The following is a 55745-nucleotide window of genomic DNA, read 5'->3' on the forward strand; positions in this document are numbered from 1 at the left end:
GGGCGCGCGCACATGCAGCTTGAGCACCGCGAGTTCAAACGGGCTGGTGTGGCGGTGGCGCATGAGATAGCGGATCAGCCCCCGGTCATCGGACGTGCTGCGCGTGCCCTTGCCATAGGATACGCGCGCGCCCTGCACGATGCCGCTGTCGCCGCCCATGTAGTCCACCGCGCGGACAAAGCCCGTTTCCAGCACGGGGATGGGGGAATACAGCACGTCTTCCACCGCCGGGACGACAAGGCGGCGGGTCTGCGCCCATCCGGCGCGGGCTGCCTCGATTGCCGATTTCTGCTCACTGGAAAACATGCGTCGTCCCGTCCCGTCTGTGTCGATCATAGCCATAAGGACGCGGCCCATACCATATCCTGCATGGCCTGTCCCGGTCATGCTGCTCTGGTCGGTCTTTGCGGCGGCATCATGACAGGGGCCGGGAGAATTCCGGCGCACATGTTCCCGCGCTGCCTGCGCCCTTGCCAGATGCGGGGGCACGCCCTATATGCGGAAGTGCCGGAGGGGCTTGCCCCTTGGCTATGGCGATAAACGGCGCGTGGAATAAGTGTTGTGGACCCGGGGGCGGTACCCGGCGTCTCCACCAATTTCCCCCCAGATGGGGAACATGGGGACGAAACAGGCTCGACACGCATGGTAAAGACCCGCCTTTTGCCCGGCATTGTACCACCGTTATCGGGCTAAATCACAAGTGCCAACGATAACTCTGAGGTGCTCGCTGTCGCTGCATAAGCGATAAGCGCGGTTCGGGAGGGCACCGGGCAACAGAAGCCCTCCCACCTTTTCCTTTTCCCATGCTAGGCTTGTCCCCGGTATCCGCTTCGTGAAGGGATGCCGCACCCCTGCGGCTTGCCACGCCCCGAAGTTTGACGCACAGCTTGAAGCTGTGGCACGGCGTGGTCCGAACCCGCATGTCTGCAAAAATCCGGCCCGGCGGTCCATCGTCGGGGCGGATGTACGGAGAAGTCCGAAATGTCCGATGATCATGACGAGGAAAACGGTTTTGACACCGCCATCCCCGACAGCCTCATGCCCTATGACTCCTGGATCGAGGATGCCTATCGCCAGGTCATGCTGCGTGCGCTCGAGCACGCTGCCGAACATGGCCTGCCGGGTGATCATCATTTCTACCTGACCTTCCGCACCGACTGGCCCGGTGTCGGCATGCCCGACCGCCTGCGTGCCCAGTACCCGCACGAGATCACGATCGTACTCCAGCACCAGTTCTGGGACCTGAAGGTGGATCGTGCCCGGCAGGTCATCTCGGTCGGGCTGTCATTCGGGGGCGTCGCATCCACGCTGGTCATTCCGGTGGCCGCCGTGTCGGCTTTTGCCGATCCGCATATCCGCCTTGCCCTGCGTTTCAGCGTGCCCGAACAGCCCCCCGTGGCCGACGGCACGCCCAATGTGGTGCCGGTGCAGCCCGCCGGCGCACTGTCTTCCCCCGCGCATGAGGCAGCGCCTCAGGCCGGGCAGGAAGGGGACGCGCAGCCGCAGGAGGCGGAAAGCCCGCAGGTCGTAAGCCTTGCCGCCTTCCGCAGGAAGGGGCCGGGAGGGCCGGGCTGAGCCACATTTTCCATCCGGGCGCGCCGGATGCGCCGGGCGCGCCCTGAACCTGAACGCCGCCACCCGGAAACAATCCGGGGGAACAGGCAGGAGACGTCCGTTGAATGTATCCGCACCCACGCGCAAGCCATTTGTCTATGGCCCGCTCTTTCCGCTGCATGATGATGACACACCGTGGAAGAAACTGGAGATCGAGGGGATTACAACCTCGGTCCTCGGTGGCCGCACGGTGGTCCATGTCCGGCCCGAGGCCCTGACCGCGCTGGCCGCGCGCGCGTTCAATGACGTGGCGCACCTGCTGCGCCCCGGCCATCTGGCCCAGCTTGCCAAGATCCTCAAAGACCCCGAAGCATCGGAAAACGACCGCTTCGTGGCGCTGGACCTGCTCAAGAACGCCTGCATCGCCGCAGGCGGCGTGCTGCCCATGTGCCAGGATACCGGCACCGCCATCGTGTATGGCAAGAAGGGCCAGCGCGTGTGGGTGGATGGGAACGAGGAGGAAGCCTTCTCCCGCGGGGTGTACGACACCTATACCGGCACCTCGCTGCGCTATTCCCAGATGGCGCCGGTGTCGATGTTCGAGGAAGTGAACACCGGCACCAACCTGCCGGTGCAGTTCCATATCTCGGCAACACCCGGTGACTACCATGCCGAGCAGATGGATCTCATGTTCATCGCCAAGGGTGGCGGGTCGGCCAACAAGACCTTCCTGTTCCAGGAAACCCGCGCCTTGCTGTCCAGCAAGGAAAACCTGCTGAAGTGGCTGGATGGCAAGATCCGCACGCTGGGCACGTCGGCCTGCCCGCCATACCATCTTGCCGTGGTGATCGGTGGGATGTCCGCCGAACAGAACCTCGAGACCGTGAAGCTGGCCTCCACCCGCTGGCTGGACAGCCTGCCGACCGAAGGCAGCGCGCATGGCCACGCCTTCCGTGATCTGGAGATGGAAGAGGAAATCCACAAACTGACCCAGCGCCTGGGCATTGGCGCACAGTTTGGCGGCAAATATTTCTGCCATGACGTGCGTGTGGTGCGCCTGCCGCGCCATGGCGCGTCGCTGCCGGTGGGAATCGGGGTATCATGCTCGGCCGACCGTCAGGTCAAGGCCCGGATCACCGCCGATGGCGTGTTCCTTGAACAGCTTGAGACCGACCCCGCCCGCTTCCTGCCCGAAACCACGGATGAGGATCTGGATGGGGAGGCGGTGCAGATCGACCTGAACCAGCCGATGGACGAGATCCGCCGCAAGCTGTCGCAGTATCCCGTGCGCACCCGCCTGTCGCTGACCGGCACGATGGTGGTGGCGCGTGACATCGCGCATGCCAAATTCCGCGAACGGCTGGAAAAGGGTGAGGGCCTGCCCCAGTATCTCAAGGATCATCCCGTCTATTACGCCGGTCCCGCCAAGACACCCGAAGGCATGCCCACCGGTTCCTTCGGTCCCACCACGGCAGGCCGCATGGACAGCTATGTTGCCATGCTGCAGAAGGCAGGCGGGTCCTATGTCATGCTGGCCAAGGGTAACCGTTCCAAGGCCGTGCGTGAAGCATGCAAGGAATATGGCGGTTTCTACCTTGGCTCCGTCGGTGGTCCGGCCGCCCGCCTGGCGCAGGACTGCATCCGCAAGGTCGAGGTTCTGGAATACCCCGAACTGGGCATGGAAGCGGTATGGAAGATCGAGGTCGAGAATTTTCCGGCCTTTATCGTGATCGACGACAAGGGTAATGATTTTTATGATGGCCTGACCGGCTGAACGCCCCCTGCGGTGCGTCCGGCCCGTCCGTCGGGCCGGACAACCGGAGGGTTAGGGAGCGCCATGCGTTTTACCGTCGATCGTCTTGACCACCTTGTGGTGAGTGTCCGTGATCTGGAGGTCTCGGCCTCATGGTTCCAGCGCGTGCTGGGCATGGAGCGCGAGGAATATGGGCGCAACAACCGCACGGCCCTGAAATTCGGTGGCCAGAAGATCAACCTCCGCCCGCACGGGGCCGAGGGCTGGACCACGGCGGAGGATGCGCTGCCGGGTACCAATGACCTGTGCTTTACCACGGCACTCAACAGCGCCGACGTGATCGAACATCTTGAACAGTGCGGCGTGCGCGTGACCGAAGGCCCGGTGGCCCGCCTTGGCGCGCTGGGGCCGGTCACGTCCGTCTACTGCAATGATCCCGATGGCAACCTGATCGAGATCGCGTCCTATCAGGGATAAGGGCCGGGTGGCGGCACTGCCGCCCCTGCCTGCACCCGCCCGTCCGGCTGCCCGGCGGGGCCTGCATGCCCATGGCAGGGCATGCGGAATGAACAGTGTTCCGGACAATGCCATGGCGGGAGAAGGAACATGAGAGGTCAGGTTCTTCACCATGATCCACGGACCGGAACCGGCCTGATCGGTGGTGATGACGGTAACCGCTACATATTCAGGGGAACGGATGTCCGTTCCGGTTCCGGCGGCCTGTCGAACGGGGTCCGTGTCGATTTCGTGCCTGAAGATGGCAATGCCCGTTCCATTTTCATCATGCCATCCAGCGGCAGTTCCGGTGTCAGCCTGAACCGCGTGGCGGGCGCGTGCGGTGACAGGTCACGTATCGTGGCGGCTGTTCTGGCGTTTTTCCTGGGCTGGATGGGCTTCCACAAATTCTATCTGGGATATGGCCGCGCGGGGCTTGTCATGCTGGTCGCCTCGATGGGCGGCTTCGTGCTGCTGGGGCTGCCGACCTTAATCATGAGCGTCATCGCGCTTGTCGAATGTATTCTCTACCTGACAAAATCGGACAGTGATTTTTACGAGACCCATGTCGCCCATGAAAAGGAATGGTTCTGACCCGACGCGGCACCAGGCGGTGCGGCAGGGGCATGGGCCACCACCGGGGCCGGTCCTGCCGCACGGGGCGCACAGGGTGCCGCTGTCGCCGCCATGGTCTTTCATGGCAGCGTCATGGTTCCGGCGTGTTACTTTGGTTTTTTGCCGTATACGGCGGTCAGCGTGGCCGAGCCGAGGCGGTGCTGGTTGAGCACGAAGCCCACCATGGCGCCCGAGGCATCACTGGGCAGTTCGATGCGTTCGATATCCAGCGCATGGATGGTGAAGATGTAATGATGGTCCGGCCCCGGCGGGGGGGCGGCACCGCCATAGACATTCCCGCCAAAGTCGGTGCGCGTCATCTCGGCGGGTTCGGGCAGGCTGTTGTCACCCGATCCGGCCCCGGCAGGCAGGGAGGACACGGTGGCCGGAATGTTGATCACCACCCAGTGCCACCAGCCCGAGCCGGTGGGCGCGTCGGGATCATACAGGGTGATGGCGAAGCTTTTGGTGCCTTCCGGCGGGTCCTGCCATGCCAGTGGCGGCGAAATGTTGCCGCCGCAATAGCCCATGCCCTCGAACACCTGCGCTTCAGGCAGGCGGTCCCCGTCGTGGAAGGAGCGGCTTGTCAGTGTAAACGTCATGTCGGTTTCCTGCTTTCCACGCGGTGGCCCGCGCGGATCGGGGGTCAACGGTGGCGGTGTGCGTCTTGCGTGGCCGGTCTTACCAGTTCTGGCTGATCAGCCAGAATTCTTCCGATGTCAGGGTAATGGCCTGGTCGCCATTCTTGCTCTCGGCGGCGGCGCGGGCCAGAGCCTCGATGCGCTGGATCATCAGGGTCTTGCGCTGGTAGGTCTCGTTGCGGTCCTGTTCCTCGACCGTTTCCAGCACGTGCAGCGCGGTCTTGCAGGCCTTGGCGATACGGACGGCATCCAGTGCGGCGTAGGACATGGCTCTCTGTCTCCATAGGTTTGGCCGCCCGGCATGGGGCGGGGTAAGGAATTCCCGTGCGGGAATCGCCGTGTCATTGTGACTTCCCCCGTCGTGTCTGTCCAACACCGGCATGCACGGGCACCATGGCTGACCGCTGTGGCGTGCCGGGCGCAGTTCGGGCTGGCAACTGCCGTGGGGATTCCGTAAAGGGAGCCGCATGACGGACCTGGTTTCTGATTTCGATTTCACGCTCCCGCCCGAATGCATCGCCGACCATCCGGCCCGCCCGCGTGACAGCGCGCGGCTGCTCGACGTGCCGGTGGATGGCCCGCTCATGGACCGCCATGTGCGCGACTTGCCCGGCTGCCTGCGCGCGGGCGACATTCTGGTCGCCAACGACACGGCGGTCATCCCCGCCCAGCTCTCCGCCACGCGGGGGGAGGCAAGGATCGGCATCACGCTCGACCGTATCCTGCCCGATGGTACGTGGCATGTGCTGGCGCGCAATGCACGCCGCCTGCATCCCGGGGATACGCTGGCCTTTGGCCAAAGCCCCGTCACGGCGGAAGTGCTGGCGCGCGGCGATGCGGGTGACGTGACCCTGCGCTTCAGCGTGGAGGGGGCGGCCTTCGACCAGTTCCTGCATGATGCGGGCCGTCTGGCGCTGCCCCCCTATATTGCCCGCCCCGATGGCCCGACCGAGCAGGACCGCAGGGACTACGCCACCATCTTCGCCCAGCACCGGGGTGCGGTGGCCGCCCCCACGGCGGGGCTGCACTTCACGCCCGCGCTGCTCGCCGCCCTCGACCATGCCGGTGTGATCCGCCAGACACTGACGCTGCATGTGGGGGCGGGCACGTTCCTGCCCATGCGCAGCGAACAGATTTCCGCCCACCACATGCATGCAGAGCGTGGCACCATCACCCCGCACGCGGCCCGGCGTATCAACGCGGCCCGTGCGGCAGGGGGGCGGATCGTTGCCGTGGGCACGACCTCGCTGCGCCTTCTGGAAAGTGCGACGGACGGGAACGGGGTCGTGCATCCCTTCCATGGCGAGACCGCCATCTTCATCAGGCCCGGCTACCGCTTCCGCGCGGTGGACATGCTGCTGACCAATTTCCACCTGCCGCGCTCCACGCTGTTCATGCTGGTCTGCGCCTTTGGTGGCTACCGCCGCATGCAGGCGGCCTATGCCCATGCCATAGCCAGTGGCTACCGTTTCTATTCGTATGGCGATGCCTGCCTGCTGCATCGCAGTGAGGGAGACCTGCCATGACCGCATTCCGCTGGCGGCCCGAAGCCCGCGATGGCCACGCCCGCGCGGGCTGGCTGGATACCGCGCATGGCAGCGTGGCCACCCCGACCTTCATGCCCGTGGGCACGGTCGGCACCGTCAAGGCCATGACGATGGACAGCGTGCGGTCTACGGGGGCGGGCATCGTGCTGGGCAATACCTATCATCTCATGCTGCGTCCCGGTGCCGAGCGGGTGCGCGAACTGGGCGGGCTGCACCGCTTCATGGACTGGCCCGGGCCGATCCTGACCGATTCGGGCGGGTTCCAGGTCATGTCGCTCGGCCCGCTGCGCAAGCTGGACCAGGACGGCGTGACCTTCCGCTCGCACATTGATGGATCGAAACACCGCCTGACGCCCGAGCGCTCGACCGATATCCAGCATGCGCTCGATGCCACCATCAGCATGTGCTTTGATGAATGCCCCGCCCTGCCTGCCGCCCCCGACGTGATTGCACAATCCATGCGCATGTCCATGCGCTGGGCGGAGCGGTGCCGCACGGCGTTCATCCAGCGCCCCGGTTACGCGCAGTATGGCATCATCCAGGGCGGCACCGAGCCGGACCTGCGCGCCGAGAGCGTGAAGGCGCTGACGGGCATCGGGTTTGAAGGCTACGCCATTGGCGGCCTGGCGGTGGGGGAGGGGCAGGAACTCATGTTCTCCACCCTTGAGGCCACCGTGCCGCTGATACCGGATGCCAGTCCGCGTTACCTCATGGGTGTCGGCACGCCAGACGACCTGCTGGGTGCCGTGGAACGCGGCGTGGACATGTTCGACTGCGTCATGCCCACGCGGGCGGGGCGCACGGCGCGCGCCTATACCGAACGTGGCACGCTCAACCTGCGCAATGCACGCCATGCCACCGATTCGCGGCCCATCTCGCCGCATTGCGACTGCCTGGCGTGTTCGCGCCACAGCCGCGCCTACCTGCACCACTTGTTCCGGGCCAATGAAATTCTCGGCCCGATGCTGCTTACGTGGCATAACCTTGCCTATTACCAGCGGCTCATGCGCGGGATGCGGGCGGCGATTGTCGATGGCGCGTTTGCCGCCCATGCCGGCCACCTGCGCGCCCAGTGGGCGATGGATGACTGGAGCGGTGACGAAATGCCCCATCCCGATTTTCCGCCGGTGCCCTGATGGCAGGCGCGCCGCCCGGCCCTGACCCCGCCCGCATGGCGGCGCGGATTGCCGACCATGCGCGCCATCTGGGGTTTGACGCGGTGGGATTTGTCCCGGCCCGGCTGGATGATGCGGCGCGTGCCCGGCTGGCCATGTTTGTGGAAAACGGATTCGCGGGCAGCATGGGCTGGATGGCGCAGCGCATGGAACAGCGCGGCGACCCGCGCGGCCTGTGGCCCGAAGTCCGCAGCGTGATCGCCCTTGGCCTGAACTACGCGCCCGAAGGCGACCCGCTGGCCACGACCCGCCAGCCCGGGGCAGGCAATATTTCCGTCTATGCCCGCAATCGGGACTACCATGACGTGGTCAAGGGCATGCTCAAGCATCTTGCCCAGTTCGTGGTGAACGAGGGGCGGCGGCAGGGCATGGACGACACGCAGGTGAAGGTATTTGTCGATACCGCCCCGGTCATGGAAAAACCGCTGGCGCAGAATGCGGGGCTGGGCTGGCAGGGCAAGCATACATCGCTTGTCTCGCGCCAGCATGGCAGCTGGCTGTTCCTGGGTGAGATCTATACCACGCTGGACCTGCCGCAATCGGCCCCATCGGGCGGGGGATGCGGCACCTGCACGCGCTGCCTTGTGGCGTGCCCGACCGATGCATTTCCCGAACCCGGCGTGATGGATGCGCGGCGGTGCCTGTCCTACCTGACCATCGAGAACCGCGGGCCGATTCCCCACGCCCTGCGCCCCGCCATGGGCAACCGCATCTATGGCTGTGATGACTGCCTGGCCGTCTGTCCGTGGAACCGCTTCGCACAGGCCACCCGCCACATGAAGCTGGTCGCGCGGGAGGATCTGCGCGCACCCGCGCTGGGGGAACTTGCGGCACTGGATGATGCGGGCTTCCGCGCACGGTTTTCCGGCTCGCCCGTCAAGCGGATCGGGCGGGCACGTTTTGTACGCAACGTGGCGGTGGCCATTGGCAATAGCGGGCAGCCCGCACTCCGCCCCGCGGTCCTACCCCTGTGCACGGACCCTGACCCCGTGGTGGCTGAAGCGGCGCGGTGGGCGGCGGGGCGGCTGCCGCAATGAGCGGGTCCGCCCCCCTGCCGCTGCCCACGCAGCGCGGTGCACGGCTGCTGCACAAGCGCAGCCTCAACCTGTCGGGCCATCGCACCAGCGTGGCACTGGAGCCGGAGTTCTGGCACGCCCTGCGACTGATCGCCCACGGGCGCGGCCTGACGCTGGCGGGGCTGGTGGGGCAGGTTGATGGCCAGCGCCCGCCTGACCGCCCGCTGGCATCGGCATTGCGGGTGGAGGCATTGCGCGAATGGATGCCTGCCCTGCCGGAAATGCCAGATACGGACAGGGAAGATCGGTTGGGTTGACCGTCCATCCGTGCTAGTACTGGGGCATGGCGATCTGGGGCAAACTTTTTGGTGGCGTGGCGGGGTTCGCGGTTGGCGGCCCCATGGGCGCCGTTGTGGGTACGGCACTGGGGCATGCGGCGGATAATGGCTCGCTGCTTGAAACCCCGGTGGGCGGGTGGACCGACCGCTGGGGCCCGCGGCTCAATGCCGATCCCAACGGGGCGGCCACCTTCATGGCGGCCAAGATGGCGGCGGCCATGGGCAAGCGTGACCAGATGTATGGCCTCGTCATCATCATCCTGTCCGCCAAGATGGCGAAGTGCGATGGTCCCGTGAACCGTGCCGAGATCGATGCCTTCAAGCGCCGCTTCAACCTGCCGCCCGAGAACATGAAGGACGTGGGCCGCCTGTTCGACAGTGCCCGCCAGCGTACGGATGACTACCGCGCCTTCGCCACCGAACTGGGCCGTGCCTTTGCCAGCAAGACCGGCATGCTGGAGGAAGCGCTGGCCTCCCTGTTCGTGATCGCGCGCGCGGATGGTGAGATCAACGCGCAGGAGGAAACCTTCCTGCGTGGCGTGCATAAAGCCTTCAATCTCAGCCCCGGCGCATGGGACCGTGCGCGTGACGGGGGTGCCCGCCCCGGCGTGAGCGAGGTCGATGCCTATGCCGTGCTGGGTGTTGCGCGCGATGTGGGTGATGAGGAAGTGCGCGTGGTCTGGCGCCGGCTGGTGCGTGAGCATCATCCCGATGTGCTCAGCGCGCGTGGCGCAACCGCCGCCCAGCAGGCGGAGAGTGCGGCCCGCATTGCCCAGATCAATGCGGCATGGGACCGCATCAAGCGCGACCGCAAACTGTAGGGCCTCAATACCCGCCTGTCCGGTATTGCCAGCCGCAGCGTGGCGGCCATTGCACCATGGCGGATGTCTTTCATCAACCACGCGCGGTCCGTGAATCATAAAGAAGTTTTTGGTGAAGCTTTTTTCAAAAAGCTTCGGGGAACGCCGCCCTTCTGAAAAAAGCGGCACCCAAAAACCTTCATCATCACCTCGGGCCACGGCACCGTTGTGACGGGCCGTGTCGAGCGTGGTGCCGTGAACGCCGGCGACGAAATCGGGATCTTTGGCCTGTTTATCAGGTCGCAATCAGGTCGCCGGCCTGCGCTTCCTGTCCAGCAGCCGGCGCAGCGCGCCCGCCACCGTATGGGCCAGTGCGCGATAGGCCTGGCCCGCGGCACTGTCCGGCGCCGCGATGACAATCGGCGCACCCGCATCGGCGCTGGCGCGGATATCGGCCAGCAGCGGGATCTCGCCCAGAAAGGGCACGCCCATCTTTTCTGCTTCCATCTTCGCCCCGCCATGGCCGAACAGGTCGGTACGGTGGTTGCAGTTGGGGCAGCAGAAGTAGGACATGTTCTCCACCATGCCCAGTACGGGCACGTTCATCTTCTCGAACATGGCAATGCCGCGCCGTGCGTCCAGCAGGGCGATATCCTGCGGGGTGGAGACGATCACGGCACCGGCCAGCGCGGTTTTCTGCGCCAGGGTCAGCTGCGCATCCCCCGTGCCGGGCGGCATGTCCACCACCAGCACGTCCAGCGCACCCCATTCGACATCGCCCAGCAACTGGCCGATCGCCCCCATGACCATCGGGCCGCGCCAGATCATGGCCTTGGTTTCATCCACCAGCATGCCGATGGACATGGCGCTGATGCCCCATCTGTGCGGCGGGATCAGGCGACCGTTACGCACTTCGGGCTGCGTGGTCATGCCCATCATGCGCGGCAGGGAGGGGCCATGCACGTCCGCATCCATAAGCCCGACCTTCAGCCCCTCCAGCCCCAGCCCCACGGCCAGATTCACGGCAGTGGTGGACTTGCCCACACCCCCCTTGCCCGACGCCACGGCAATGACCACCTTCACATCGGGCAGGAGCGGGCCGGTCGCGGGGCGGCCTGCGCCCCCCCCGAGGTTGAGCGGGCGGTGGCCCCCCGCGGCGGCCGGCGGTTCGGCGGCCGCAGGCGGGGCCGGGCGGTGCGCGGTCAGGATGACGCTGGCGCCTGTGCAGGCGGGAACGGCGCTGGAAAGGGCCCGTTCGAGTTCGGGAAGCAGGGCCTGCAGCCGCGCGGCATGCGCACGCTCGGTCGCGATGGCGACATGAAGCACGCCATCACGCACCATGAAGGCGTCCAGCCTGCCCAGATCAGCCACGCTGGCGGTCCTGTCGGCTGTGCGGACGTGCCGCAGCACGCTCTCTATGGTTGTCCGGTCGGGACTGGTCATGGTCATGCACTCCCTGTTTCTGGCGCCCGTGCGGGTATAGAAGGCACGGGGCACCGTGGTCGAGTCAGGAAACGGTGGGGCGGATCATTTGACGGGCCACCGGGCTGGCCGCCATGCCGGGCATGCGGGGCATCCCTGCCCGCCGGGAATGGCCTCCGGCCGGATTTGCTGCTTTACGCACGGCATGCGGATGTGCGGCCTCCGGCCTCCAGACGCATTGTTCAGGCTGACAGGGAACACCATGGGCACATCCATTTCGCCAGCGTCCACATCCCATCCCGCGCCCCGGCACGTACCCCATCGGCGTGACCACAGAATCGACGCCCTGCGCGGCGCGGCACTGCTCATGATGTGCATCGACCATATCCCGCAGGATGTGCTCAACCGCTTCACCATGCGCAATGTGGGTTTTGCCGATGCGGCGGAGGTGTTCGTGCTGCTGGCGGGCTATGCCTCGTGGCTGGCCTACGGGCGGGCGTTTGGGCGCCAGCCGGCCATGACGGTGCTGGGGCGGATCGGGCGGCGGTGCTGGCAGCTTTATGCATACCAGATGGTGATGGTGGTGGTGTGCATTTCCACCATCCGCATATGGCGGCATTTCTGGCCGGTACCGGTTGATTTCCTGGAGCCGGAACTGGCGCACGGGCTGGATTCGGCATGGCGCGTACTGACATTGCAGGCGCTGCCGGGCAACCTGAACATCCTGCCGCTCTATATCGTGCTTCTGCTGGGGTTCGCGCCGCTGTACCTGCTGCTGCGCGGGGTGGGCACGGCCGTGGTGCTGGGGCTGAGCGCTGCCGTATGGCTGGTGGTCAATCTTGACCCGCGTCTCAACTTTCCCAACTGGCTGGACCCCGATGGCTGGTATTTCGACCCGCTGGCCTGGCAGTTCCTGTTCGTGCTGGGCGTGTGCGCCGCCCGGGTGGCGGGCGGGCATGATGGCAGCCTGCCGCGCGTGCGGGCGCTGGCATGGATGTGCATGGGCTATCTTGTCTTCTCCGCCGTGCAGTCCTTTCCGTGGACGGACTGGGGCCTGACCGACCTGCGGCCCGTGGTCATGTCCGCGCCGGACAAGATGGTCCTCTCGCCATGGCGGCTGCTGGATGTGCTGGCGCTGTTCTACCTGGTGCAGTCATCGGGGCGGGCGACGGTGCTTGCGGCCAGCCGGGGCGGGCAGCTCATGGCGCTGTTCGGGCGGCATTCGCTGGAAATCTTCACCGCAGGCACCCTGATCGACCTGTACGGGCGGCTGGTACTGACCAGTTTTGGCACGGGCTGGGCCATGCAGGTGGTGGTCAATGTGGCGGGCTTTGTCGTGCTGCTGGCGGTGGCGCGCAACCGGGAGCGTGCGCGGATACGCGCGCGCCAGTCCCGCCCCGCGCCCGGCGGTGGCATACCGGCGGGCGTGCCGCTGTGCCGGAACTGACGTCGCGGTTTCCGCGTGCGTGAAGGGCGTGATATAGGTGCTCCGTCCCGATCCCGTTCAGCAGGATGTATGAGCCCCATGTCCCTTCGTGCCGCTGCCTTTTCCCGATCCTGCCTTGCCGTAGGGCTGGCCACGGCCCTGGGGGGACATGTCGCGCAGGCGGCTGACCCGGCGCCCGCGCCCGCGCCGCCCGCGGCAACGCCGATGCGCCTGCCCGGTGAGGGGCGCAACATGCCCGACAGCTTTGCCGACCTTGCGGCACGGCTGCTGCCCGCCGTGGTCAACGTCTCCACCACCGAGATGGTCCGCCCCGGCGAGGACGACGGCGATGACGGTGATGACGGCGACAACACGCCGCAGGTCCCCAATTTTCCCGAAGGTTCGCCGTTCGAGAAATTCTTCCATGATTTCATGAACCGTCAGGACAGTCCCAACGCGCCGCCACGCAAGATGCAGGCGCTGGGTTCGGGCTTCATCATCGACCCCTCGGGCGTGATCGTGACCAACAACCACGTTGTCCGCCACGCCGACCAGATCACCATAACGCTGCAGGACAATACCGTGCTCAAGGCCCGCCTGCTGGGCCATGATGACCGCACCGACCTTGCCGTGCTGAAGGTGGACAGCCCCAAACCGCTGCCCGCCGTGCCCTTTGGTGACAGCGACCACGCCCGCGTAGGGGACTGGGTGCTGGCGATCGGCAATCCCTTCGGCCTGTCGGGCACGGTCACGGCGGGTATCGTGTCCTCCCGCGGGCGCAATATCGAGCAGGGGCCGTATGACGATTTCATCCAGACCGATGCCCCCATCAACAAGGGCAATTCCGGTGGCCCGCTGTTCAACCTGCATGGTGAGGTGATCGGCATCAATACCGCCATCTTCTCGCCTTCAGGCGGGTCGATCGGCATCGGCTTTTCCATTCCCTCGGCCGAAGCGCAGGGCATCATCACCCAGCTGCGCCAGCACGGCCGGGTCACGCGCGGGTGGATTGGCGTGCGCATTCAGGACGTGACGCAGGAAATCGCCGATGGCCTTGGCCTGAAAAGCGCCCATGGCGCGCTGATCGCAGGCGTTGAGCCCAAGGGCCCGGCCGCAAACGCCCATCTGCAGACCGGCGACGTGATCCAGACCCTGAACGGCAAGGACATCGATGGCCGCGCCCTGCCGCGGCTTGTGGCGGAACTGGCGGGCGGCAGCGTGGCGCACCTGGGCATCTGGCGCAAGGGCCAGCAGATGAATGTCACCATCACCATCGGCGCCCTGCCCGAGGAAAAGACCGACAGGGCCGACAGCGCCCACCCGGCGGCAAAAAACCCGGCACAGGGCAGCATGGCTGTTGCGGGCATGGGCTTTACGGTGGGCGAGATCGATGACATCGCGCGCCAGAAATACAACATGGCGGATGGACAGAAGGGCGTTCTGGTAACCGGTGTGACCGATGACAGCCCGGCCGCCGAACGCGGCCTGCGCCCCGGTGACGTGGTGACCGAGGTGCAGCAGGCCGCCGTCAACACCCCCGCCGACCTGCGTCGCCAGCTTGATGCGGCCCGTACCCAGCACCGCAAGACCGTGCTGTTCCTGGTGCAGAATGCCGATGGCCTGCGCTGGGTGCCCTTTCCCCTGCCGGACGGGAGCGGACACTGAGCCGCATGCATGAACGGCTGAAGAACCTGCTGCTTTCCATCGCGCGGCGGGGTACGTGGCGGCAGGTCGTGCGGATGAACGTCTCGCTCATCCTGTCGGGCATTGTCGCCACCATCATCCATCTGGATGAGCCGGTCTGGGCGCTGATCACATCGGTCATCGTCATAACCCAGACCCGGCTGACCCAGACGCTCTCCACCGGGCGCGAGCAGATCGTGGGCACGCTGATCGGGGCGGCGGCCGGCATGTCCGCCATTGCGCTGGAACAGTGGTGCGCGCTGTCGGTGGGCATGGTGTTCTGGGTCATGCTCATGCCGCTGGCGGTGCTGGTGGCCTTGCGGCCCAAGATGCGGGTGGCCATTGTCACCCTGATGGTCGTGCTGCTGTTTCCCGCCACGGGGGAACCGTTTTCGAGGCCGCTGCAGCGCATCGCCTCGATCATGACCGGGGTGGTGGTGTCGTTCGCGGTGTCCTTCTTCGTACTGCGTAACGAGGCGCGGCGCGAAGTGCTGGGCAATGCCGCAAGCCTGCTGCGCCGTCTGGCCGACCTGCTGACCGGGGCACTCCACCAGAACCCCGACCATGACGCGCTGGCCACGGTGGACGGGATGTGCCGCTCCCTGCTGCAGGACATGAATGACGGCGTGCAGGAAGCCGAGGTCGAGCACCCGGCCGGTTCGCTGGCGCGGCATGACCCGCTGGTTGCCCGCCTGCCGGGGCTCCTGCGCCGGATCCGGTCGGACGCCATCTTCATAGCCCGCGCCGCCGTGGAGGGCGAAACCGCCCGCACGGGGGACATCCTGGCCCGGGAGCGCGACATGCTGGCCAGCGTGCTGGGCCAGATGGCCACACGCTGCGACACGCTTGCCACCACCCGGCGGCGGGGCGGCCCGCTGCCCGAGCAGGACATGTGCGATATACTGGACCAGTTGCAGCAGGTGGGGGAACACTGGACCCCCGTCATGCGTTTTGCTGTCGGACTGCTGCATGCGGACATGCGGCTTGCCGTGCGCAACATCTGGTCTGATGGGCGTACGGATGATGGTCCGTTCCCCCTATCGGGGCATCCGCTGCTGGCCGAGGCCGCGTTCGCCCCGGCCGGTTCCGGCCGGCCCATGAAGGAATAGGACGGGCGCGGACGCCACCGACACGGAGTACACAGGCGCCATGCTGAATGAAACAATCCTCCATCATCTTCCCGCTGGCGTGCAGGGACCACGTTACAGACGGGCGGAAGTGGGGCGCGGGATCGTTCATTTTGGTGTCGGCAACTTCTTTCGCGCGCATGAGGCCTGGTACGTGGACAGATGCCTCGCCCTGCCCGGTCAGTCGGCGTGGGGAATCGTGGGCGTGGGCCTGAATGGTGGCAGCCGGGGGGAGGCCAAGGCCCGCGAATTCCAGCAGCAGGACTGCCTGTATTCCCTGACGGAAGTCACCGCCGATGGCGCACGCACGGTATCCGTTATCGGGGCGCTGCGTGAATACCTGCTGGCCCCGGCGGACCCCGAGGCCGTGCTGCGCCGACTGGCGGACCCCGAAACCCGGATCGTCAGCATGACGATTACGGAAGGCGGCTACCATATTGATGAGGAAACCGGCCTGTTCCGTCTGGATGCGCCAGCCGTGCGCGCCGATCTGGACAATCCGCGCCGGCCCACGACCGTATTCGGCTATGTGGTGGAGGGGCTGCGCCGCCGGCGCGAGGCGGGTATTGCCCCCTTTACCGTGCTGTCCTGCGATAACCTGCGCAGCAACGGCCATGTCGCGCATACCGCCTTTGTCAGCTATGCCCGCGCGCTGGATGAAGGGCTGGCCGCCTGGATTGACGCCAATGTCACCTTTCCCTGTTCCATGGTGGACCGCATCACCCCCGGCGTGGACACGCCAACGCGCAATGCGCTGAATGAAGCCAGCGGGCTGGATGATGACCTGCCCGTGCTGGCGGAGGATTTCAGCCAGTGGGTGCTGGAGGACAACTTCTGCAATGGCCGCCCCGCGCTGGAAGAAGCGGGGGTGGAATTTGTGGAGGACGTGGCGGGTTACGAGCAGGTGAAGGTACGTATGCTCAATGCGTCGCATGTCCTGCTGGGCGCGATGGGGCTGCTGCTGGGCTATCGCTACGCGCATGAAACGGTGGAGGACGCGGATCTGGTCCGCTTCGCCAATGCCTACTGGACACAGGATGCCATGCCGCAGATCGACGCGCCCGCGGGTGTCGATCTTGATGCCTATCGCAGGCGCCTGCTCAGCCGTTTTTCCAACCGTGCGGTGGCGGATACGCTGCTGCGCATATGCAGCGACGGCGCATCGAAGGTACGGGTGTTCTGGACGGATACCGTGCGCCGCTCACTGACCAGCGGGCACGACCTGCAGCGCATTGCCTTCGGCATCGCCGCCTATATGGAAATGCTGCGCGGACAGGATGAAAGGGGGGAGGGCTATACCCCCATCGAACCCACGCTGGATGCGGACGAAATGGCGCTTGTCAATGCCAGTGACCCTGCGGCGGCCCTTGCGCTGCCAGCCTTCGATGGCTGGCGTGACATGGACACGACCGAACTTGATGCCGCCGTGGTCGCGGCCCGCAGGGCCATTCGTGAACGCGGCGTGCGGGCCAGCCTGCCCACCTGATGCGCGCGGCCTTCAGGGTGCTGGTGCGATCGCGCGGCGCATGGCGCGGGCATCCGCGCCATAGGTGGCGATGATGGCGGTCGATATGCCCGGTGTGGGCACGAAGCCCAGATGCGCCCAGACCGGTCCCGCGCCCTCCGTTGCCACAAGGGCCAGCCAGTCCATGCCCAGCGCATGCGCGGCCCGTGTCATGATTTGTAATGCGGCCCGCGTGGCCCCACGGCCGCGCAGCGCGGGCAGGATGGCGATGTCATGAAGGTACCAGCAGTCCGGCCGCCCCGGCAGGTGGTCCAGACAGGTATCCAGCGCCGGCGGGCATGCCATCCGCCAGGGGTGGCTGAGCATGTAGCCTCCCACCATATCCCGGGCATCCGGCAGGACCAGGCAGCCTTCGGGGCAGAGCCTGCGGCGTTCATCAAGCACGGCTTCCCGTTCGGGGCACAGGGGGTGCAGCCGGGCTGCCAGCGCCACGACCCCGGCCATGTCATCCGCCCGCATCGGGCGCCATGACGGGACGGCGGGCGCAGCGTCCGTGCAGCCGGTGTGGGATGGAACTGTGGGCATGATAGGAAAATCCGTTCCAGATAACATCGTTTCCGGTAGAAGGGGGCAATGGTATAGCTGCTGGTTGAGGGATGGAACACCATGACGGAAATGCGCCTGACATTACGGCTGGACGCCAATGGCACGCCGCTGCTCGGGCACGGCAAGATCCGCCTGCTGGAACAGATTGGCGAGACGGGTTCCATTTCCGGCGCGGCCCGGGCCATGGGCATGTCCTACCGGCGGGCCTGGCTTTTGGTTGAATCGATGAATACCGCCTTCGTGCGCCCGCTGGTGGCGGCCCGTCCCGGTGGTGGGGGCGGGGCCGGCCTTTCGGCGGAAGGGGAGGCGGTATTGCGGCTTTACCGTGAAATCGAGCAGGCAACCCGGAATGCCGCCCGTGGACCGCTTGAAACCCTGGCGGCCATGTGTTCATCCCCGCCGTGAAAAAACCACGGGCGACCCCGATCGTGGTCATCTCGATGGTCTGCCTGCCAATAAACAATAATTAATGTGTCATTATATCTAATAAAGAAGAACGAACTGGAGTTTAACTCAGTGCTACGACGCGATTTCATGAAGGCGGGAACAGCCCTGTCGGTCCTGTACGGCGCGGGCATGGCCCCCACACGGTCGGCCCGCGCTGCGCAGAGCGCCAATTTTGATGCCACTACCGTACGCACGCTGGCGCACCAGCTTTCGCAGCAGGCCTATCAGGCACCTTCCCAGACCTTGCCCGCAGCACTGCGGAACCTGAACTTTGACCAGTACAATTCCATGACGTTCCGCTCGGAACAGGCATTGTGGCATGGTGAGAACCTGGGTTTCGATGTCGAATTCTTTCCCCGCGGCTATCTGTACGCCCCCCGGATCGAAATGAACGAGGTGATCGACGGCCAGTCCCGTCCCATCGCCTTCAACGCCGACATGTTCACCTATAACGACCCTGCCCTGCGGGTGAACGAGGATATCGGCTTTGCCGGCCTGCGGCTGCGCGCGCCGATCAACACGCCGGGCGTGATGGAGGAGTTCTGCGTCTTCCTTGGTGCCTCCTATTTCCGTGCCGTGGCCAAGGGGCAGAATTACGGACTGTCCGCGCGTGGCTTCGCCAATGGCACCGGCAACCCGACGGGGGAGGAGTTCGCCCTGTTCCGCGCCTTCTGGCTGGAAAAGCCCAAGGCGGGCGTGGACAGCGTGGTCATCCATGCCCTGCTGGACAGCCCGTCGCTGGCCGGTGCGTTCCGTTTCACCATCCGGCCGGGTGAGACGACGGTCTTTGATGTCCAGTCGTATCTCTACCCGCGCAAGGCCATTGCCCAGTCCGGTATCGCGCCGCTGACCGGCATGTTCTATTTCGACGCCAATGACCGCACCCGCGTGGATGACTGGCGCCCCGCAGCCCATGACAGCGAGGGCCTGTCAATGTGGACCGGTAGCGGCCAGCAGCTGTGGCGGCCGCTGCGCAACCCGCGTGACCTGCAGTTCTCCGCCTTCAGTGACGTGCGGCCGCATGGCTTCGGCCTGATGCAGCGCAAGCGCGCCTTTACCGATTTCGAGGATGTCTCCCTCAACTATGAAAAGCGGCCGTCCCTGTGGATCGAGCCGATCGGGGACTGGGCTGCGGGTTCGGTGGACCTGGTGGAAATTCCCACCCCCAACGAGGTTAATGACAACATCGTCGCTTTCTGGCGCCCGCAGGATGCGCTGGAGGCGGGGCATGAATATGTCTTCACCTATCGCATGTACTGGGGATGGGACACGCCATGGCCCACCAGGCTGGCGCGCATCAATGCCACCCGCGTGGGTGAGTCGACGGATGATTCGCATACCCGTTTCTTTGATCTCGATTTTGTCGGAACACCGTTCGACAAGTTGCCCGACAACCCGCATTTCCATCTGCAGTGCCGTACCTCGGCAGGTGAAATCCGCAATGTGGTGGTCGAGCCGGTGCCCCCCATCCATGGCTGGCGCAGCACCTTCGAATTCGCGCCAGGTGATGCCAAGGTGGCGGAACTGAACTGCGTGCTGGCCGATGACAATGGTCCCGTGTCGGAAGAATGGGTCTACCGATGGACACCGTAGCAGCCAGCGCCCCGCCCGAGCCACCACCTGCGGGCGGTACCGGCGCAGACACGCGGCTGCCGCAGGGCTGGAGCGCGCTGCCCCGTCCTGCCCCGCTGGACATGCCCGTCCATGCGCTGGAGGAGGCGCCCGATCTGCACGGGCGCAGCCACACGCCCTCTACCGAGTGGCGGCTGATCAGCCTGCGCCGGCTGCTGGTGATCGGCGGTGCCCTGGCCATGACCGGGGCCGCCGGTTACGAGATGGACCTGGTGTTCAACGCCGTGCAGCGCTCGGTCGCGGGCATGGTGATGCTGGTGCTGTTCGTGCTGCTGTTCATGTGGATCGCGCTGGCCTTTACCTCTGCCGTGGCGGGGTTCTGTTCCATGCTGGCCGGTGGCGGGCTGGGACTGGGCATTGCGCGCAGCGGCCCGCTGCCCCGGCTTGCCACCCGCACCGCGCTGCTCATGCCGACCTATAACGAGGACCCCGGCCGCGTCATGGCCGGGCTGCGCGCCACCATCGACAGCCTTGCCGCCACCCGGCAGGAGCGCGCGTTTGATGTATTCATCCTGTCCGACACCACCAATCCCGACATATGGGTGGCGGAGGAAGCGGCCTACATGGCCCTGTGTCGCGCCACCGGCTGGGGCGGGCGGCTGTTCTACCGCAGGCGCGCTGTCAATACCGACCGCAAGGCAGGCAACATAGGCGAGTGGGTGCGTACCTATGGCGCGGCCTACCAGCAGATGATCACGCTCGATGCCGACAGCGTCATGTCCGGGGATGTGATCGTGCGGCTGACATCGGCCATGGAGCACAATCCTGGCGTGGGGCTGATCCAGTCGCTGCCGGTCATCGTGAACGGCCAGACCCTGTTCGCCCGCATGCAGCAGTTCGCCGGCCGCGTGTACGGCCCGCTGATTGCCCATGGCATTGCATGGTGGCATGGGTCGGAGGGGAATTACTGGGGCCATAACGCGGTCATCCGCACCGCGGCCTTTGCCGAGCAGGCGGGCATGCCGCACCTGCCGGGGCGCAAGCCCTTCGGCGGTGCGATCATGAGCCACGACTTCGTGGAGGCAGCCCTGATGCGCCGGGGTGGCTGGGCCATCCACATGGTGCCCGCCCTGAGCGGGTCGTATGAGGAAAGCCCGCCCTCGCTGACCGACATCGCCATCCGTGACCGGCGGTGGTGCCAGGGCAATCTCCAGCATGCCAAGGTGGTCTCCACCCGTGGCCTGCACTGGGTCAGCCGCATGCACATGCTCATGGGCATCGGCTCGTACGTCACGGCGCCGCTGTGGCTGATCTTCCTGCTGGTGGGTATCGTGGTCTCGCTCCAGAGCCGCTTTTACAAGCCGGAATACTTTGGCGATACCAAGCTGCTCTATCCGCATTGGCCGCATGTTGATCCGGTACAGGCCGAATACATGTTCATTGGCACCATGGTCGTGCTGCTGGCCCCCAAGATACTGGCCTATGTCCTGCTGCTCATTGACGGCCCGCTGCGCCGTGGCTGCGGGGGGGCGATCGCGGCAGGGGCGTCCATACTGGTGGAAACGGTGGTGGGCGGCCTGCTGGCTCCCATCGCCATGCTGATCCAGACCGGTGGCGTGCTGTCGATCCTGCTGGGGCGTGATTCAGGCTGGAATGCCCAGCGGCGTGACGCAGGTGGCCTGCAGGTCATGCAGAACGTGCGGCTGTACATGCTTCATACCGTGCTGGGCCTAGCCCTGGCGACGGCGGCATGGAGTGTCTCGCTGCCCCTGTTCTTATGGATGCTGCCGGTCACATTCGGGCTGGTCTGTGCCATTCCGCTGGCGGTACTGACCGGCAGTGATGCCGTGGGGCAGGCATTCAGGCGCGCCCGCCTGCTGCTGATCCCCGAGGAAACGGCCCCCCCGCCCGTGCTGGCGGAAGCCATCAGCTATATGCGCCAGATGGCGGGCCACCCCGTGCAGGAGGCCATTGCCGCCCTGCGGACGCGTAGCGGGCTGCTCAGGGTGCATGAGATCATGCTGCCACCGCCACGCAGGCCGGGTGATCCGATCAATCCCGCGCTGCTGGTGGGGCTGCTCAAGGTGCGTGAGGCGCCGGATCTGGCCAGCGCCGTGCACACGCTCGACCGTGCGGAAAAATCAGCCGTGCTGGGCAGTGCCGAAGGTCTCCGGATACTGGCCGGGCTGCCCTGACGGGCGGGCGGCAGGCAATCAGTCGGAGGCCGTGCCCTGCGGGGGGGTGGCCATCTCCTCGCCCTCATCCGACCCGTCAACGGTCATGATCGCATCCAGCGCATCGCACAGCTTTTTCTGGTTGGCGCTGGCCAGCGGGCCGGGGTTGGCGCACAGCTTTGCCGCGTCGGGCACGCAGGATTCGGTCGCGTCCTCGTAATCCGATTCCATCACGTCATGCGCCAGGGACAGGTTGGGGTTGTGCGCCTGGTCGCTGGCGTCCTCGATCACCTTTTCCATCTTGTGCATGTCATCAAGCTTGTCGAGACAGGCCTTGCTGGCCAGATCCGGCTTGAGACGCAGCACATCCATCGCGCGCTGCACCTTCTGCGTGGCCAGGCTCTGGCCATGGGCCGTGGTGCAGGACAGTGCGGGCGAGAGCAGCAGTGCGGCCGGCAATGCGGCAAGGCGTAGAGACAGCTTGATGTTCACCGTAAGCGTTCCGTTTGTCCATGCCCCGGCATGGGGAAATACCGCAGGCAATGCCTGACCCGCACGCGCGTGCGGTCCCGACCGGGCGGGAAAGGCGGGAGGCCGACTATGGCAGGAACCACCGCCGCGCGAAAGATGGCCCGCCGGACAATGCATATTCAGTATGCATAAAAATATGTTCTGAAAAGTCATTATATAATCATGGAAAAATCGGAATCTCAGCAAAATTTTGAAAATTCCCTTACATTCACGCAGGTTTTTTAGTATAGATTATCCCAGCTGAATATATTTTTGGTGTTCTGGCGGAGGTTGGAAACTATCCTATCACTGTGAAATGGTTCGTTATCACAACGATTCTGTATATCTAGCCAAATTCTGGTCTTTCCGGCGACGAGAGATCACGTGATCGTGCCCTTTTTCGGATGCGCGCATGTGTTTTGTCACCGAATTGTTTTGCAAGTCGTGCCGCAAGGTACGTTTTCCTGCCGGATTGACGACTTCTGGCCGGTAGCACGTCTGATGGAAGCAGGTTTGCCAGGCATGATGCGCTGGCGTTTTGGCGCTGGGGCCACTGCAGCTTCCATATTCCGCGACCGGTCCGGGCGATTGCACGCCCGACCCTGTTGAAACTGAGGTTCCGCACTGGTGTTTCCGGAAAGCCGGACTGTGCGGACGCAGCCTGCATCGACGCTCCGCAATGAGGTGGAGCCCCTCAACTTCGTGTCGGCTGCCTGTGAAAGAGGAGACTCTCCCCTTGAAACAGACAGACAATCTGTCCGAATCAACGTCCTTTGCTGACCGGCTGGGCATTCCCGCACCCCTGTTCTGGGGGTTCGTGGGCCTGCTGTTCTTCATGATCGGCGATGGTGTCGAAGCCGGCTACCTTGCCCCCTATCTTGAAGGGCAGGGCATCTCGTCGCGCGATACCGCCCTGCTGTTCACCATCTATGGCGTGACCGTCTCGCTGTCGTCCTGGGCCTCGGGGCCGCTGTCCGACCTGTGGGGCCCCAAGCGGGTCATGTGGATCGGCCTTGCCATCTGGGGTGTGTTCGAGGTCCTGTTCCTGACCTTTGGCGTGGCGGTCAACAGCTATCCGATCATGCTGGCGGCCTATACCATGCGTGGTTTCGGCTACCCGCTGTTCACCTACGGCTTCCTGGTCTGGATTGCGGCCGCAACCCCGCCGCGCCAGCTTGGCTCGGCGGCAGGCTGGTTCTGGTTCGCCTTCTCCGGCGGGCTGCCCACGCTGGGTTCGCTGTTTGCCAGCTTCTCCATTCCGCTGATTGGCGAGATGGCGACATTCTGGTCCTCGCTGGCGCTGGTCATGTTCGGTGGCCTGCTGGCGCTGCTGATGACGCGTGAACCAATCGGCTCCAGGCGCCTTGCGGCCCCGGGCACACCGCCGGCCACGATCTTCTTCAGTTCGATCAGCATCCTGTGGCGTGAACCCAAGACGTTTGTCGCCATGATCGTGCGGACCATCAACACGTCGTCCGAATATGCGTTCCTTGTGATCATGCCCGCGTTCTTCACGAAGGTCATCGGCTTCTCGCTGTCGCAGTGGCTGCAGCTGCTGTCGATCATCTTCCTGTCGAACATTCTGGTGAACCTGGTATCGGGCATCACGGCGGACCGTCTGGGCCATCGTACCGTGGTCGCCCTGTTCGGGTGCGTTGGTGCCGCGATCACCGTGCCGCTGTTCTACTACGTGCCGCAGATGTTCCCCGGCAACTTTGGCATCGCCGCCATCATGGGCGCGCTGTACGGGGCGACCATCGCAGCCTTCGTGCCGCTGTCCGGCCTGGTGCCGCAGATCTGCCCGAAGGAGAAGGCAGCCGCCCTGTCCGCCCTGGGTCTGGGTGCTGGCGCAAGCACATGGGTTGGCCCGGCCATCGTGACATGGTTCGAATCCTGGCGCGGGATCGAGGGGATCATCTGGATCTTCTCCGGCCTGTATGTCGCCTCGGCCCTCATGACGCTGGTGCTGACCGTCTCGCCCGAAGCCCGCCGCCATCTGGATGAAGCCGCCGCCCGCGGTGACATTGCGGAGGAAGTGACCCTGGGACACTGATTTTCCCGGACACCATGCGGGCCATCTTCGGGTGGTCCTAACGGACGGGCCTGCTGGCAACGGCAGGCCCGTCCTGCGTTCATGACCGCGTTCCGTCAGCAGGCGGCGTTCTCAAAGACAGATCATGCAGAAGTTTTTGGTAAAGCTTTTTTCAAAAAGCTTCAGGGCATGCCGCGTGCCTGAAAAAAGGTGATCCCGCCTGAAGCGTCCGTCATGGCGCCAGGGCATGAAAAAAGGCCGGAACCCAGTGGTCCGGCCTTTCGTGTAGCAGGGGTAGATATCAGATCCCGCGTTCGGGCCGCCTGCGCGGGTTGCGTGGGCGGTCGGTTGCGGGGGCGCCGCGCTTTTCACCCGGCTTGAGGGCCGGGGCCGCCGCCACTTCGCTTTCAAGCTGGCGGATGCGCTTCTGCACGCTTTCGCGCAGGCTGGGGGCGGTATGGGATTTCATGGTGGCCAGCGTCTCGCGCAGGTCACGCAGCTGCTTCTGCTTTTCGGCAAGTGTGCGACGGATCGGCTGGTTATCGGACATCTGTCCGTGGAATGCGCGCATGATAGGTATCCTGTGGACCTCGGGTCCAGGAAATGAGGTGTCTACTGTCGGATGGAAAGAGGGACAGCACGTACCGTTCCCCGCCTGCCAGGCATGGCAGGCCGGACGGGCCCGTTACGTGATGAACCGGGGGTATTACACCCCGTTCTGCGCCAGCACATCTGCCAGGCCGGTCACGAGGGCCTGGCATTCTGAATCCGTACCAATGGTGATACGCAGCCACTGTGCGATGCGCGGGGTCCGGAAATGACGCACGATGATCGCCCGTTCCCGCAGGGCCGCGGCGAGATAGGCCGCGTCACGGTCCGGATGGCGGGCAAATATGAAATTTGCCTGCGAGGGCAGGACCTCGAACCCCATCTTTCCCAGGCTGTCGGTCAGCCTGTTGCGTGAGCTTATGATCTTCTCGCGGGTATTTGCAAGCCATTCCCGATCCTCGATCGCGGCAATGGCGCCAGCCTGCGCCAGCCGGTCCAGCGGGTAGGAGTTGAAACTGTCCTTTACGCGTGTCAGGGCCGCGATCAGGTCGGGCTGGCCAATGGCGTAGCCCACCCGCAGCCCGGCCAGCGCGCTGGATTTGGACAGGGTGCGCACCACCAGCAGGTTGGGATGACCTGCTACCAGGGGAATGGCCGTGTCCGCGCCAAAATCGACATAGGCTTCATCCACCACCACCACGGCATCCGGGTGGTCGGTCACCAGGGTACGGATGGCATCCAGCCCCAGGGCCATGCCGGTGGGGGCATTGGGATTGGGGATGATGATGCCGCCACATGGCCTGCGGTAATCCGCAATATCGATGCGCATGGCGCTGTCCAGCGGTACGACTTCGTGACTGATGCCATACAGCCCGCAATAGACGGGGTAGAAGCTGTAGCTGATATCGGGGAACAGCAGCGGCGCTTCATGGTTGAGCAGCCCCTGGAAGGTATGGGCCAGCACTTCATCCGACCCGTTGCCCACAAAGACATGATCGGCCGGTACGTCATGCGCGCGGGCGATGGCGGCGCACAGGGCATGGGCCGTCGGGTCGGGGTACAGGCGCAGCGTGTCATCCGTGGCGGCACGGATGGCCTCGAGCACGCGCGGCGAGGGACCATACGGGCATTCGTTGGTATTGAGCTTGATGAGATTGGCCAGTCTGGGCTGCTCCCCCGGTACGTACGGGGTCAGTGTGTGCACGATCGGGCTCCAGAAACGGCTCATCAGGATCAATTCCAGGTTATCATGGTCGGGAAAGGCAGAGCTCCGCCGGGATGGCGGAGCATGGCGCGCAGGCCGGTGCAGCCGTGCGCGGGTGGGCTTCAGTCCTGCACGACGGCCGTGCGGTCCATGGCCTTCAGCACGACGGCATTGCCCTGCCGGGTCGCGAGCATGCGCGCGCTCACGCCCTCGCCATCGCGCAGGTCGGGACTGGCGCCGTGGTCGAGCAGGAAGGTCACCATGGGGTCACGGTTGAACATCACGGCGAAGATGAGTGGCGTGCGACCGACAAAATTGGGGATGTCCACGCCCGCGCCGTGGGCGACCAGCACGCGCGCGCAGGGCAGGTCGCCCTTGAAGGCGACACCGGCCAGCGCGGTCGCCCCCTTGTCATCCTGCAGGTCGGGCTTCGCGCCCCCTTCAAGCAGGGCGCGCACGGTCTCGGCATGGCCATTGTAGGCGGCGAGGATGAGCGCGGTGTAGCCCTTTTCATTGCGGGTGTCGGGGCTTATCCCCGCCTTGAGGAATTCGCTTACGAGGTCTGTCTGCCCATCCCGCGCGGCGGACAGGAACAGGGTCTCGATTTCCGCTTCGCTGAAGGATTCGGGTGCGGCGGCGGCGGGTTCGCCGCTGGCGACTGTCTTGCTCATGTGCCTGCCTCGCTGGTGGGGTTGTGGAGAATGGGGGCGGTGGCCAGCCCCGCCGGATGCGCGCGATCATAGTACGCTTTGGCCAAAAAGAACATCGGGCAATCCTGCATCATCATGATGTCACCATGCCAGTGTCCGGCATTCGCCATGGTGCAGCACGTCCATGGCATCCGGCGCCAGCCCCTGCGCACGGACTGCCGCGCGCATGCGTGCGACGGGTTCGCCGATCGGTTCATCCGTCAGGCGGAAGGTGCCGAAATGCATGCCGATGCCCCGTTTCGCCCCAAGCTGGCGCAGGCCGGATACCGCTTCCTCGGGCGTTGCGTGCACGCGGGCCATGAGCGCGCGCGGCGCATAGGCCCCGATGGGCAGCAGCGCCACGCCCGGTGCACCCAGCCGGTCGTGGATCAGCCCCCAGTGGCGGCCGGCGGCGGTATCGCCCGCAAAGAACACCTGGCGTCCCGCCGCGTCGCGCAGCATGAAGCCGCCCCACAGGCTTGTATTGCGGTCAAGGGGCGTGCGTGCCGCGCCATGGCGCGCGGGGGTGCAGGTAACGCGTACGCCCGCCGTGTCCACCCCCTGCCACCAGTCGAGTTCCATGATGCGCCTGAGCCCGGTCGCGCGCATGAAGCGGGCGTTTCCAAGCGGTGTCACCACCAGCGGGTCATCCCCCCGCCTGGCCAGCCCACGCAGGGAGGGCAGGTCCATGTGGTCGTAATGCGCATGGGATACCAGCACGATATCCACCCGTGGCAGGTCGGCCAGCCGCCGCCCCGGTGCCCGCACCCGCTTCGGCCCGATGAAGGAAAGGGGTGAGCAGCGTTGCGAGAAGACCGGGTCGGTCAGGATGGTCGCGGCGGTGCCATCGGGGCGGGGAATACGGATCAGGAACGTGCTGTGCCCGATGAACGTTATTGCCACCGTGCCCGGTGCTGGCAGGGCATGCGGGTCACCGGCGGGGGTGGGGTCTTCAATCCATTGCGGCCAGTCGGAAGGGGGGCGGTTCCACTGCCATTTCAGGATCGCCAGTGGCCGCATGCGCCCCGGCGGCAGCCCCTCGGGGCAGATGGCGGGCGGATTGAAGAAGCGGGTGCCATCGGTATGGTCACTGGCGGGTAGCAGCGGCATGTGCGGGTCTCCATCTGTCAGCGTGTCCTGGCGTAACAGGCAAGGGAAGGGGCGGGACCATGCCGGATTGATTCCGTCCTGTCCCGCAGGCACGTGCAACCGGGGGTCCGACCGCGCGCTGGTACATCCTGTATGGGCCATGATGGCACGACACGGGCAAGGGCGCGCATAACGGCTTGATGAGATGGCTTGTTCCGTCCCGAAGGTCGTGAGAAAGTGCGTGCCGTGGAAAGCGACCTGTCCTTGCGCCCAGGGCCCGCGGACAGGCGGCATAAAAAGAATAACACGAAGGTTGCCCGCTCGCGCCCGCTGGCCCGGCCCGACCGGGGCAACAACCATGGCTGTAAGGAGGCCGGATCCTATGCGTTCCCTGTTTACCTCTCTCCCGATGGCACCTGAAGGAGGTGGCGGCATGCCCACCAATATCGATACGCTGTGCATCAACACGATCCGCACGCTGTCCATGGATGCCGTGCAGAAAGCGAATTCCGGCCACCCCGGCACCGCCATGGCGCTCGCCCCCGTTGCCTATACGCTGTGGCGCGACGTGCTGGATTATGACCCCGCCAATCCGCTCTGGCCCAACCGGGACCGCTTCGTGCTCTCGATCGGGCATGCGTCCATGCTGCTGTATTCGCTGATCCACCTGGCCGGCATCCGCGACGTGCGCCCCGGTGGCGTGAGCAATGACCGCCCGGCACTCACGCTGGAAGACCTGGAGCAGTTCCGCCAGCTGGACTCGCTCACCCCCGGCCATCCGGAATATCACCACACGGCAGGTGTCGAGACCACGACCGGCCCGCTGGGCCAGGGCTGCGGCAACTCGGTCGGCATGGCCATTGCCGAGAAATGGCTGGCCGAACACTACAACCGCGATGGCTTCAGGCTGTTCGACCACCACGTCTATGCCCTGTGCGGTGATGGCGACAACATGGAAGGTGTCGCCAGCGAGGCGGCCTCCATCGCGGGCCACCTGAAGCTTGGCAACCTGACATGGATCTATGACAGCAACCAGATTTCCATCGAGGGCTCGACCCACATCGCCTTTACCGAAAGCGTGCACAGGCGCTTCGAGGCCTATGGCTGGCATGTCCTTGAACTGAAGGACGCCAACGACACCGGTGACATGCGCCGCCTGCTGGCCGAGGCGAAGGCCGAGACCTCGCGCCCCACGCTGATCATTGTCCACTCCATCATCGGCTGGGGCGCGCCGCACCTTGCCGGTACGGCCGAAGCACATGGCTCGCCCCTGGGTGTCGAGGAAATCCGCGAGACCAAGAAGTTCTATGGCTGGCCCGAAGACAAAAGCTTCTATGTGCCCGAAGGCGTGCCGGAGCACTTCCAGGCGGGCATCGCAACCCGTGGCGCAGCCGCCAGCAAGGCATGGAATGAACTGTTTGCGGCCTATCGCGCCAGATACCCGGCCGAGGCCGCGCAGCTTGACCATATCTTTGCCGGCACCCTGCCCGATGGCTGGGACAGCGGCATTCCGGTATTCGATGCGGATGCGAAGGGCATTGCCTCACGCGCAAGCTCGGGCAAGGTGCTCAACGAGATTGCGAAGAACTACCCGTGGATGCTGGGTGGTTCCGCCGACCTGTCGCCTTCCACCAAGACACATCTGACATTTGATGGCGCGGGTGACTTCCAGCCGCCGCAGTGGAATGGCACCTATGGCGGGCGCAACCTGCATTTTGGCGTGCGTGAGCATGCCATGGGTTCGATCAGCAACGGCATGGCGCTTTACGGGCTGCGGGCCTACTGCTCGGGCTTCCTGATCTTCTCCGATTACATGAAGCCGCCCATCCGCCTGTCCGCGCTGATGAAGCTGCCGGTGACCTATATCTTCACCCACGATTCGATCGGTGTGGGTGAGGACGGGCCGACCCACCAGCCCATCGAGCAACTGGCCCAGCTGCGTGCCACACCGGGGGTTACGCTGATCCGCCCCGCCGATGCCAATGAGGTGTCGGAAGCCTGGCGCACCCTGATCCAGCTGACCGACCGCCCCAGCGTGCTGGCGCTGAGCCGGCAGAACCTGCCCACCATCTGCCGCAAGACCTATGCGCCTGCCACGGGTCTGGCAAAAGGGGCCTATGTCCTTGCAGATGGCGAGGGGCGTCCCGATGTCATCCTTATGGCGACGGGTAGCGAAGTAGGGCTGATCATCAAGGCGGCGGAAAAGCTTAAGGCGGATGGGATGAACGTACGTCTTGTGTCCATGCCGTCATGGGATCTGTTCGAGGCCCAGCCCAGATCCTACCGCGACAGCGTGCTCCCGCCCGATGTCACCGCGCGCGTGGCGGTGGAGCAGGCCGCCCAGCTGGGCTGGGACCGCTATACCGGCCTTGCGGGCGAGACGATCGTGATGCACGGCTTTGGTGCCTCCGCCCCGGCAGGAGAGCTGGAAGTCAAATTCGGCTTTACGGTTGACGCCGTGGTGGCCGCGGCCCGCAGGCAGGCAGGGAAATAAGGATACAGGCAGGCAGGGGTCATTCCCTGCCTGCCTTGTTTCAAGGCAAAGGAAGCGCTGGCGGCACGGATTGCCGTGCCTACCGGCAAGAAAAGGAAGCACAGGAATGAGCGTGCGAGAAACAGGTGGAGAAAATCCGTTAAAGGAACTGGCCCGGTATGGTCAGTCCCCCTGGCTGGACTTCATCCAGCGTTCCTATACCGAAAACGGAAGCCTGAAGAAGCTGGTGGAAGAAGATGGCCTGAAGGGTGTGACCTCCAACCCCGCCATTTTCCAGAAAGCCATGGGGCAGGGCACGGATTACGACGCCCAGATCCATTCCGTGCTGGAGCATCAGGTGCTGGACGCCGGCGCGCTGTATGAACTGCTGGCCATTGATGACATCCGTGCCGCGGCAAAGGTGCTCTACCCCGTCTATGAACAGACGAAGGGCCTGGACGGGTATGTCAGCCTGGAGGTTTCTCCCTATCTGGCGCGCGACACCAAGGGTACGCTGCACGAGGCGCTGCGCCTGTGGAAGGCGGTAGATGCCCGCAACCTCATGATCAAGATTCCCGGCACGGAAGAAGGCGTGCCAGCGGTGCGCGCCGCCATTGCTGCGGGGTTGAGTGTCAACGTGACGCTGCTGTTCTCGAACGAGGCCTACAAGAAGGTGCTCGAAGCCTACATCACCGGGCTGGAGGACCGTCTGGCCCGTGGTGAGAGCGTTAAGGAAATCGCCTCCGTCGCCTCCTTCTTCGTCAGCCGCATCGATGTGAAGATCGATAAGGAAATCGACCGCCGCGTGGCCGCGGGTGACAGGGATGCCGATCGCCTCAAGGCGCTGCGCGGCAAGGTCGCGATTGCCAATGCCAAGATGGCCTATGAATACTGGAAGGAGGTCACCGCCTCCCCGCGCTGGAAGAAGCTGGCCGATGCGGGCGCCCTCCCCCAGCGCCTGCTGTGGGCCAGCACCGGCACCAAGGACAAGACCTTCAGCGACGTGGTGTACGTGGACGGGCTGATCGGCCCCGAGACGGTCAACACCATCCCGCCCGCGACCTTCGATGCCTTCCGTGACCACGGCAAGGTGGCCGAGACCCTGACCCAGGATGTGGCAGGGGCGAAAAAGGTGCTGGAAGAGGCAAAGAGCCTCGGCCTTGACCTTGATGGCGTAACAAAGGTGCTGGTTGATGAAGGCGTTGCCTCCTTTGCCGATGCGTTTGATGACCTGCTGGGTTCGGTCGCGGCCAAGCAGGCGGCGTTCCTTGGCAAAAAGATGACCTCCACCGCGCTCAAGCTGCCTGCCGACCTGCACAAGGCGGTCGATGCCGAGCTGGAAGAATGGCGCAGGAAGGGCAATATCCGCCGCCTGTGGCAGAAGGACGCCACGCTGTGGACCGGCAAGGACGAGGCCAGCTGGCTGAAATGGCTGGACATTACCGATGACCAGGTCGCCGCCCTGTCCAAGTTCGAGGATTTCCAGGCGGAAGTGAAGGCGCGCGGCTTCAAGGACGCGCTGCTGCTGGGCATGGGTGGTTCCAGCCTTGGGCCCGAAGTGCTGGCGCAGACATTTGGCAAGCATGAAGGCTTCCCGCACCTGTACGTGCTCGACAGCACCGACCCGCAGCAGGTGCGCGATTTCGAGAAGAAGATCGACATCGGCAGGACGCTGTTCATCGTCTCCTCCAAGTCGGGCGGCACGCTGGAGCCGAACATCCTCAAGGCCTATTTCTTCGATCAGGCGAAAAAGGTGCTGGGGGACAAGGCGGGTTCGCATTTCATCACCGTGACCGATCCCGGCTCGCACATGGAAGACGTGGCGAAGAAGGACGGGTTCTGGAAGATATTCTACGGTGAAAAGCAGATCGGTGGCCGCTATTCCGTGCTGTCCGATTTCGGGATGATCCCGGCCGCCGTGGCCGGCCTGCCGCTGAAGCTTTTGCTGGAATCCGCCCAGCGTGGCGAAAAGTCCTGTGCCGCTTCCGTCCCGCCCGCGCAGAACCCCGGCGCGGTGCTGGGCACGGTGCTGGGTGTGGCCGCGCGCGATTTCGGGCGTGACAAGGTGACCATCATCGCCTCGCCCGGCATTTACGACATGGGTGCGTGGCTTGAGCAGCTCATTGCCGAATCAACCGGCAAGGAAGGCCGTGGCCTGATCCCCATCGATGACGAGACCATCGGCAAGAACAGCGTGTACGGCAGGGACCGCGTCTTTACCTATCTGCGCCTGGCTGAAGATCCCTGCCCGAAGCAGGACGCGGCGTTTGCCGCACTGGCCGAAGCGGGTGAGCCGGTGGTCACCATCGAACTGCACGAGCGCCGCCAGGTGCTTGAGGAGTTCTTTCGCTGGGAATTCGCGACGGCGGTCGCGGGTGCGATAATCGGGATCAACCCGTTCGACCAGCCCGATGTCGAGGCCTCGAAGATCGAGACCAAGAAGATCACCACCGCCTATAACGAGACCGGAAAGCTGCCGCCGTACGAACCCTTTGCCAAGGACGGTCCGTTCGCCTTCTACGCCGACCCGAAAAACGCGCAGGCGCTGGGTGGGGCCACCACGGCGGAAGCGATCCTCAAGGCGCATTTCGCCCGGGGCAGGGCAGGCGACTACGTGGCCCTTCTGGCCTATATCGACCGGGATACCTGGACGCGCGAATGGATCCAGAAGGCGCGGCTGGCGCTGCGCGACGGGCTGAAGCTGGCCACGGCGGCCGAATTCGGCCCGCGTTTCCAGCATTCCACCGGTCAGGCCTACAAGGGCGGGCCGGACACGGGCGTGTTCGTGCAGATCACCTGCGATGACGAGGTGAACCTGCCGGTGCCGGGTGAGAAATATACCTTCAGCATCGTGAAGGAAGCCCAGGCGCGTGGCGACATGGAAGTTCTGGCCGAACGTGGCCGCCGCGTGCTGCGGGTGCATATCCATGGTGACCTCAGGGCAGGCCTTGAAAAACTGGGGCAGGATATGGCCCACGCGGTCTGACCCGCGATTATCGGGACCCGCCTCTCCACCAGGGGGGCGGGTTTCTTGATTGTGGTCATTGGGAAAAGGGCGCGCAGGCGATAGGCCTGTAATCCATCCCCTCTTCAGGAGTATTCAATCATGCAGATCGGTATTGTTGGCCTTGGCAAGATGGGCGGCAACATTTCAGTCCGCCTGACCCGTCATGGCCATGACGTAGTGGCCTATGACCGTGACCCCGCCGTTACCGCAAAGGTATGCGGGCAGGCGGATGGTGGCCGGTGCACGCCCGCCACCGGCCTTGCGGACATGGTGGGCAGGCTTTCGGGCCGGAAGGTCATCTGGCTCATGCTGCCCGCAGGTGAAGTGACGGAACAGGCGGTACAGGAACTCGGTGGCCTCATGGGCAAGGGGGACATCATCATCGATGGTGGCAATTCCTTCTACAAGGATGACATCCGCCGCGCGGCCGAACTGGTGAAGAAGGGCATCGATTATGTCGATGTCGGCACATCCGGCGGCGTGTGGGGACTGGAGCGTGGCTACTGCATGATGTACGGCGGCACGAACGACGCCACCGACCACATCGACCCGATCCTCTCCGCCCTTGCCCCGGGGGTTGGCGATATTCCGCGCACCCCGAACCGTGACAGACCCGGCTTCGACCCGCGTGCCGAACAGGGCTACCTGCATTGTGGCCCTGCCGGTTCCGGCCATTTCGTGAAGATGGTCCATAACGGCATCGAATACGGCATCATGCAGGCCTTCGCCGAAGGCTTTGACGTGATGAAGTCCAAGAACTCCAGCGAACTGCCAGAAAACCAGCGCTTCGACCTGAACATGGCGGACATTGCCGAAGTCTGGCGCCGGGGCAGCGTGGTGTCCTCGTGGCTGCTGGACCTGTCGGCCAGCGCGCTGGCGGGCAACCCGGACCTGTCGAACTACAAGGGCGACGTGGCCGATTCGGGCGAGGGCCGCTGGACGATCGAGGCTGCGATCGAGGAAGCGGTGCCGGTGCCCGTCATCACCGCATCGCTGTTCACGCGCTTCCGTTCGCGCACGGGCAACAACTTTGCCGAGAAGATGCTGTCCGCCATGCGGTTCGGCTTTGGCGGTCACATCGAGGGTACGAATAACTGACCTGCCGCCCGGTCGGTACCGGCCGGGCCATCAGGGTGCTACGCATAGGGACCCTGGCTGTTCCTGGATGAAATGACAGCGCTTAATGACTGCAACCGGAACAGCCGGCGGAGGGAGACGAGCGGAAACAGTTCAGGAATGGCAGTACCATGGAAAACATCATTGCCTCGGCGGTATCGCAGGTTGGCGACGGCGGGCCGGATTACACCCCCCGGCGCAGCCCCGCCGGCTCATTTGTCATCTTTGGTGGTGGAGGGGACCTGACGCGCCGCCTGCTGCTTCCCGCCATCTACAACCTTGCCTGCGCCGACCTGCTTGATGACGGCTTTGGCATCATAGCGGTTGACCGCGCCGAGCTGGGCGATGAACAGCTGCGCCAGAACGTGCGCGAGGCGCTGGAAGATTTTGCCGCCCGCCGCCGGGCAGATGCCGTCCCCCTGCGTGAGGATGTGTGGGAATGGATGAAGCCCCGCATCCGCTACGTGCGCGGTGACTTCGAAACCCCGCAGACCTACGGTGACGTCGCCGCCATGGTGGGGGAGCAGAACTGCATCTTCTATCTTGCCGTCGCCGCCCGTTTCTTTGGCCCCATTGTCGACCGGCTGGGGGAGGCAGGGCTGGTGCGCGAAGGGCGGCATACCTTCCGCCGCGTGATCGTGGAAAAGCCCTTCGGCAATGACCTGCCCTCGGCCGTCGCGCTGAACATGCGCCTGCTGCGCACGCTTGACGAAAGCCAGATCTACCGGATCGACCATTACCTGGGCAAGGAGACGGTGCAGAACATCATGGCGCTGCGCTTCTCCAACGGATTTTTCGAGCCGCTGTGGAACCGCCAGAACATCGACCACGTGCAGATCACCGCAGCCGAGACGGTGGGTGTGGAACAGCGCGCCCGGTTTTACGAAAGTACCGGCGCCCTGCGCGACATGGTGCCCAACCACGTCATGCAGCTTCTGGCCATGACCGCGATGGAGGCCCCGATCTCGTTCGAGGCCGATGCCGTGCGCAACGAGAAGACAAAGGTGCTGGATGCGATCCATCCCCTCTCGCCGCCCGATGTGGTGCGCGGGCAGTATGCGCCCGGCGTTGTGGGCGGCAGGGACGTGCCGGGCTACCGGCAGGAACCGGGGGTCGACCCCCATTCCCTGACCGAGACCTACATGGCCATGAAGTTCCGCATCGATAACTGGCGCTGGGCCGGGGTGCCGTTCTACGTGCGCACGGGCAAGCGCCTGGCCGCGCGCAAGACCGAGATTGCGATCCATTTCAAGTCAGCACCCTACGCCCTGTTCCGCGATACGCCGGTGGACAGGCTGACCCCCAACATCATGGTCATCCATATCCAGCCGACCGAAGGGGTGACGCTGCAGTTTTCTGCCAAGGTGCCCGGCCCCGCAGTCAGGCTGGGGGGCGTGCGCATGAAGTTCGACTATGCCGAATGGTTCAGCGAAGGTCCCAGCACCGGCTACGAGACCCTGATCTATGACTGCATGATCGGTGATGCCACGCTGTTCCAGCGCGCCGACAATATCGAAGCCGGGTGGCGCGCCGTCCAGCCGGTTCTGGACTGGGGGCAGGATGCCCGCAGCCTTGCCTTTTACGCCGCGGGCAGCGAGGGGCCTGAAGCCGCCGATGCCCTGCTTGCACGTGACCACCGCCACTGGCTCAAGATCGGATGATGCCCATGACCCCACCCGTTTCCCCCGCAGGCCGCGTGCGCCTTGTCGTGTCCGATATCGATGGCACCCTGATCACGCCCGCGCGTGAAATCACGGCCGCGGCGCACAGGGCGGCGGATGACCTGCGGGCGGCGGGCATCCGCCTCAGCCTTGTCAGCAGCCGCGCCCCGCGTGGCATGATGCAGTATGTCAGGGCATTGCGGATCGAAACCCCCATCGCCGGGCTGAATGGCGGCCTGATCTGTGATCCCGATGGCACGATCCGTGAGCGGCTGTCGCTTGATGCGCAGGCTGTGCGCACGGCTGTGGAATTCCTGATCGCCCACGGGGTGGAACCGTGGCTGTTCATCGGCCATGACTGGCTGGTGCGCCGGGCGGACACGCCGCAGGTCGCTCATGAACGCGAAGTGGTGCAGACCACGCCTGTACAGGTGGATGACTTTGCCGGGCATTACACCGATGTGGGCAAGATCATGGGTGTCGCATCCGATCCTGCCGCCCTGCCGGGGGTGGAGCGCGACCTTGCGAACCTGCTGGGGGGGCAGGCGAGCGTACACCGTTCGTCACCCATTTACCTTGATATCACGCACCCTCGGGCGAACAAGGGCTATGCGGCAAAAGAACTGGCGCATCTGCTCGATACTGATATCCGGGATACGGCATGTATCGGGGATATGAACAACGATATTCCCATGCTGAAGGAAGCCGGGGTCAGCATTGCCATGGGCAATGCCCCCGACAACGTGAAGGCCCATGCCCGCTTCGTGACGAAGCCCAATACCGACGATGGATGGGCCTTCGCGATGGAAAGTTTTGTACTGCCCCGCACCTGATGATCGTGCGGCACAGAAGGGAGAGTTGAACATGCCCCAGGACGCTGCCGGGACCCCGGCCAGCCAGATCAGGCTGGTACTGGCCGATGTGGATGGCACACTGGTCACGAAGGACAAGATCCTGACACCACGCGCGATCCGCGCCGTCGAACGCCTGCGCGAACGGGGCATCCTGTTCACCATTACCAGCGGCCGGCCACCCAAGGGCATGAAGATGGTGATCGACCCGCTGAAAATCTCGGAGCCGATCGCGGGCTTCAACGGCGGCATGATGGTCCGGCCCGATTTTACCGTGATCGAGGCCCGCACGCTTCCGGCCGACACGGCACGCAGGGTGATCGGCATCATCCGTGACCACAAGGCCGACCCGTGGGTCTATGATGGCAATGACTGGATCGTCTCCAGAGTCGATGCGCCCCATGTCGCGCGCGAACAGTGGACGGTCAAGTTCCCGCCCGTGGTGGGCGATGTGGAGGCAAAGCTGGACCAGGTGGTCAAGATCACCGGCGTCAGCGACGATCTCGATCTCATGAAGCGGCTCGAGCATGATCTCCAGCAGGCGCTGGGCGATACGGCGTCGGCCGCGCTGTCGCAGCCGTACTATGTGGACGTGACCAACAGGGACGCCAACAAGGGCGGCGTGGTGATGGCGCTCGAACGCCTGCTGGGCATTCCCGCCAGCCAGATGGTGACACTGGGCGACCAGCCCAATGACGTGCTGATGTTCCGCAAGAGCGGCATGTCCATCGCCATGGGGCAGGCCAGCCCCGAGGTGCAGAAGCAGGCGACCCATGTCTCGACATCGTGCGAGGAGGAAGGATTCGCCAATGGAATCGAGAAATTCGTGCTGGGGGATGCATGACATGACAGGTGGACATGATGTGAAAACGGGCGCGATGGTGGTCCTGCCCGATTCCGAGGCCATTGCGCAGCACATGGCGAAGTGGCTGACGGAACAGGCGCTGGCGAAAAAGGGCGGCCCGTTCGTGATCGCGCTTTCGGGCGGGTCCACGCCAAAGCGGCTGTACCAGATTCTTGCATCTGCTGAATACCGTGACCGTTTTCCATGGGCGGACACGCAGTTCTTCTTTGGCGATGAACGTTTCGTGCCGGAGAGTGATACGGCCAGCAACTACAACATGGTCGAGACCGAAATGCTGGCACATGTAAAGGTGCCGCCCGCCAACGTGCACCCCATGCCCACATCGGGCGACCCGGCGCAGGCGGCGGCGCAATACCAGGCGGAACTGGAGAAGGTATATGGCGGCAGGGTGCTGCAACCCGGCCGGCCGCTGTTTGACGTGGTGATGCTGGGGCTGGGGGATAACGGGCATACCGCCTCGCTCTTTCCACGCCAGCCGGTGCTGCAGGAAAAGAAGCTGTGGGTCTCGACCTGCGTGCCCGATGACGCGCCCCATACCCGCATCACGCTGACCTATCCCGCCATCCATTCCAGCCGCCACGTGGTGTTCATGCTGGCGGGTGCCGGCAAGCGCGAAGCCTTTGCAAAGGTGCGTGCCGGCGACCCGGCGGAACCCGCCAGCCACATCACGACCGAAGGCGAACTCATCTGGCTTATGGACAAGGCGGCGGCGGGGCAATAAGTGCGTTTGACGGACCTGGCCCCGCAGATGCATCACGGCCAATAAGAACGACGGGGCACCCACGGCAGGGATGCCCCGCAGAAGAGGAAACAGCGCATGTCCACCCAGAATACGGACCCCAGGGCAGAACTGAAACGCAAGGCCGCGATCGAGGCCGCCGACATGGTGAAGGACGGCATGGTGGTCGGCCTTGGTTCGGGCAGCACATCCGCCTTCATGATCGAGGAACTTGGCCGCCGCTGGGCTGAAGGGCTACGGTTCTGCGCCATTCCCACATCCGAGCGCTCGGCCGAGCAGGCGCGCTCGCACGGGATCAGGCTGGTGACGTTCGCCACCCACCCGCAGATCGACCTTGATATCGACGGCGCGGATGAAGTGGAGCGCGGGACGCTGAACCTGATCAAGGGACTGGGCGGCGCGCTGTTCCGGGAGAAGATCGTGGCCGCCGCTTCACGCCGGTTCGTGGTGGTGGTGGATGACAGCAAGCTGGTGGACCGGCTGGGGGCGAAGGTACCCGTGCCGGTGGAAGTCGCCAATTTCGGCTGGACCTCCACCATGCGCCAGCTTGAGGCGCTGGGTGCGAAAGTGACCCAGCGGCTGGACCGCAGCGGCAATGTATTCGTGACCGATGGGGGGAACATGATCCTTGATTGCCATTTTGGCGAGATTGCCGATTCGTGCGCCCTGCAGCGCCAGCTCGGGCAGATCGTGGGCGTGATCGAGACCGGCCTGTTCATTGGCCGCACGTCCGAAGTGATCGTGGCCACCGCCGATGGCCTGCAGAGGCTGCACGCGGCATGACGGGCAGGGCATTGCAGGATCAGGGCGTCCGGCCGCTGGTCCTGGTCATCATGGGGGTGTCGGGCTGCGGCAAGACGACCCTGGCGGTAGGGCTGCACAACCTGCTGGGCTGGCCTTATCAGGAAGGCGACCTCCTGCACCCGCGCGCCAATGTGGAAAAAATGGCGGCGGGCATTCCCCTGACCGATGCCGACCGCCTGCCATGGCTGGAAAGCTGCCATGAATGGCTGCTGGAGCGCGTCCGGTCGGGGCAGGGGGGTATCCTGACCTGTTCGGCGCTCAAACGCTCCTATCGCGACCTGCTGCGCGGGGATGGGGCGACCGGTATTGTATTCGTCTATCTGGAAATACCCGAGGATACGCTGCATGACCGCCTGCAGCGCAGGCGGGGGCATTACATGCCCGCCAGCCTGCTGCCCAGCCAGCTTGCAACGCTGGAGCCGCCCACACCCGATGAGCATCCGGTCGTGGTGCATCTGGAAGCAACGCCTGCCGAACTGATTGCCGAGACCCTGGGCCTGCTGAAAGAGAAATTCCCGGAACGCTGACGGATTATTCCAAGGCAATCCATTGATAAAGGATGAGAAAAGTTTCTGGCCGTCGCTTTTTCAAAAAGGCGGCGTGCCGTGAAGCTTTTTGAAAAAAGGCTTCACCAGAAAACGTCCTTATGATGTGCGGGAGATTTCGTGGGCAGCATTCTGACACTGACCAGCCGGGCAAGGAACTGATGACCCGCTCTCCCGCCGTACTGTTCGTCTGCATGGGCAATATCTGCCGCTCCCCACTTGCGGAAGCCGCATTCCGTGATGCGGCCCGGCGGGCGGGGATGGATGTGGTGGTTGATTCGGCCGGTACGGGCAACTGGCATGCCGGTTCCGCGCCGGACCGGCGCGCCTGTGCGGTTGCCCTGCGCCATGGCATGGATATCAGCCGCTACCGCGCACGCGTGGTGCGCCCTGCGGATTTTGAACGCTTTACTCATATCGTGGCGCTGGATCACGCCAATCTGGCTCACCTGCGCGCCATGCGGCCTGCGGGCAGTCACGCGCGCCTGTCCCTGCTGCTGGACCATGTGCCCGGCAGGCAGGGCCATGCCGTGGCTGATCCGTATTATGGTGATGCCAGCGGGTTTGACACCACGTGGCGGGACGTTACGGCCGGGGCCGAAGCCCTTGTGGCCATGCTGAAGGGCGGGACGTGACCCGTCTTGCCCGGCATGGGGCCGCCCTGCTGGGTGGGCAGCTCTGGAACTGGCACCCGCTGCAGGGTGGTGATCTGGCGCAGACACTGCTGGTCTATCTCAATGACGGGCGCCGGGTCGTGGTCAAGAATGGCCCCGATCCGATGGCGGAGGCCACCATGCTGCGCACGCTGGGCCAGACCGGCGCGCCGGTGCCCGAGGTGCTGGCGGTGGATGGGGACGCGCTGGTGCTGCAATACCTGCCCGCCGATGGCCCGCTTGCCCCCTGCTGGGGTGATCTGGGGCGCGTACTGGCGCAGGTGCATACCGGCAGGCCGCCAGAAGGGGCAACCCGTTATGGCTGGGGCACGGATTACGCGCTGGGCACGCTGCCAGTGACGAATGCGTGGACGGACACATGGCCCCGCTTCTGGGCCGAGCATCGTATTGGCGTGCACCTGGCGCATGTGAACATTGATCTTGCCCATCAGCTTGAGCGGCTCATGCACCGCCTGCCGGATCTGCTGCCCGCCACACCCGCGCCCAGCCTGCTGCATGGTGACCTGTGGGGCGGGAACGTGCTGGTCTCGGCCCGGCGGGTGACCGGGCTGATCGACCCCTGCTGCCATTATGGTCATGCGGAGGTGGATCTTGCCACAGCCGGGGTGTTCGATCGGCCCGCCGCCGCCTTCTTCATGGCCCATGGGCCGCTGGAGGCGGGATACGAGGCACGGTTTGCCATCTACCGGCTCTGGATTGCGCTGGTGCACCTGCGGCTGTTTGGCGCGACCTACCGGCCCCTTGTGGCGCATTGCCTTGATGGTGCGGGCGTGGGGTAAGGTATCGCGCGACTGTATGGCAGGGCCGCAATCACAAAGATTTTCGGGTGCCGCCTTTTTTCAGAAAGTGCGGCGTTTCTTGAAGCTTTACTGGGAAAAGCTTCACCAAGAACTTTTTTCTGATTTTTGGTATTTCTTGTAGGGAGGGGCTTTATTGAAGCCATGCCATAAAATGGCGCGAGTGACGGGGCTCGAACCCGCGGCCTCCGGCGTGACAGGCCGGCGCTCTAACCAACTGAGCTACACCCGCATCCGCTGCCGCCCTGAGGCTGCAACCGTTCGGTGAAAGGGCAAATAACAGGCTGCCCCCGACATGGCAACAGGGCAGGCAAAAAAAAACGCCACGACAGTGAAGTTCATGGCGTTTTTCCAGTGGTGGGGCGGGGTCAGGCAGGCAGTTCCACGCCATCCAGCGTCACGGCAATGGCGCTGACGGTGGCGGCAATGCGCACCGCCGTCTGCACATGCTCGGTGGTCAGGCCCGCCGCGCGCAGCTGGCGTTCATGGCTTTCCATGCACAGCCCGCAGCCGTTGATGGCGGAAACCGCCATGGCCCACAGCTCGAAATCCACCTTGTCCACGCCGGGGTTGTTGATGATGTTCATCCGCAGGCGGGCGGGCAGTTTGGCATAATCGCCGCCCACAAGGTGCACGAAACGGTAATAGACATTGTTCATGCCCATGATGGCCGCCGCCGCCCGCGCCGCTTCCAGTGCCCCGGGGGTCAGGCGGGGGCCGTATTCGGCTGTCAGGGCATGGGTTACGGCCGGGTTGCGCGCCGCGATGGCGCAGGCGATGAACGTGCCGCCCAGCTGCTGTGGCGTAAGCACGATGTCATTGGCAAGCGAGCCGAGGTTGAGCTTCAGGTCCTTGGCGTAGTCCGGCAGCGCGGCCTTGATGGAATCGATCGACATGGAATGTGTCCGTAGGCTGGGGCCTGTGCCTGCCCCATTACGTGGCCGTGCGGGCAGGAAAGGGCGGTGTGCGGGTGGTGTGGGCCTGATGTGGCGCGCATGCGCCCTGCACGGGCATCAGCCCCGTGCAGGCGCACACGCACCGGGTCTTCATGCCTTGATGAAGTCGTCGCCCTTGTTCCAGTTGCACGGGCACAGCTCATCGCTCTGCAGGCCGTCCAGGATACGCAGGATTTCCTGCGGGTTGCGGCCAACCGACAGGTCATTGACGCTGACATGGCGGATGATGCCCTGCGGGTCGACAACGAAGGTCGCGCGGTAAGCCGCACCGGCCTGCTGCGACATGACGCCACAGCTTTCGATCAGCTCGCGCTTGATGTCGGACAGCATCGGGATTTCGAGGTTCTTCAGTTCGTCATGGTGCAGGCGCCAGTTCAGGTGCACGAAGGCGCTGTCGATCGACACGCCGTACACCACGGTGTCACGGTCCTTGAACTCACCGGCCAGCTTGCCGAATGCCACGATCTCGGTCGGGCAGACGAAGGTGAAGTCGAGCGGCCAGAAGAACACAACCTTCCACTTGCCCGCATCCGATTCGTCCGTGATCTGCACGAACTCGCCCTTCAGCCCTTCGGGGCCGCCGGGCACGGCGCTCAGGTTGAAGGCGGGAAACTTGTCACCGATTGTCAGCATATCGCGTAGGCTCCTGTTGGGGATCATTGGGTGGGGCGGGCTTTGCCGTCGCCCCGGAGCCTGTATCTATGCCGGTGATGATGCTATCATACCAGTGAATTATTTATATATGCATGATCGGAATTATCGATGCTTCCGATGCCCTCTGCCCAACAGCTCCGCTATCTTGTAACCCTTGCCGAACTGCGTCATTTCGGGCGTGCCGCGCGGGCCTGTGCCGTGACACAGTCCACGCTTTCGGCCGGTATCCTGGCCCTTGAGCGGCAGATGGATGTCAGGCTGCTGGATCGTGACGTGGGCAAGAAGGTCGTGTTCACCCCGGTGGGGGACAAGGTGATCATCCGTGCGCGCACCGCCCTTGCCGCCCTGCAGGGCGTGCTGGACGTGGCCGTGGCCTCGCGGGAGCCGATGAGCGGTCTGCTGCGCATCGGCGTCATTCCCACCATCGGGCCGTTTGTCATGTCATCGCTGGTGCGCAGGCTGCCACAGGCCTACCCGCAGCTTCGCCTCTGCCTGAACGAGGACGTGACGCATAACGTCATGGCCAAGCTGGGCATGGGGCGGCTGGACCTTGTGCTGCTGGCCATGCCATGGGACTGCGCGGATAACGAGATCCTGCCGCTGTGGCGTGATCCCTTCATGCTGGTCATGCCGCACGACCATCCGCTGGCGCAGCTGCCGGTGGTGCCGGTGCGCAATATCGTGCGTGAACGGATGATCTTGCTGGAAGATGGTCATTGCCTGCGTGACCAGACGCTGGCCATGTGCCGGCAGGTGCGTGGCTGGACCCCGCCGGTGGACGAGGCGGAATGCGCCGTGACCTCGCTGCATACCATGGTGGAAATGGTGGCCGCGGGCATGGGGCTGGCCCTGCTGCCGCAGCTTGCGGTCGATTCCCCGCTGCTGGATGGGCAGAATCTGGCGGTCCGCCCCGTGACGGGCGCGCAGACATGGCGTACCATCGGTCTGGCATGGCGCCCGCGTTCGCCGCGCACGGCGGATTTTCATACCATCGCCCCGTTTTTTGTGCCGGATTCGATCACACAGGCGAATTCCCTTCTGTAAATCGGCGCGGAATCCGGTAGCGGAGTTGACTCCGGGCGCTGTCAGGGGTATTCGGGCGCCTCTTTTGCAGTATGTCGCTGCTAGTCGAGGGTCGGATCATGAAAATCAGAAACAGCCTGAAATCGGCCAAGGTTCGGGACAAGGACTGCCGTGTGGTCCGTCGCCGTGGCAAGGTCTATGTCATCAACAAGAAGAACCCGCGCATGAAGGCCCGTCAGGGCTGATTGCCGGACGGCCTTGACCGTCAGGTTCATCTTTGGACAACGGCAGAGCCGCGCAGGCAGGTTTTTTGTAACCTGCATGCGTGGCTTTTCGTGCGTACCCCCGATCCTGCTTGCCCTGGCGGCACCGGCCCGGGCAGATACCCCGTCCGCCCATGGGGTGGACCGGCATGCAGGTCCCGCATCCAGGTCATCCGCGCATCACGCGGATAAAACCCCGGCCGAACCTTCGCTGGCGGATCTGGAAAGCGAAATGGCCCATGTCACCACAACCCGTGGGGCGCGCGACCTGCTGGGCCGGATCGAGGCCCTGCGGCTGAAGGATCTGGCGCCCACGACCGGCCTGCTGCTCAGACGCGCGCAGGATGATCTCGACGCCCAGCGCCCGCTGGATGCCGTGCAGGACATGGATGACGCCCTGCTGCTCCAGCCGGATGTGGAAGTGCTGTGGCGCAACCGTGCGCAGGCGCGTCTTGCCGCCCGCAACCCCGACGGAGCGGTGGCTGACCTGGGCGTGGCCCTGCATCATGACGGGCGCGATGTGATGGCGTGGAAGATCCTTGAGGACACCGAGGAACAGCGTGGCGACTGGCAGGCAGCCTGGAAAGCCTGGCAGCACGTGATCCAGCTTGATCCCACCATCCCCGATGCTGACCATGAGACGCAGCAACTGCGCCTGAAGGCTTTTGGCCAGCCGACCTGAGCGGTAATGCTCATCCCCGTTCTTATGATTGATAAATAGTAAAATTTTCTGGGTGCCGCCTTTTTTTCAAAAAGACGGCGTTCTTCTGAAGCGTTTTGAAAAAAGCTTCACCAGAAACTTTTCCGGGTCTGTAGCATGTCAGGCGGGCAGGGGGTTGTCCCCTGCCCGATCCAGCGGAGTCAGCGATCCGTCAGGCGGAATTCGATGCGCCGGTTACGGGCAAAGGCTTCCGGCGTGGTGCCCCTGTCCAGCGGCTGGTAATCAGAAAAGCCGGTTGCGGCCAGATGGTGCGGGTCGATGCCCTCGGCAATCAGCAGCTTGACCACGGTAATGGCGCGGGCTGATGACAGTTCCCAGTTGCTGGGGAAGGCCGAGTGGATGGGCTGGCGGTCGGCATGGCCATCCACGCGCAGGATCCAAGGCACATCAGCCGGAATCTGCCCGGCGACCTGCCGCAGCGTCTTGGCCAGCACCCTGATTTCCTGCACACCCTCGGGTGAGAGGTCGGCACCGCCGGGCGGGAACAGCACCTCGCTCTGGAACACGAAGCGGTCCCCCACGATCTGCACGCCCTTGTGGTCCTGCATCACGCTGCGCAGGCGACCGAAGAATTCGGAGCGGTACTGCTGCAGTTGCTCCACCTTTTTCGCCAGCGCGACATTGAGCTGCATGCCCAGATTGCCGATCTGGCGGTCACGGTCCCGCACCGCGGTCTGGCTTGCTTCCAGCGCGGCGGCAAGTGCCGCCAGCTGGTCATTGAGCTGGGCTACCTGTGTATCAAGGGCCGTGGCATGGGCCTGCGCGCTGTCGCGCTCGCTGGTCTGCTGGTTGAGCTGGGCGGTGAGTGAGGTGGCGGTGGCCATATCCTCATCATGCGCCTTGTGCAGGCTGGCCACCTCGCCCTGCAGGGCGGTTGTATGGCTGTGTTCGAGCGAGAGCATCTGCCCCAGCCGGGCCACTTCATGTTCCAGCTGGTCGAGCGCCTGCTGGCGCTTGTTCAGCGCAACCGACAGGAACGCCTGCCCCAGCACGAAAACAAGCAGGACGAATATGATGACCATAAGCAGTGTTGACAGCGCATCAACATAGCCAGGCCACGCATTCAGTTCGGAACGGATAGAACGACGGGAGCGGCGCGCCATGGGGTGAACCTTGCGTTGATCTGCGGTCAGGAAGCGGTGTGGTTCGTTCCGGGGGCGCTTGCGGCAATGGTGCGCGCAAGCAGGCGCAGGTCATTGCGGATGTCTGTCGCCATCTGTTCACGCCCGGCGGCCGATTCCTGCACCAGCCGCGCCAGCAGGGATTCGATGCCCTGCAGGTGTTCCTCCCCCCGGCTGTCGGCCAGGGCGGCCAGGCGGTCGTTCAGCGCGGTCAGCAGGCGCTGTTCCTGTGCGCGCGTCTCCTCGCTGCGGGCCAGCAGGGTCTGCAGTTTTTCCATGTTCTCGGCCGTGTGCTCCAGCAGCGCCTGCACATAGGCCGGAATCGTGGCGTCATTGCCGCCCACCTGCAGCCCGCCGGCGGACAGGCGGGTGATGGTGGCCAGCCATTCCTCCAGTTCATTGAAGAAGCGCGTCTGCGCCTGCCCGGCCGTAAGGTCCAGGAAGCCCAGCACAAGCGCGCCCGCCAGGCCGAACATGGAACCGGAAAAAGCGGTGCCCATGCCATGCAGCGGTCCCGCCAGCCCGGCCTTTAGCTGGTCGAACATGACATTCGTGTCCCCGCTGCCCACGGTCATGTTGCCGATCACGTCGGCAATGGAACCCACAGTCAGCAGCAGGCCATAGAACGTGCCCAGCAGGCCCAGGAAAATCAGCAGTCCCGTCAGGTAGCGCGAGAGTTCACGCCCCTCGTCCAGCCGGGCGGACAGGCTGTCGAGCAGCGACTGCATGACCGGGGCGGACAGGGTCAGCCTGCGACCCTTGTCATGGGTTGCCAGCATCGACGCCATGGGGGCTAGCAGGCGTGGCGGCGGCGGGGCGGTCAGTCCTTCGCGCGGGTGGCGCAGGATGTTGACCCAGCGCACTTCGGGTATCAGGCGCAGGATCATGGTGATGTTCCACACAATGCCCAGCAGCAGGATGCCGACAATCAGCCCGTCCAGCCACGGATTGTTGCAGAAGGCCTGATACAGTGTGGAAGAAAGCAGGGCTGTGACAGCCCCGACGGCCAGAAGGAAAAGCAGGACGCGTACTAGATAGGTCGTCGGTCGTGTCACGCAGGGATTTCCTTAACGCGGGGGTGGAGTGGAGGATGTCGAGGCCACCACACCGGAACGGGTGACGTCAACACAATCCGCACCGGCGCCCTGCGCATTTTCCCCCGGCAGGCCCACAGCCCGCACATAGATGCGCGTGGGCGCCGTTCCCGCATGGATCAGCACCGAACGGGCCGCCAGTCCGCGTGACAGCGCAACCCGCCGTGGTGTCGAGGGATCATCGGGGCGTCCCTCGCCATAGGCCACGATGTTGATGTGCTGGTCCGGCAGCTTCTGCATGACCGTGGCAAATGTCTGCAGTGCCGCGATCATGCGCGGGTTCATGTCGGCGGACTGTGTCGCGAAGTGCAGGCGCGTGCCCCCGGTCAGCTTTTCCGCCCGCCCGCGGGCCTGCGCGTCGGCCTTTACTTCAGGCGGGGGGGCAAAGGGGTGTGCGGGCACATGCAGTTCGGGCGGACGCAGTACCGGGTTCGCGGGGGGCTGGGCGGCGACAGGGGGCAGCGACGCTATGGCGGCGGGTGAGGCAATGGCCGTGGCCGGGGCGTGGCTGCCGGGAATGTCGTGATTCGTGTTCTCCCCCGTATCGCCACCGGCCGTGCTGTCGCCCTGTGACGCGGACAGGCTGCCCCCGCTGGGCAGCAGGGCCGGACGCCTGGGCGGCCCCAGCGCGTCAAGCGCGCCTTTGCTGGTCGTGACCTGTGCATGGGCGCCCATGCCGGGGCCAGGCAGGCCGCAGGCCACGGCGCCCAGCACGGCAAGCCCGCGCAGGAAGCCCTGGGGCAGGACCCGTCGGAAAAGGGAAAGGGTTATGTACTGCATCGTGACCGGCAGGCTACCGGGCGATGGGGGACGGCGCAATCGGCAAAGAGCGGACCGGGCGCGCCATCAGGCATCAGCCGATGCTGCTGGCGACCAGTTCGCGCAGGTGGCCGTGCAGGTGCGTGTTGCCCGCCACCGTGTCGATCGAGGCGCCAAGGTCGTTGAGGTCAACGCCCTCGGGGTCGGTGGCGTAGCCCCCGGCCTCACGCACCAGCAGGATACCGGCGGCGCAGTCCCATGGCTTGATGCCCAGTTCCCAGTAGCCATCGTAGCGACCGGCCGCAACCCATGCCAGGTCAAGGGCGGCAGCACCGAATCGGCGGATGCCGGCCACCTGCGGCATGAGCGCGCCCAGTGTGCGGGCGAATGACAGGCGGTTGCGCGCCGAGACCTTGGCAAACGGGATGCCGGTGGCGAACAGCGCCTCGTTCATCGACCGGCGGCCCGAGACGCGCAGGCGGCGGTCGTTGAGGAACGCACCAACCCCCTTTTCCGCCCAGAACATCTCGTTGGCGGCGGGGTTGTAGACCAGCCCCGCCACGATCTCGATCGTGCCATCGGGCAGGCGGCGCTGCAGGCCGATGGAAATGGCCCAGTGCGGAATGCCATGCAGGAAGTTGCTCGTGCCATCCAGCGGGTCGACCACCCACCGCCATGTCCACCCCTCGTTCCCGGAAGCGCCGCTTTCTTCCATCAGGAAGGCATAGCCGGGACGCGCGCGGGCCAGTTCCTCGCGGATGGCGGTTTCGGCCCGCAGGTCGGCCTGCGACACGAAATCGCCCGGGCCCTTGATGCTGACCTGAAGCTGCTCGACTTCATTGAAGTCACGCAGAAGACGGCGTGCGGCCTTCTGGGCAGCGTTCTGCATCACCGTCATATGGGGAGAGAGTCGCATTGCCACGGTGATCGGTCCTGTCTGGTTCGTGCGGTGGGATAGAAGTGTTCGGTGGATGGAAAACCGGCCCCTGCCGGAGTGCGGGCACCCCGGCGGCCGGCTGCGGTCAGGACTTGGCGCGCTCGACGTAGCTGCTGTCCTCGGTGCGGACCACGATGCGCTCACCCGCTTCGATGAAGGGGGGCACCATGGTCTTCACGCCATTGGACAGGCGTGCGGGCTTGTAGGACGAGCTTGCCGTCTGGCCCTTCACCACGGGATCCGCCTCGACCACTTCCAGCGTGACCTGCGCCGGCAGCACGACGCCAACCGGGTCGCCTTCCACCAGGTTCAGGATCAGGGTCATGTTGTCCTGCAGGAACGGCGCCTGGTCACCCAGCAGTTCCAGCGGCAGCAGCAGCTGTTCGAACGTCTCGGGGTCCATCAGCACGATGTTGTCGCCGTCCATGTAGGAGTAGGTGTATTCCTTCTCCTCGGTCATCAGGCGTTCAACGGTGTCGGCGGTGCGCCAGCGCTCGTTGGTCTTGTTGCCGGTCTTGAGGTCGCGCATCTCCACCTGGATGAACGCGCCGCCCTTGCCCGGGGTGATGATCTGCTGCTTGAGGACCGTCCAGCGACGGCCGTCGTGCTCAATAACCTGTCCGGCGCGGATCAGGTTTGCCTGCTGCTTCATGGTGGTCCCTGTATGGTTGTGGGAAGTATGGCGGTTCGGCTTCTAACGCCCCGCGCGCCTAAGGGCAAGGTTGGGGGCTGTCTTTTCGCCCGCGTTTTACCCGCGTTCACGCGCAAGCCGGTGGATTGTGCCATCGGGCGCCGTTGCATGCAGGGTGCCGTCGGAACCTTCGTGCAGGTACCCGGGTGCGATCGGTACCTTGCCGTGGCCACCGGGAATATCCAGCACGTAGGTCGGCCACGCAATGCCCGTCACCCGCCCGCGCAGGCCGGCCAGCAGGCGCTGCCCCTCCCGTATGGGGACATGAAAGCGCGCGGTGCCAGGGGCGGGGTCAAGCTGGTGCAGGTAATAGGGGCGGATGCGGGCGGCTACCTGGGCGCGCAGCAGGCCTTCGAGCGCTTCGGGAGTGTCATTCACCCCGCGCAGCAGCACGGACTGGCCCAGCACGGGAATGGCGCGGACCTGCACCCGCCGTATCGCCGCGCATGCCTGCGGCGTAAGTTCGCGCGCATGGTTGACATGTACGACAAGCCACATGGAGCGTGTGGTCTCGAGCGCCGCCGCCATTTCCTCATCCAGCCGCCCGGGGTCGGCCACCGGCACGCGGGAATGGATGCGGATGGTGTGGATGTGGTCCATGCCCTCCAGCGCCTGGATGATGGCGCGCATGCGGCGGGGCGAAAGCATGAGCGGGTCGCCACCGGTCATCACGACTTCATGAATGCCGGTATGGGTGCGCAGCCAGTCCAGCGCGCGGGTCAGTGCCGCATCATCCAGCACGCCCCCGCCGGGGCCGACATGTTCGCGGCGGAAGCAGAAGCGGCAGTAGAGCGGACAGACCAGCAGCGGCTTGAGCAGCGCGCGGTCGGCATAGCGGTGCACGATGCCCGGCACGGGGGAGAGCGCATCATCGCCGATCGGGTCGGGGTCTTCCGTCGTATCCGCATGGATTTCGGCGCCATCGGGTATGACCTGCCGGCCGATCGGGTCATCGGGTGTGCCGATCAGGTCGGCAAAGGCAGGCGGGATGGCGGTGGCGTACTGCCGGGCCACGTCCTCCAGTGCCGGAACCTGCGTGGGTGTGATCAGCCCTGCCGCCAGCAGGTCGGCCACGCTGCGCAGCGTGCGGGGCGCGGTGGCGGATGGGGGACGGGGGGGATTGACCGCGGATGTCATGCCGGGGCTGTACTGTGCCGGCCTGCCTGCCGCAACCGGAGATCCTGCCTCATGGTCGATTCTGTCCCCTGTCATCGCGATCCGGCCCGCATTGCCGACCGTCTTCCGTTCCTGCTGCGGCGCAATCTCGTGCTGCGGGGCATACGGGCGTTTTTTGACGCGCGTGGCTATGTGGAGGTGGAAACCCCCTGTGCCGTGCCGACTCCGGGCGAGGAAGTGCATTTGAAGGTATTCCGCACCGAGCGGGAAACGGTGGACGGCGCCCGCCAGCCATTATGGCTGCACACCAGCCCGGAATTCGCCATGAAGCGCATCGTGGCGGCGACGGGCCTGCCCGTATACCAGCTTGCGCGGGTCTGGCGTAATGCGGAAGGCAGCAGGCTGCATGCGCATGAATTCACCATGCTGGAATGGTACCGCCCCGGCGCCACGCTGGCCAGCCTGATGGACGAGACGGAAGCCCTGCTGCGCGCCGTGCTGCCGCCCGTGGTCAGGGTGGGGGGGGACATGATCGGCATTGCCCCGGCATTCGAGCGGCTGAGCGTGGCCGATGCCTTCCACCGTTATGCCGGCGTGGACATTCTGGCGACCGGGGACGATGCCCCGGCGCTGGCCCGTGCGGCGGGCTGCGCCCTGCGGCATGGCGAGACGTGGGAAGACCTGTTCTTCCGCCTGATGATGGCGCGTGTCGAGCCCCATATCGGCCGCACGTGCCCGACCTTCCTGACCCACTGGCCCGCAAGCCAGGCGGCGCTGGCGCGGCGTGATCCGGCCGACCCGCGCGTGGCGCTGCGTTTCGAGCTGTATGCGGGCGGGATCGAGCTTGCCAATGCGTTCGAGGAACTGACCGACAGCACCGAGCAGCGCCAGCGCTTCATAGCCGACCGGGCGCGACGGCAGGCGTCATACCCGCATGAGGCGGGTCTGGACTGGCCCATGGACGAAGCCTTTCTGGCCGCACTTGATGGCCTGCCGCCATGTGCGGGCATCGCCCTGGGGTTTGACCGGCTGGTCATGCTGGCAGCGGGCACCGGGCGTATTGCCGATGTGCAGTGGCTGGGAGAAGGATGACAGGAGTGCCGGGGGCCGCTTTTTTCAAAAAGACAGCGTTCCCTGATGCTTCTTGAAAACGCTTTGCCAGAAACTTCCCTTTACTGCCCGGACGCGCCTTCAGGCGTCTTCCGCCGCCGCAATGGCCGCGTTCATGGCGCGCACGCCCGCGCCCGGCCCCTCGGGGTGGGACCAGACCGCGCTGATCACCGACAGGAAATCCGCCCCCGCCCGCACCAGCGTGCCGCAGTTGCCGGGTGTGATGCCACCAATGGCCACGACCGGCAGTTCGATCATGCTGCTCCACCATGTCAGCAGCGCGGGATCGGCACGGACCTCCGTTTCCTTCGAAGGGGAGGGGAAGAACGCGCCGAACGCCACGTAATCCGCCCCTGCCTCACCCGCGCGTAGCGCCATGTCGCGGCTGTCGTAGCATGAGACCCCCAGCTGCAGGTCATCACCCAGAATGCGCCGCGCGGTGGCCGGGTCCCCGTCTTCCATGCCCACATGCGCGCCATCGCACCCGCAGGCTACCGCAAGATCGGGGCGGTCATTGAGAATGAAGGCCACGTTACGGGCATGGGCAATGGGCTGGAGCACGTCCACCGCGTGGCGGATCGCATCATCCGGCACGTTTTTCAGGCGCAGCTGCACGGCTGCAACCGGCCCCGCATCCAGCGCTTCGGCCAGATGCGGCGCAAAGGCGGCGGGATCGAGCGATTCGGGTGTGATGAGGTAAAGCTGGCAATCGGTCATGTCGCACTGATCCTATGCCACCAGGCGGGCGGCGAACAGCCCCGCATCGCATGCGTCCGGACAGGGCATGATGACAGGGCCTGATGAGAATGGCGGGGCGGCTAGGGGGACAGGTGGGCGCGCAGGTATCGCGCCAGTGCCGCCTCCGCCCCGGATGGGGGCAGGTCCAGCGCCACGGGGCGCACGTCCAGCACATGCCCGCCTGTAACCCGTGCCAGCGACCGCAGCGCGTGAAGCTGCGCGGGGGAAGCCTGCACGATGACCCCATCCAGCCCCGCCCGCAGTCCCGCCGCGGCAAATCCCGCCGCCTGCCCGCAGTCGAGCAGTGCCGGCAGCGTGCACCCCGCCACCACCGCCCGCCACCACCCCACCCCCATGAAGCATCCGGCACCGGGGGGGGAAACTACGGTGCACCCGGTGCGTAACGACAGGGCCAGTGCCGTGACCAGCGCCACATCCGCCGCGCGGGCCACGGTTACGTACGGCCGGGTTCCATGCACGGCGGCGGGCATAGAATGGTCATGTTTGTCGATCATGCTTGACGTTGAAACCACACCGCGCGATCAGTGCAAGGGGAGGAATGAGGGAAAGGATGAACGTGTCTGACATTATCATGCCACCGGAACAGGAAGAGGCGCGCACGCCCCCGGCCTCCGGGCAGGACCCGGCAGACCGTCTCGAACTTGCCCTTAACCGCATTGCCTTCGCCCTTGACCGCAATGCGGAGCGGGCTGCCATCGCCTCCCCGGCCAAGCCGGATGTGGACCTGCAGGCGCTGGCCGCCAACATCGATGTCCTGATCGCGCGCGTGCGTGACGTGCTGGGCGCGGATGACCCTGCTGGCGGAAAGGAATAGCCCATGAGCCAGGTTACCGTACGCATAAACGGTTTTTCCTATGCGGTGGGATGCAAGGAAGGGCAGGAAAAGCACCTGCAGGCCATGGCGCAGGAAGTCGAGCGCCGGATCGACCATATCCGCACGCTGGGCGGCCATAGCGGGGAGGGGCGGCTGCTTGCCCTGGCGGCGCTGCTCATGGCCGATGAGATCCATGACCTGACGGCGGCAAGGATGTCGTCCGACACGGCCTACCAGCTGGCGCAGGGAAAGCAGGCGCGAATCGAGAATGAACACCGCCGCGAACAGCTGGCCTATCTGGTCGAACGCGCGGAAAGCATTGCAGCCGAACTGGAAGAAGAGTAAATGGAAAGGGCGGGGCTGCCCGGTGCGTCAGGCATGATTCAACCCCTGGGCCGATAAGCACTTCCTAGGGAGCTGGCACTGTCGTGATCGTGGTCACGTTATCTGGCGCCCACCTGCGTCAGCAGGTCCGGGAGGGCTGATCCGACCAACGGCCATGGCGGCTCCGTAATACCGTTTTTCAAATGACTTCACCTTCCCCCGAATCGTGGCCGGTAACACAGGCCAAGCAGGCGCTCCGCCGGGAGATGGCGCACCGGCGCCAAGCGTTCGTTGCCAGCCCCCACCATGACATGATCGAAGATGGCCTGCGCCACCGCATGGCCCATGTGCTGCGCCGTACGGCCCGGCCGGGGGAATGCCTGGCCATGGTCTGGCCACTGGCGGGGGAATGCGACCTGCGCCCGGTCATGCATGCCCTTCATGCCGACGGGCTGTCCATCGCCCTGCCCGAAACACCGCCCCGGGGGCATCCGCTTGTCTTCCGGCTGTGGCAGCCCGGGTGCTCCATGCAGTCGGGGCGCTATGGCACCAGCCATCCGGACGGGCCGGTCATGCGGCCCGATGTGATATGCGTGCCGCTGCTGGCTTTTGACCGGCGTGGCATGCGGCTGGGCTATGGCGGGGGATATTACGACCGCACGCTGGCCAGCCTGCCCGGCGCGCGGCAGGTGGGATTTGGCCATTCCTTTCAGGAAGTGACATGTATTCCCACCGGTCTGTATGATGTGGCATTGCCCGCGATCGTGACCGAGCGTGAATGGATCCGGTGTGGCATGAACGGGCGCATACGGTAAAAAAGGCTGTTTTCTTGAGAATTCTGTTTCTGGGTGACATTGTCGGGCGCGTCGGGCGTGAGGCTGTTATTTCCCGCCTGCCTACCCTGCGGCGCGATCTTGCATTGGATCTGGTGGTGGTGAATGGTGAAAACGCAAGCCATGGTTTTGGTCTCTCACCCGCCATTGGCCGTGACCTGCTGGCTGCGGGGACCGATGTCATTACGCTGGGCAACCATAGCTGGGACCGGCGCGACCTGATCGGCCATATCGGCAGCGAACCCCGCATCATCCGTCCCGCCAACTATCCACCCGGCACGCCGGGGCAGGGCAGCTTCATGGTGGAACTGGTGGATGGCCGCAGGGCGCTGGTGGTCAGCATCATGGGCCGCCAGTTCATGGATGCGATGGACGACCCCTTCCGCTCGGTAAGCGAAATCCTTTCCCGCCACCGGCTGGGTGTCACCATGCATGCCGCCGTGGTGGACGTGCATGCCGAAGCCACGAGCGAGAAATGGGCCATGGGCCATTTCCTTGATGGCCGCGTCTCGCTGGTCATCGGCACCCACACCCACACCCCCACGGCGGACCACCGTATCCTGTCCGGTGGCACCGCCTTCCAGACCGACGCGGGCATGTGCGGCGATTATGACAGCGTGATCGGCATGGGCAAGGAGGCGGCGATTGCCCGCTTCGTGCGCAAGATGCCCGGTGACCGCCTGCAACCCGCCGAAGGGGATGCCAGCATTGCCGGCATGATGGTGGAAACCGATGACGCCACCGGCCTTGCCCGCCGCATGGCCCCGGTGCGCCAGGGCGGTCATCTGGCCCCCACGCTGCCTGATTTCTAAAGAAAAGAAGTTTTTGGTGAAGCTTTTTGCCAAAAAGCTTCAAAGAATGCCGCCTTTTTTCAAAAAGGCGGCACCCAAAAACTTTTATTATTTAATAATTATCGGAAAGCGGGTTCATCAAACCCGCGCAGCTTGCGCGAATGCAGGCGGTGCACCCCCTGCGCGCGCAACTGCTGCATGGTCTCGATTCCCACCACCAGATGCTGGCGCACCCGCTCGCGGTAGAAGGCATTGGCCATGCCGCGCAGCTTCAGTTCCCCATGCAGCGGCTTGTCCGATACGCACAGAAGCGTGCCG

57 protein-coding genes, 1 tRNA gene and 2 other RNA genes (2 of these 60 cut by a window edge) are annotated in these 55745 nt (G+C 64.8%); 38 read left to right on the forward strand and 22 right to left on the reverse strand.

All coding sequences use genetic code 11. The features are described from left to right. On the reverse strand, positions 1-306 hold the 5' portion of the coding sequence (gene thyX / locus LDL32_RS13205) for an FAD-dependent thymidylate synthase (RefSeq protein ID WP_233067661.1). It extends 645 nt beyond the left edge of the window; 306 of the gene's 951 nt are visible here — the first part of the coding sequence; it begins with the start codon at positions 304-306; its stop codon lies beyond the left edge, outside the window. A 160-nt stretch (positions 307-466) separates the two neighbouring features. On the opposite strand from thyX, the gene ssrA reads away from it, so the two are divergent. The 5 genes from ssrA to LDL32_RS13230 all read left to right on the forward strand — a co-directional run bounded on the left by ssrA (position 467) and on the right by LDL32_RS13230 (position 4396). Continuing rightward, positions 467-790: a transfer-messenger RNA gene (ssrA, locus tag LDL32_RS13210) on the forward strand. A 191-nt stretch (positions 791-981) separates the two neighbouring features. Continuing rightward, positions 982-1575 carry an SspB family protein gene (locus LDL32_RS13215; RefSeq protein ID WP_233067663.1) on the forward strand — a complete coding sequence of 198 codons (594 nt, stop codon included), beginning with the start codon at positions 982-984 and terminating at the stop codon, positions 1573-1575. A 100-nt stretch (positions 1576-1675) separates the two neighbouring features. After that, positions 1676-3328: a fumarate hydratase gene (locus tag LDL32_RS13220; RefSeq protein ID WP_233067665.1), complete on the forward strand. Its 1653-nt coding sequence runs from the start codon at positions 1676-1678 to the stop codon at positions 3326-3328. A gap of 63 nt (positions 3329-3391) precedes the next feature. Then, positions 3392-3784, forward strand: coding sequence for a VOC family protein (locus LDL32_RS13225; protein ID WP_233067667.1), 393 nt, complete (start codon positions 3392-3394; stop codon positions 3782-3784). 129 nt (positions 3785-3913) lie between these two features. After that, on the forward strand, positions 3914-4396 hold the full coding sequence (locus tag LDL32_RS13230; protein ID WP_233067669.1) for a TM2 domain-containing protein: 483 nt from the start codon (positions 3914-3916) through the stop codon (positions 4394-4396). Positions 4397-4524: 128 nt separating this feature from the next. Here LDL32_RS13230 and LDL32_RS13235 read toward each other — a convergent pair whose 3' ends face one another. Next, entirely contained in the window at positions 4525-5019 is a 495-nt protein-coding gene (locus LDL32_RS13235) for a kinase inhibitor (protein ID WP_233067671.1), read from the reverse strand. 79 nt (positions 5020-5098) lie between these two features. Further along, positions 5099-5326: a hypothetical protein gene (locus LDL32_RS13240; protein ID WP_233067672.1), complete on the reverse strand. Its 228-nt coding sequence runs from the start codon at positions 5324-5326 to the stop codon at positions 5099-5101. Between the two features lie 199 nt (positions 5327-5525). Here LDL32_RS13240 and queA point away from each other — a divergent pair, with 199 nt between their 5' ends. The 5 genes from queA to LDL32_RS13265 are packed head-to-tail and all read left to right on the forward strand — an operon-like array spanning position 5526 to position 9955. Further along, positions 5526-6584 carry a tRNA preQ1(34) S-adenosylmethionine ribosyltransferase-isomerase QueA gene (gene queA / locus LDL32_RS13245; RefSeq protein ID WP_233067674.1) on the forward strand — a complete coding sequence of 353 codons (1059 nt, stop codon included), beginning with the start codon at positions 5526-5528 and terminating at the stop codon, positions 6582-6584. Then, positions 6581-7741, forward strand: a complete 1161-nt coding sequence (gene tgt, locus LDL32_RS13250) for a tRNA guanosine(34) transglycosylase Tgt (RefSeq protein WP_233067676.1) — start codon at positions 6581-6583, stop codon at positions 7739-7741. The genes queA and tgt overlap by 4 nt, the downstream gene beginning before the upstream one ends. Continuing rightward, positions 7741-8817, forward strand: coding sequence for a tRNA epoxyqueuosine(34) reductase QueG (gene queG, locus LDL32_RS13255; RefSeq protein ID WP_233067679.1), 1077 nt, complete (start codon positions 7741-7743; stop codon positions 8815-8817). The genes tgt and queG overlap by 1 nt, the downstream gene beginning before the upstream one ends. Continuing rightward, the gene (locus LDL32_RS13260) at positions 8814-9113 is read left to right on the forward strand and encodes a ribbon-helix-helix domain-containing protein (RefSeq protein WP_233067681.1); all 300 of its coding nucleotides are present in this window, start codon (positions 8814-8816) and stop codon (positions 9111-9113) included. The genes queG and LDL32_RS13260 overlap by 4 nt, the downstream gene beginning before the upstream one ends. A gap of 26 nt (positions 9114-9139) precedes the next feature. Beyond that, entirely contained in the window at positions 9140-9955 is an 816-nt protein-coding gene (locus LDL32_RS13265; protein WP_233067683.1) for a TerB family tellurite resistance protein, read from the forward strand. Between the two features lie 285 nt (positions 9956-10240). On the opposite strand, the gene LDL32_RS13270 is transcribed toward LDL32_RS13265, so the two are convergent. Beyond that, positions 10241-11377 (reverse strand): Mrp/NBP35 family ATP-binding protein, encoded by a 1137-nt coding sequence (locus tag LDL32_RS13270; protein WP_233067685.1) that lies wholly within the window; start codon positions 11375-11377, stop codon positions 10241-10243. A 241-nt stretch (positions 11378-11618) separates the two neighbouring features. Between LDL32_RS13270 and LDL32_RS13275 the strand changes: the two genes are divergently transcribed. From LDL32_RS13275 to LDL32_RS13290, 4 genes are all read left to right on the forward strand, one after another. Then, positions 11619-12803, forward strand: coding sequence for an OpgC family protein (locus LDL32_RS13275; RefSeq protein ID WP_233067687.1), 1185 nt, complete (start codon positions 11619-11621; stop codon positions 12801-12803). Between the two features lie 78 nt (positions 12804-12881). Further along, positions 12882-14447, forward strand: coding sequence for a DegQ family serine endoprotease (locus LDL32_RS13280; protein WP_233067689.1), 1566 nt, complete (start codon positions 12882-12884; stop codon positions 14445-14447). 5 nt (positions 14448-14452) lie between these two features. Next, positions 14453-15574 carry an FUSC family protein gene (locus tag LDL32_RS13285; protein WP_233067691.1) on the forward strand — a complete coding sequence of 374 codons (1122 nt, stop codon included), beginning with the start codon at positions 14453-14455 and terminating at the stop codon, positions 15572-15574. 40 nt (positions 15575-15614) lie between these two features. Beyond that, positions 15615-17078: a mannitol dehydrogenase family protein gene (locus LDL32_RS13290; protein ID WP_233067693.1), complete on the forward strand. Its 1464-nt coding sequence runs from the start codon at positions 15615-15617 to the stop codon at positions 17076-17078. A 12-nt stretch (positions 17079-17090) separates the two neighbouring features. Here LDL32_RS13290 and LDL32_RS13295 read toward each other — a convergent pair whose 3' ends face one another. After that, positions 17091-17642 (reverse strand): GNAT family N-acetyltransferase, encoded by a 552-nt coding sequence (locus LDL32_RS13295; protein ID WP_233067694.1) that lies wholly within the window; start codon positions 17640-17642, stop codon positions 17091-17093. Positions 17643-17723: 81 nt separating this feature from the next. Between LDL32_RS13295 and LDL32_RS13300 the strand changes: the two genes are divergently transcribed. The 3 genes from LDL32_RS13300 (at position 17724) to mdoH (ending at position 21877) form a co-directional block, all read left to right on the forward strand. Then, on the forward strand, positions 17724-18068 hold the full coding sequence (locus tag LDL32_RS13300; RefSeq protein ID WP_233067696.1) for a winged helix-turn-helix domain-containing protein: 345 nt from the start codon (positions 17724-17726) through the stop codon (positions 18066-18068). A 129-nt stretch (positions 18069-18197) separates the two neighbouring features. Continuing rightward, positions 18198-19703 carry a glucan biosynthesis protein gene (locus LDL32_RS13305; RefSeq protein WP_233068904.1) on the forward strand — a complete coding sequence of 502 codons (1506 nt, stop codon included), beginning with the start codon at positions 18198-18200 and terminating at the stop codon, positions 19701-19703. Continuing rightward, the gene (gene mdoH, locus LDL32_RS13310) at positions 19691-21877 is read left to right on the forward strand and encodes a glucans biosynthesis glucosyltransferase MdoH (RefSeq protein WP_233067698.1); all 2187 of its coding nucleotides are present in this window, start codon (positions 19691-19693) and stop codon (positions 21875-21877) included. Before LDL32_RS13305 ends, mdoH begins: the two co-directional genes overlap by 13 nt. Positions 21878-21895: 18 nt before the next feature. Here the strand turns inward: mdoH and LDL32_RS13315 are convergent, their stop codons facing one another. Further along, positions 21896-22348 (reverse strand): hypothetical protein, encoded by a 453-nt coding sequence (locus tag LDL32_RS13315; RefSeq protein WP_233067699.1) that lies wholly within the window; start codon positions 22346-22348, stop codon positions 21896-21898. Between the two features lie 754 nt (positions 22349-23102). On the opposite strand from LDL32_RS13315, the gene LDL32_RS13320 reads away from it, so the two are divergent. Beyond that, entirely contained in the window at positions 23103-24419 is a 1317-nt protein-coding gene (locus LDL32_RS13320; protein ID WP_233067701.1) for an MFS transporter, read from the forward strand. A gap of 280 nt (positions 24420-24699) precedes the next feature. On the opposite strand, the gene LDL32_RS13325 is transcribed toward LDL32_RS13320, so the two are convergent. The 4 genes from LDL32_RS13325 to LDL32_RS13340 form a co-directional block, all read right to left on the reverse strand. Next, a complete protein-coding gene (locus LDL32_RS13325; RefSeq protein WP_233067703.1) occupies positions 24700-24969 on the reverse strand; it encodes a hypothetical protein in 270 nt (89 codons plus the stop codon). A 135-nt stretch (positions 24970-25104) separates the two neighbouring features. Further along, a complete protein-coding gene (gene hisC, locus LDL32_RS13330; protein ID WP_233067705.1) occupies positions 25105-26175 on the reverse strand; it encodes a histidinol-phosphate transaminase in 1071 nt (356 codons plus the stop codon). 98 nt (positions 26176-26273) lie between these two features. Further along, entirely contained in the window at positions 26274-26822 is a 549-nt protein-coding gene (locus tag LDL32_RS13335; RefSeq protein WP_233067706.1) for an ankyrin repeat domain-containing protein, read from the reverse strand. A gap of 120 nt (positions 26823-26942) precedes the next feature. Continuing rightward, entirely contained in the window at positions 26943-27950 is a 1008-nt protein-coding gene (locus LDL32_RS13340) for an MBL fold metallo-hydrolase (protein ID WP_233067708.1), read from the reverse strand. A 361-nt stretch (positions 27951-28311) separates the two neighbouring features. Here LDL32_RS13340 and tkt point away from each other — a divergent pair, with 361 nt between their 5' ends. From tkt to LDL32_RS13395, 11 genes are all read left to right on the forward strand, one after another. Then, complete coding sequence (tkt, locus tag LDL32_RS13345; protein WP_233067710.1) at positions 28312-30423, forward strand: transketolase; 2112 nt, start codon at positions 28312-28314, stop codon at positions 30421-30423. Between the two features lie 106 nt (positions 30424-30529). Beyond that, on the forward strand, positions 30530-33388 hold the full coding sequence (locus LDL32_RS13350; RefSeq protein ID WP_233067712.1) for a bifunctional transaldolase/phosoglucose isomerase: 2859 nt from the start codon (positions 30530-30532) through the stop codon (positions 33386-33388). 120 nt (positions 33389-33508) lie between these two features. Next, positions 33509-34507, forward strand: a complete 999-nt coding sequence (gnd, locus tag LDL32_RS13355) for a phosphogluconate dehydrogenase (NAD(+)-dependent, decarboxylating) (RefSeq protein WP_233067714.1) — start codon at positions 33509-33511, stop codon at positions 34505-34507. 149 nt (positions 34508-34656) lie between these two features. Then, the gene (gene zwf, locus LDL32_RS13360; RefSeq protein ID WP_233067715.1) at positions 34657-36186 is read left to right on the forward strand and encodes a glucose-6-phosphate dehydrogenase; all 1530 of its coding nucleotides are present in this window, start codon (positions 34657-34659) and stop codon (positions 36184-36186) included. After that, positions 36183-37019, forward strand: a complete 837-nt coding sequence (locus tag LDL32_RS13365) for a Cof-type HAD-IIB family hydrolase (protein WP_370636702.1) — start codon at positions 36183-36185, stop codon at positions 37017-37019. The genes zwf and LDL32_RS13365 overlap by 4 nt, the downstream gene beginning before the upstream one ends. A 31-nt stretch (positions 37020-37050) precedes the next feature. Next, positions 37051-37881 (forward strand): Cof-type HAD-IIB family hydrolase, encoded by an 831-nt coding sequence (locus LDL32_RS13370; protein WP_233067717.1) that lies wholly within the window; start codon positions 37051-37053, stop codon positions 37879-37881. After that, on the forward strand, positions 37874-38623 hold the full coding sequence (pgl, locus tag LDL32_RS13375) for a 6-phosphogluconolactonase (protein WP_233068908.1): 750 nt from the start codon (positions 37874-37876) through the stop codon (positions 38621-38623). Before LDL32_RS13370 ends, pgl begins: the two co-directional genes overlap by 8 nt. Before the next feature lie 96 nt (positions 38624-38719). Beyond that, complete coding sequence (gene rpiA, locus LDL32_RS13380) at positions 38720-39424, forward strand: ribose-5-phosphate isomerase RpiA (protein WP_233067719.1); 705 nt, start codon at positions 38720-38722, stop codon at positions 39422-39424. Next, the gene (locus tag LDL32_RS13385; protein WP_233067721.1) at positions 39421-39972 is read left to right on the forward strand and encodes a gluconokinase; all 552 of its coding nucleotides are present in this window, start codon (positions 39421-39423) and stop codon (positions 39970-39972) included. Before rpiA ends, LDL32_RS13385 begins: the two co-directional genes overlap by 4 nt. A 179-nt stretch (positions 39973-40151) precedes the next feature. Then, positions 40152-40625 carry a low molecular weight protein-tyrosine-phosphatase gene (locus LDL32_RS13390; protein WP_233067723.1) on the forward strand — a complete coding sequence of 158 codons (474 nt, stop codon included), beginning with the start codon at positions 40152-40154 and terminating at the stop codon, positions 40623-40625. After that, entirely contained in the window at positions 40622-41443 is an 822-nt protein-coding gene (locus tag LDL32_RS13395; protein ID WP_233067725.1) for a fructosamine kinase family protein, read from the forward strand. The genes LDL32_RS13390 and LDL32_RS13395 overlap by 4 nt, the downstream gene beginning before the upstream one ends. Positions 41444-41616: 173 nt before the next feature. On the opposite strand, the gene LDL32_RS13400 is transcribed toward LDL32_RS13395, so the two are convergent. The 3 genes from LDL32_RS13400 to LDL32_RS13410 all read right to left on the reverse strand — a co-directional run bounded on the left by LDL32_RS13400 (position 41617) and on the right by LDL32_RS13410 (position 43050). Further along, positions 41617-41693 (reverse strand) — tRNA-Asp (locus tag LDL32_RS13400). A 136-nt stretch (positions 41694-41829) separates the two neighbouring features. Beyond that, positions 41830-42357: a carboxymuconolactone decarboxylase family protein gene (locus LDL32_RS13405; RefSeq protein WP_233067727.1), complete on the reverse strand. Its 528-nt coding sequence runs from the start codon at positions 42355-42357 to the stop codon at positions 41830-41832. 150 nt (positions 42358-42507) lie between these two features. After that, complete coding sequence (locus tag LDL32_RS13410; protein ID WP_233067729.1) at positions 42508-43050, reverse strand: peroxiredoxin; 543 nt, start codon at positions 43048-43050, stop codon at positions 42508-42510. A 129-nt stretch (positions 43051-43179) separates the two neighbouring features. On the opposite strand from LDL32_RS13410, the gene LDL32_RS13415 reads away from it, so the two are divergent. The 3 genes from LDL32_RS13415 (at position 43180) to LDL32_RS13425 (ending at position 45039) form a co-directional block, all read left to right on the forward strand. Further along, positions 43180-44115 (forward strand): hydrogen peroxide-inducible genes activator, encoded by a 936-nt coding sequence (locus LDL32_RS13415; RefSeq protein ID WP_233067731.1) that lies wholly within the window; start codon positions 43180-43182, stop codon positions 44113-44115. 98 nt (positions 44116-44213) lie between these two features. Beyond that, positions 44214-44339 (forward strand): type B 50S ribosomal protein L36, encoded by a 126-nt coding sequence (ykgO, locus tag LDL32_RS13420; protein ID WP_003617324.1) that lies wholly within the window; start codon positions 44214-44216, stop codon positions 44337-44339. A 13-nt stretch (positions 44340-44352) separates the two neighbouring features. Then, a complete protein-coding gene (locus tag LDL32_RS13425) occupies positions 44353-45039 on the forward strand; it encodes a M48 family metallopeptidase (RefSeq protein WP_233067733.1) in 687 nt (228 codons plus the stop codon). Between the two features lie 179 nt (positions 45040-45218). Here LDL32_RS13425 and LDL32_RS13430 read toward each other — a convergent pair whose 3' ends face one another. The 6 genes from LDL32_RS13430 to LDL32_RS13455 form a co-directional block, all read right to left on the reverse strand. Further along, entirely contained in the window at positions 45219-46181 is a 963-nt protein-coding gene (locus LDL32_RS13430) for a peptidoglycan -binding protein (protein ID WP_233067735.1), read from the reverse strand. Between the two features lie 26 nt (positions 46182-46207). Further along, positions 46208-47254, reverse strand: coding sequence for a flagellar motor protein MotA (locus LDL32_RS13435; protein ID WP_233067737.1), 1047 nt, complete (start codon positions 47252-47254; stop codon positions 46208-46210). Between the two features lie 12 nt (positions 47255-47266). Continuing rightward, entirely contained in the window at positions 47267-48073 is an 807-nt protein-coding gene (locus tag LDL32_RS13440; RefSeq protein ID WP_233067739.1) for a hypothetical protein, read from the reverse strand. A gap of 73 nt (positions 48074-48146) precedes the next feature. Further along, positions 48147-48968, reverse strand: a complete 822-nt coding sequence (locus LDL32_RS13445) for an inositol monophosphatase family protein (RefSeq protein ID WP_233068910.1) — start codon at positions 48966-48968, stop codon at positions 48147-48149. A gap of 106 nt (positions 48969-49074) precedes the next feature. After that, positions 49075-49641, reverse strand: coding sequence for an elongation factor P (gene efp / locus LDL32_RS13450; RefSeq protein WP_233067741.1), 567 nt, complete (start codon positions 49639-49641; stop codon positions 49075-49077). A 96-nt stretch (positions 49642-49737) separates the two neighbouring features. Beyond that, positions 49738-50817: a lysine-2,3-aminomutase-like protein gene (locus LDL32_RS13455; protein WP_233068912.1), complete on the reverse strand. Its 1080-nt coding sequence runs from the start codon at positions 50815-50817 to the stop codon at positions 49738-49740. A 51-nt stretch (positions 50818-50868) separates the two neighbouring features. On the opposite strand from LDL32_RS13455, the gene epmA reads away from it, so the two are divergent. Further along, on the forward strand, positions 50869-51888 hold the full coding sequence (epmA, locus tag LDL32_RS13460) for an EF-P lysine aminoacylase EpmA (protein WP_233067743.1): 1020 nt from the start codon (positions 50869-50871) through the stop codon (positions 51886-51888). Positions 51889-51987: 99 nt separating this feature from the next. Here epmA and thiE read toward each other — a convergent pair whose 3' ends face one another. Both thiE and LDL32_RS13470 read right to left on the reverse strand, forming a co-directional pair. Continuing rightward, on the reverse strand, positions 51988-52623 hold the full coding sequence (gene thiE, locus LDL32_RS13465) for a thiamine phosphate synthase (protein WP_233067744.1): 636 nt from the start codon (positions 52621-52623) through the stop codon (positions 51988-51990). Positions 52624-52724: 101 nt separating this feature from the next. Then, positions 52725-53159, reverse strand: a complete 435-nt coding sequence (locus tag LDL32_RS13470; protein ID WP_233067746.1) for a hypothetical protein — start codon at positions 53157-53159, stop codon at positions 52725-52727. A gap of 56 nt (positions 53160-53215) precedes the next feature. Here LDL32_RS13470 and LDL32_RS13475 point away from each other — a divergent pair, with 56 nt between their 5' ends. The 5 genes from LDL32_RS13475 to LDL32_RS13495 all read left to right on the forward strand — a co-directional run bounded on the left by LDL32_RS13475 (position 53216) and on the right by LDL32_RS13495 (position 55448). Continuing rightward, entirely contained in the window at positions 53216-53479 is a 264-nt protein-coding gene (locus LDL32_RS13475) for a hypothetical protein (protein WP_233067748.1), read from the forward strand. A 3-nt stretch (positions 53480-53482) separates the two neighbouring features. Continuing rightward, positions 53483-53824 (forward strand): cell division protein ZapA, encoded by a 342-nt coding sequence (locus tag LDL32_RS13480; RefSeq protein WP_233067749.1) that lies wholly within the window; start codon positions 53483-53485, stop codon positions 53822-53824. Positions 53825-53833: 9 nt separating this feature from the next. Continuing rightward, a non-coding RNA gene (gene ssrS / locus LDL32_RS13485) (6S RNA) lies at positions 53834-53992 on the forward strand. A gap of 14 nt (positions 53993-54006) precedes the next feature. Further along, positions 54007-54618, forward strand: a complete 612-nt coding sequence (locus LDL32_RS13490) for a 5-formyltetrahydrofolate cyclo-ligase (RefSeq protein WP_233067751.1) — start codon at positions 54007-54009, stop codon at positions 54616-54618. 14 nt (positions 54619-54632) lie between these two features. Next, the gene (locus tag LDL32_RS13495) at positions 54633-55448 is read left to right on the forward strand and encodes a TIGR00282 family metallophosphoesterase (RefSeq protein ID WP_233067753.1); all 816 of its coding nucleotides are present in this window, start codon (positions 54633-54635) and stop codon (positions 55446-55448) included. Between the two features lie 98 nt (positions 55449-55546). On the opposite strand, the gene LDL32_RS13500 is transcribed toward LDL32_RS13495, so the two are convergent. Beyond that, positions 55547-55745: the 3' portion of an AMP nucleosidase gene (locus tag LDL32_RS13500; RefSeq protein WP_233067755.1), read on the reverse strand. It continues 1256 nt past the right edge of the window; 199 of the gene's 1455 nt are visible here — the last part of the coding sequence; the start codon falls outside the window, past its right edge — the gene reads right to left on this strand; the stop codon is at positions 55547-55549.

The organism is Komagataeibacter sp. FNDCF1 (assembly GCF_021295335.1).
GTDB lineage: Bacteria > Pseudomonadota > Alphaproteobacteria > Acetobacterales > Acetobacteraceae > Komagataeibacter.

Excerpts from the sequence above, each read along its gene's own strand:
- queA (WP_233067674.1), top strand. The coding sequence starts at position 5,526 with ATGACGGACCTGGTTTCTGATTTCGATTTCACGCTCCCGCCCGAATGC.
- mdoH (WP_233067698.1), top strand. The coding sequence starts at position 19,691 with ATGGACACCGTAGCAGCCAGCGCCCCGCCCGAGCCACCACCTGCGGGC.
- LDL32_RS13280 (WP_233067689.1), top strand. The coding sequence starts at position 12,882 with ATGTCCCTTCGTGCCGCTGCCTTTTCCCGATCCTGCCTTGCCGTAGGG.
- epmA (WP_233067743.1), top strand. The coding sequence starts at position 50,869 with ATGGTCGATTCTGTCCCCTGTCATCGCGATCCGGCCCGCATTGCCGAC.
- LDL32_RS13270 (WP_233067685.1), bottom strand. The coding sequence starts at position 11,377 with ATGACCAGTCCCGACCGGACAACCATAGAGAGCGTGCTGCGGCACGTC.
- LDL32_RS13390 (WP_233067723.1), top strand. The coding sequence starts at position 40,152 with ATGACCCGCTCTCCCGCCGTACTGTTCGTCTGCATGGGCAATATCTGC.
- thiE (WP_233067744.1), bottom strand. The coding sequence starts at position 52,623 with ATGACCGATTGCCAGCTTTACCTCATCACACCCGAATCGCTCGATCCC.
- LDL32_RS13455 (WP_233068912.1), bottom strand. The coding sequence starts at position 50,817 with ATGACATCCGCGGTCAATCCCCCCCGTCCCCCATCCGCCACCGCGCCC.
- tgt (WP_233067676.1), top strand. The coding sequence starts at position 6,581 with ATGACCGCATTCCGCTGGCGGCCCGAAGCCCGCGATGGCCACGCCCGC.
- LDL32_RS13230 (WP_233067669.1), top strand. The coding sequence starts at position 3,914 with ATGAGAGGTCAGGTTCTTCACCATGATCCACGGACCGGAACCGGCCTG.
- hisC (WP_233067705.1), bottom strand. The coding sequence starts at position 26,175 with ATGAGCCGTTTCTGGAGCCCGATCGTGCACACACTGACCCCGTACGTA.
- LDL32_RS13410 (WP_233067729.1), bottom strand. The coding sequence starts at position 43,050 with ATGCTGACAATCGGTGACAAGTTTCCCGCCTTCAACCTGAGCGCCGTG.
- LDL32_RS13295 (WP_233067694.1), bottom strand. The coding sequence starts at position 17,642 with ATGCCCACAGTTCCATCCCACACCGGCTGCACGGACGCTGCGCCCGCC.
- ykgO (WP_003617324.1), top strand. The coding sequence starts at position 44,214 with ATGAAAATCAGAAACAGCCTGAAATCGGCCAAGGTTCGGGACAAGGAC.
- LDL32_RS13305 (WP_233068904.1), top strand. The coding sequence starts at position 18,198 with ATGAAGGCGGGAACAGCCCTGTCGGTCCTGTACGGCGCGGGCATGGCC.
- LDL32_RS13265 (WP_233067683.1), top strand. The coding sequence starts at position 9,140 with ATGGCGATCTGGGGCAAACTTTTTGGTGGCGTGGCGGGGTTCGCGGTT.
- LDL32_RS13240 (WP_233067672.1), bottom strand. The coding sequence starts at position 5,326 with ATGTCCTACGCCGCACTGGATGCCGTCCGTATCGCCAAGGCCTGCAAG.
- LDL32_RS13445 (WP_233068910.1), bottom strand. The coding sequence starts at position 48,968 with ATGCGACTCTCTCCCCATATGACGGTGATGCAGAACGCTGCCCAGAAG.
- efp (WP_233067741.1), bottom strand. The coding sequence starts at position 49,641 with ATGAAGCAGCAGGCAAACCTGATCCGCGCCGGACAGGTTATTGAGCAC.
- gnd (WP_233067714.1), top strand. The coding sequence starts at position 33,509 with ATGCAGATCGGTATTGTTGGCCTTGGCAAGATGGGCGGCAACATTTCA.
- LDL32_RS13285 (WP_233067691.1), top strand. The coding sequence starts at position 14,453 with ATGCATGAACGGCTGAAGAACCTGCTGCTTTCCATCGCGCGGCGGGGT.
- LDL32_RS13300 (WP_233067696.1), top strand. The coding sequence starts at position 17,724 with ATGACGGAAATGCGCCTGACATTACGGCTGGACGCCAATGGCACGCCG.
- pgl (WP_233068908.1), top strand. The coding sequence starts at position 37,874 with ATGCATGACATGACAGGTGGACATGATGTGAAAACGGGCGCGATGGTG.
- LDL32_RS13325 (WP_233067703.1), bottom strand. The coding sequence starts at position 24,969 with ATGCGCGCATTCCACGGACAGATGTCCGATAACCAGCCGATCCGTCGC.
- LDL32_RS13235 (WP_233067671.1), bottom strand. The coding sequence starts at position 5,019 with ATGACGTTTACACTGACAAGCCGCTCCTTCCACGACGGGGACCGCCTG.
- LDL32_RS13385 (WP_233067721.1), top strand. The coding sequence starts at position 39,421 with ATGACGGGCAGGGCATTGCAGGATCAGGGCGTCCGGCCGCTGGTCCTG.
- LDL32_RS13470 (WP_233067746.1), bottom strand. The coding sequence starts at position 53,159 with ATGATCGACAAACATGACCATTCTATGCCCGCCGCCGTGCATGGAACC.
- LDL32_RS13475 (WP_233067748.1), top strand. The coding sequence starts at position 53,216 with ATGAACGTGTCTGACATTATCATGCCACCGGAACAGGAAGAGGCGCGC.
- rpiA (WP_233067719.1), top strand. The coding sequence starts at position 38,720 with ATGTCCACCCAGAATACGGACCCCAGGGCAGAACTGAAACGCAAGGCC.
- LDL32_RS13290 (WP_233067693.1), top strand. The coding sequence starts at position 15,615 with ATGCTGAATGAAACAATCCTCCATCATCTTCCCGCTGGCGTGCAGGGA.
- LDL32_RS13365 (WP_370636702.1), top strand. The coding sequence starts at position 36,183 with ATGATGCCCATGACCCCACCCGTTTCCCCCGCAGGCCGCGTGCGCCTT.
- zwf (WP_233067715.1), top strand. The coding sequence starts at position 34,657 with ATGGAAAACATCATTGCCTCGGCGGTATCGCAGGTTGGCGACGGCGGG.
- LDL32_RS13415 (WP_233067731.1), top strand. The coding sequence starts at position 43,180 with ATGCTTCCGATGCCCTCTGCCCAACAGCTCCGCTATCTTGTAACCCTT.
- queG (WP_233067679.1), top strand. The coding sequence starts at position 7,741 with ATGGCAGGCGCGCCGCCCGGCCCTGACCCCGCCCGCATGGCGGCGCGG.
- LDL32_RS13480 (WP_233067749.1), top strand. The coding sequence starts at position 53,483 with ATGAGCCAGGTTACCGTACGCATAAACGGTTTTTCCTATGCGGTGGGA.
- tkt (WP_233067710.1), top strand. The coding sequence starts at position 28,312 with ATGCGTTCCCTGTTTACCTCTCTCCCGATGGCACCTGAAGGAGGTGGC.
- LDL32_RS13215 (WP_233067663.1), top strand. The coding sequence starts at position 982 with ATGTCCGATGATCATGACGAGGAAAACGGTTTTGACACCGCCATCCCC.
- LDL32_RS13370 (WP_233067717.1), top strand. The coding sequence starts at position 37,051 with ATGCCCCAGGACGCTGCCGGGACCCCGGCCAGCCAGATCAGGCTGGTA.
- LDL32_RS13225 (WP_233067667.1), top strand. The coding sequence starts at position 3,392 with ATGCGTTTTACCGTCGATCGTCTTGACCACCTTGTGGTGAGTGTCCGT.
- LDL32_RS13275 (WP_233067687.1), top strand. The coding sequence starts at position 11,619 with ATGGGCACATCCATTTCGCCAGCGTCCACATCCCATCCCGCGCCCCGG.
- LDL32_RS13440 (WP_233067739.1), bottom strand. The coding sequence starts at position 48,073 with ATGCAGTACATAACCCTTTCCCTTTTCCGACGGGTCCTGCCCCAGGGC.
- LDL32_RS13340 (WP_233067708.1), bottom strand. The coding sequence starts at position 27,950 with ATGCCGCTGCTACCCGCCAGTGACCATACCGATGGCACCCGCTTCTTC.
- LDL32_RS13430 (WP_233067735.1), bottom strand. The coding sequence starts at position 46,181 with ATGGCGCGCCGCTCCCGTCGTTCTATCCGTTCCGAACTGAATGCGTGG.
- LDL32_RS13335 (WP_233067706.1), bottom strand. The coding sequence starts at position 26,822 with ATGAGCAAGACAGTCGCCAGCGGCGAACCCGCCGCCGCCGCACCCGAA.
- LDL32_RS13260 (WP_233067681.1), top strand. The coding sequence starts at position 8,814 with ATGAGCGGGTCCGCCCCCCTGCCGCTGCCCACGCAGCGCGGTGCACGG.
- LDL32_RS13490 (WP_233067751.1), top strand. The coding sequence starts at position 54,007 with ATGACTTCACCTTCCCCCGAATCGTGGCCGGTAACACAGGCCAAGCAG.
- LDL32_RS13405 (WP_233067727.1), bottom strand. The coding sequence starts at position 42,357 with ATGTCGATCGATTCCATCAAGGCCGCGCTGCCGGACTACGCCAAGGAC.
- LDL32_RS13350 (WP_233067712.1), top strand. The coding sequence starts at position 30,530 with ATGAGCGTGCGAGAAACAGGTGGAGAAAATCCGTTAAAGGAACTGGCC.